The organism is Bradyrhizobium sp. WYCCWR15520, assembly GCF_056174665.1.
Genome location: NZ_JBWBWM010000016.1, coordinates 54,600 through 112,270 on the forward strand (window position 1 = coordinate 54,600; position 57,671 = coordinate 112,270).

General features: G+C 61.7%; 48 protein-coding genes and 1 pseudogene. 21 read left to right on the forward strand and 28 right to left on the reverse strand.

Translation table 11 applies throughout. The features are described from left to right. Positions 1 to 244: 244 nt before the first annotated feature. Positions 245 to 901 carry a glutathione S-transferase family protein gene (locus AC0QUY_RS19560; RefSeq protein WP_475388004.1) on the reverse strand — a complete coding sequence of 219 codons (657 nt, stop codon included), beginning with the start codon at positions 899 to 901 and terminating at the stop codon, positions 245 to 247. Between the two features lie 105 nt (positions 902 to 1,006). Between AC0QUY_RS19560 and AC0QUY_RS19565 the strand changes: the two genes are divergently transcribed. Continuing rightward, a complete protein-coding gene (locus AC0QUY_RS19565; protein WP_475388005.1) occupies positions 1,007 to 1,684 on the forward strand; it encodes a DUF599 domain-containing protein in 678 nt (225 codons plus the stop codon). Between the two features lie 415 nt (positions 1,685 to 2,099). Here the strand turns inward: AC0QUY_RS19565 and AC0QUY_RS19570 are convergent, their stop codons facing one another. The 4 genes from AC0QUY_RS19570 to mgtE form a co-directional block, all read right to left on the reverse strand. Further along, positions 2,100 to 2,897, reverse strand: coding sequence for a hypothetical protein (locus AC0QUY_RS19570; protein ID WP_475388006.1), 798 nt, complete (start codon positions 2,895 to 2,897; stop codon positions 2,100 to 2,102). A gap of 60 nt (positions 2,898 to 2,957) precedes the next feature. Further along, the gene (locus AC0QUY_RS19575) at positions 2,958 to 3,776 is read right to left on the reverse strand and encodes an aldo/keto reductase (protein WP_475388007.1); all 819 of its coding nucleotides are present in this window, start codon (positions 3,774 to 3,776) and stop codon (positions 2,958 to 2,960) included. A 116-nt stretch (positions 3,777 to 3,892) separates the two neighbouring features. Beyond that, positions 3,893 to 4,273, reverse strand: coding sequence for a helix-turn-helix domain-containing protein (locus AC0QUY_RS19580; protein WP_161856731.1), 381 nt, complete (start codon positions 4,271 to 4,273; stop codon positions 3,893 to 3,895). A gap of 118 nt (positions 4,274 to 4,391) precedes the next feature. Further along, a complete protein-coding gene (gene mgtE, locus AC0QUY_RS19585) occupies positions 4,392 to 5,828 on the reverse strand; it encodes a magnesium transporter (protein WP_161855117.1) in 1,437 nt (478 codons plus the stop codon). Positions 5,829 to 5,981: 153 nt separating this feature from the next. On the opposite strand from mgtE, the pseudogene AC0QUY_RS19590 reads away from it, so the two are divergent. Beyond that, positions 5,982 to 6,729, forward strand: a pseudogene (locus tag AC0QUY_RS19590) (polysaccharide deacetylase family protein). A gap of 193 nt (positions 6,730 to 6,922) precedes the next feature. Beyond that, a complete protein-coding gene (locus tag AC0QUY_RS19595; RefSeq protein WP_475388008.1) occupies positions 6,923 to 8,197 on the forward strand; it encodes a polysaccharide deacetylase family protein in 1,275 nt (424 codons plus the stop codon). Positions 8,198 to 8,298: 101 nt separating this feature from the next. On the opposite strand, the gene AC0QUY_RS19600 is transcribed toward AC0QUY_RS19595, so the two are convergent. Together AC0QUY_RS19600 and AC0QUY_RS19605 are read right to left on the reverse strand one after the other, a co-directional pair. After that, the gene (locus AC0QUY_RS19600; RefSeq protein WP_057839254.1) at positions 8,299 to 8,673 is read right to left on the reverse strand and encodes a hypothetical protein; all 375 of its coding nucleotides are present in this window, start codon (positions 8,671 to 8,673) and stop codon (positions 8,299 to 8,301) included. A 456-nt stretch (positions 8,674 to 9,129) separates the two neighbouring features. After that, on the reverse strand, positions 9,130 to 9,474 hold the full coding sequence (locus tag AC0QUY_RS19605; protein WP_475388009.1) for a hypothetical protein: 345 nt from the start codon (positions 9,472 to 9,474) through the stop codon (positions 9,130 to 9,132). A gap of 726 nt (positions 9,475 to 10,200) precedes the next feature. Here AC0QUY_RS19605 and AC0QUY_RS19610 point away from each other — a divergent pair. The 7 genes from AC0QUY_RS19610 to AC0QUY_RS19640 all read left to right on the forward strand — a co-directional run bounded on the left by AC0QUY_RS19610 (position 10,201) and on the right by AC0QUY_RS19640 (position 23,170). Further along, positions 10,201 to 10,665, forward strand: coding sequence for a hypothetical protein (locus tag AC0QUY_RS19610; RefSeq protein WP_475388010.1), 465 nt, complete (start codon positions 10,201 to 10,203; stop codon positions 10,663 to 10,665). 372 nt (positions 10,666 to 11,037) lie between these two features. Next, entirely contained in the window at positions 11,038 to 14,823 is a 3,786-nt protein-coding gene (locus AC0QUY_RS19615) for a DUF4132 domain-containing protein (protein ID WP_475388011.1), read from the forward strand. Then, the gene (locus tag AC0QUY_RS19620; protein WP_475388012.1) at positions 14,823 to 15,926 is read left to right on the forward strand and encodes an ATP-binding protein; all 1,104 of its coding nucleotides are present in this window, start codon (positions 14,823 to 14,825) and stop codon (positions 15,924 to 15,926) included. Before AC0QUY_RS19615 ends, AC0QUY_RS19620 begins: the two co-directional genes overlap by 1 nt. Positions 15,927 to 15,936: 10 nt before the next feature. Beyond that, positions 15,937 to 18,363 carry a DUF5682 family protein gene (locus AC0QUY_RS19625; protein ID WP_475388013.1) on the forward strand — a complete coding sequence of 809 codons (2,427 nt, stop codon included), beginning with the start codon at positions 15,937 to 15,939 and terminating at the stop codon, positions 18,361 to 18,363. Then, the gene (locus AC0QUY_RS19630) at positions 18,342 to 19,526 is read left to right on the forward strand and encodes a VWA domain-containing protein (RefSeq protein WP_161855123.1); all 1,185 of its coding nucleotides are present in this window, start codon (positions 18,342 to 18,344) and stop codon (positions 19,524 to 19,526) included. Before AC0QUY_RS19625 ends, AC0QUY_RS19630 begins: the two co-directional genes overlap by 22 nt. 8 nt (positions 19,527 to 19,534) lie before the next feature. Beyond that, positions 19,535 to 21,607: a hypothetical protein gene (locus AC0QUY_RS19635; protein WP_475388014.1), complete on the forward strand. Its 2,073-nt coding sequence runs from the start codon at positions 19,535 to 19,537 to the stop codon at positions 21,605 to 21,607. A 471-nt stretch (positions 21,608 to 22,078) separates the two neighbouring features. Beyond that, on the forward strand, positions 22,079 to 23,170 hold the full coding sequence (locus AC0QUY_RS19640) for an NAD(P)/FAD-dependent oxidoreductase (RefSeq protein ID WP_475388015.1): 1,092 nt from the start codon (positions 22,079 to 22,081) through the stop codon (positions 23,168 to 23,170). Between the two features lie 391 nt (positions 23,171 to 23,561). On the opposite strand, the gene AC0QUY_RS19645 is transcribed toward AC0QUY_RS19640, so the two are convergent. The 8 genes from AC0QUY_RS19645 to AC0QUY_RS19680 form a co-directional block, all read right to left on the reverse strand. Then, positions 23,562 to 24,452 carry a formate/nitrite transporter family protein gene (locus tag AC0QUY_RS19645; protein WP_475388016.1) on the reverse strand — a complete coding sequence of 297 codons (891 nt, stop codon included), beginning with the start codon at positions 24,450 to 24,452 and terminating at the stop codon, positions 23,562 to 23,564. A gap of 142 nt (positions 24,453 to 24,594) precedes the next feature. Continuing rightward, positions 24,595 to 26,196: an aspartate:alanine exchanger family transporter gene (locus AC0QUY_RS19650; protein WP_161855127.1), complete on the reverse strand. Its 1,602-nt coding sequence runs from the start codon at positions 26,194 to 26,196 to the stop codon at positions 24,595 to 24,597. 25 nt (positions 26,197 to 26,221) lie between these two features. After that, the gene (gene pflA, locus AC0QUY_RS19655; RefSeq protein ID WP_475388017.1) at positions 26,222 to 27,049 is read right to left on the reverse strand and encodes a pyruvate formate-lyase-activating protein; all 828 of its coding nucleotides are present in this window, start codon (positions 27,047 to 27,049) and stop codon (positions 26,222 to 26,224) included. A 13-nt stretch (positions 27,050 to 27,062) separates the two neighbouring features. Then, positions 27,063 to 29,333 (reverse strand): formate C-acetyltransferase, encoded by a 2,271-nt coding sequence (pflB, locus tag AC0QUY_RS19660; protein WP_475388018.1) that lies wholly within the window; start codon positions 29,331 to 29,333, stop codon positions 27,063 to 27,065. Positions 29,334 to 29,578: 245 nt separating this feature from the next. Further along, entirely contained in the window at positions 29,579 to 30,043 is a 465-nt protein-coding gene (locus AC0QUY_RS19665; protein ID WP_475388019.1) for a hypothetical protein, read from the reverse strand. Continuing rightward, positions 30,027 to 30,959 carry a DUF2950 domain-containing protein gene (locus AC0QUY_RS19670; RefSeq protein ID WP_475388020.1) on the reverse strand — a complete coding sequence of 311 codons (933 nt, stop codon included), beginning with the start codon at positions 30,957 to 30,959 and terminating at the stop codon, positions 30,027 to 30,029. Before AC0QUY_RS19670 ends, AC0QUY_RS19665 begins: the two co-directional genes overlap by 17 nt. Continuing rightward, complete coding sequence (locus AC0QUY_RS19675; RefSeq protein ID WP_475388021.1) at positions 30,956 to 32,593, reverse strand: DUF3300 domain-containing protein; 1,638 nt, start codon at positions 32,591 to 32,593, stop codon at positions 30,956 to 30,958. Before AC0QUY_RS19675 ends, AC0QUY_RS19670 begins: the two co-directional genes overlap by 4 nt. 122 nt (positions 32,594 to 32,715) lie before the next feature. Next, positions 32,716 to 34,623 carry a sensor histidine kinase gene (locus AC0QUY_RS19680; RefSeq protein ID WP_475388022.1) on the reverse strand — a complete coding sequence of 636 codons (1,908 nt, stop codon included), beginning with the start codon at positions 34,621 to 34,623 and terminating at the stop codon, positions 32,716 to 32,718. Between the two features lie 254 nt (positions 34,624 to 34,877). On the opposite strand from AC0QUY_RS19680, the gene AC0QUY_RS19685 reads away from it, so the two are divergent. Both AC0QUY_RS19685 and ppk2 read left to right on the forward strand, forming a co-directional pair. Continuing rightward, a complete protein-coding gene (locus AC0QUY_RS19685) occupies positions 34,878 to 35,333 on the forward strand; it encodes a hypothetical protein (protein ID WP_161855134.1) in 456 nt (151 codons plus the stop codon). A 35-nt stretch (positions 35,334 to 35,368) separates the two neighbouring features. Beyond that, the gene (gene ppk2 / locus AC0QUY_RS19690; RefSeq protein ID WP_161855135.1) at positions 35,369 to 36,169 is read left to right on the forward strand and encodes a polyphosphate kinase 2; all 801 of its coding nucleotides are present in this window, start codon (positions 35,369 to 35,371) and stop codon (positions 36,167 to 36,169) included. Positions 36,170 to 36,222: 53 nt separating this feature from the next. Here ppk2 and AC0QUY_RS19695 read toward each other — a convergent pair whose 3' ends face one another. The 3 genes from AC0QUY_RS19695 to AC0QUY_RS19705 all read right to left on the reverse strand — a co-directional run bounded on the left by AC0QUY_RS19695 (position 36,223) and on the right by AC0QUY_RS19705 (position 39,324). After that, positions 36,223 to 36,657, reverse strand: a complete 435-nt coding sequence (locus AC0QUY_RS19695) for a hypothetical protein (protein ID WP_475388023.1) — start codon at positions 36,655 to 36,657, stop codon at positions 36,223 to 36,225. 262 nt (positions 36,658 to 36,919) lie between these two features. Beyond that, positions 36,920 to 38,650, reverse strand: coding sequence for a SulP family inorganic anion transporter (locus AC0QUY_RS19700; RefSeq protein WP_475388024.1), 1,731 nt, complete (start codon positions 38,648 to 38,650; stop codon positions 36,920 to 36,922). Then, the gene (locus tag AC0QUY_RS19705) at positions 38,647 to 39,324 is read right to left on the reverse strand and encodes a YoaK family protein (protein WP_161855138.1); all 678 of its coding nucleotides are present in this window, start codon (positions 39,322 to 39,324) and stop codon (positions 38,647 to 38,649) included. Before AC0QUY_RS19705 ends, AC0QUY_RS19700 begins: the two co-directional genes overlap by 4 nt. 219 nt (positions 39,325 to 39,543) lie before the next feature. Here AC0QUY_RS19705 and AC0QUY_RS19710 point away from each other — a divergent pair, with 219 nt between their 5' ends. Beyond that, positions 39,544 to 40,374 (forward strand): alpha/beta hydrolase family protein, encoded by an 831-nt coding sequence (locus tag AC0QUY_RS19710; RefSeq protein ID WP_246738762.1) that lies wholly within the window; start codon positions 39,544 to 39,546, stop codon positions 40,372 to 40,374. 27 nt (positions 40,375 to 40,401) lie between these two features. Then, positions 40,402 to 40,998, forward strand: a complete 597-nt coding sequence (locus AC0QUY_RS19715; RefSeq protein ID WP_475388025.1) for an invasion associated locus B family protein — start codon at positions 40,402 to 40,404, stop codon at positions 40,996 to 40,998. 55 nt (positions 40,999 to 41,053) lie between these two features. Here AC0QUY_RS19715 and AC0QUY_RS19720 read toward each other — a convergent pair whose 3' ends face one another. Beyond that, entirely contained in the window at positions 41,054 to 41,686 is a 633-nt protein-coding gene (locus AC0QUY_RS19720) for a response regulator transcription factor (protein WP_475388026.1), read from the reverse strand. Positions 41,687 to 42,062: 376 nt separating this feature from the next. Between AC0QUY_RS19720 and AC0QUY_RS19725 the strand changes: the two genes are divergently transcribed. Then, positions 42,063 to 42,746 carry a helix-turn-helix domain-containing protein gene (locus AC0QUY_RS19725; protein ID WP_161855141.1) on the forward strand — a complete coding sequence of 228 codons (684 nt, stop codon included), beginning with the start codon at positions 42,063 to 42,065 and terminating at the stop codon, positions 42,744 to 42,746. Here AC0QUY_RS19725 and AC0QUY_RS19730 read toward each other — a convergent pair. From AC0QUY_RS19730 to AC0QUY_RS19740, 3 genes are read right to left on the reverse strand one after another with little or no spacing between them, the layout of a single operon-like run. After that, on the reverse strand, positions 42,721 to 43,182 hold the full coding sequence (locus tag AC0QUY_RS19730; protein ID WP_475388027.1) for a potassium channel family protein: 462 nt from the start codon (positions 43,180 to 43,182) through the stop codon (positions 42,721 to 42,723). The genes AC0QUY_RS19725 and AC0QUY_RS19730 overlap by 26 nt on opposite strands. Before the next feature lie 19 nt (positions 43,183 to 43,201). Beyond that, positions 43,202 to 44,065 (reverse strand): alpha/beta fold hydrolase, encoded by an 864-nt coding sequence (locus AC0QUY_RS19735; protein WP_475388028.1) that lies wholly within the window; start codon positions 44,063 to 44,065, stop codon positions 43,202 to 43,204. A gap of 7 nt (positions 44,066 to 44,072) precedes the next feature. Further along, a complete protein-coding gene (locus AC0QUY_RS19740) occupies positions 44,073 to 46,580 on the reverse strand; it encodes an alpha/beta hydrolase (protein ID WP_475388029.1) in 2,508 nt (835 codons plus the stop codon). A gap of 128 nt (positions 46,581 to 46,708) precedes the next feature. Between AC0QUY_RS19740 and AC0QUY_RS19745 the strand changes: the two genes are divergently transcribed. From AC0QUY_RS19745 to AC0QUY_RS19765, 5 genes are all read left to right on the forward strand, one after another. Then, entirely contained in the window at positions 46,709 to 47,635 is a 927-nt protein-coding gene (locus AC0QUY_RS19745; RefSeq protein WP_161855145.1) for an alpha/beta fold hydrolase, read from the forward strand. A gap of 35 nt (positions 47,636 to 47,670) precedes the next feature. After that, positions 47,671 to 48,234 (forward strand): hypothetical protein, encoded by a 564-nt coding sequence (locus AC0QUY_RS19750; protein ID WP_371419315.1) that lies wholly within the window; start codon positions 47,671 to 47,673, stop codon positions 48,232 to 48,234. Between the two features lie 99 nt (positions 48,235 to 48,333). Continuing rightward, positions 48,334 to 48,981 (forward strand): CoA transferase subunit A, encoded by a 648-nt coding sequence (locus AC0QUY_RS19755; protein ID WP_475388030.1) that lies wholly within the window; start codon positions 48,334 to 48,336, stop codon positions 48,979 to 48,981. Between the two features lie 3 nt (positions 48,982 to 48,984). Then, positions 48,985 to 49,635, forward strand: coding sequence for a 3-oxoacid CoA-transferase subunit B (locus AC0QUY_RS19760; protein WP_475388031.1), 651 nt, complete (start codon positions 48,985 to 48,987; stop codon positions 49,633 to 49,635). Between the two features lie 13 nt (positions 49,636 to 49,648). Further along, positions 49,649 to 50,107: a MaoC family dehydratase gene (locus tag AC0QUY_RS19765; RefSeq protein WP_161855149.1), complete on the forward strand. Its 459-nt coding sequence runs from the start codon at positions 49,649 to 49,651 to the stop codon at positions 50,105 to 50,107. A gap of 17 nt (positions 50,108 to 50,124) precedes the next feature. Here AC0QUY_RS19765 and fabI read toward each other — a convergent pair whose 3' ends face one another. The 5 genes from fabI to AC0QUY_RS19790 are packed head-to-tail and all read right to left on the reverse strand — an operon-like array spanning position 50,125 to position 56,517. After that, a complete protein-coding gene (gene fabI, locus AC0QUY_RS19770; RefSeq protein ID WP_161855150.1) occupies positions 50,125 to 50,913 on the reverse strand; it encodes an enoyl-ACP reductase FabI in 789 nt (262 codons plus the stop codon). Then, positions 50,910 to 52,124, reverse strand: coding sequence for an acetate/propionate family kinase (locus AC0QUY_RS19775; protein ID WP_161855151.1), 1,215 nt, complete (start codon positions 52,122 to 52,124; stop codon positions 50,910 to 50,912). The genes fabI and AC0QUY_RS19775 overlap by 4 nt, the downstream gene beginning before the upstream one ends. Positions 52,125 to 52,129: 5 nt before the next feature. Further along, entirely contained in the window at positions 52,130 to 53,092 is a 963-nt protein-coding gene (locus tag AC0QUY_RS19780; protein WP_161856734.1) for a phosphate acetyltransferase, read from the reverse strand. A gap of 38 nt (positions 53,093 to 53,130) precedes the next feature. Next, a complete protein-coding gene (locus tag AC0QUY_RS19785; protein ID WP_161855152.1) occupies positions 53,131 to 55,359 on the reverse strand; it encodes a DUF3141 domain-containing protein in 2,229 nt (742 codons plus the stop codon). Positions 55,360 to 55,368: 9 nt separating this feature from the next. After that, on the reverse strand, positions 55,369 to 56,517 hold the full coding sequence (locus tag AC0QUY_RS19790) for an AI-2E family transporter (protein ID WP_475388077.1): 1,149 nt from the start codon (positions 56,515 to 56,517) through the stop codon (positions 55,369 to 55,371). Positions 56,518 to 56,677: 160 nt separating this feature from the next. Between AC0QUY_RS19790 and AC0QUY_RS19795 the strand changes: the two genes are divergently transcribed. Further along, entirely contained in the window at positions 56,678 to 57,199 is a 522-nt protein-coding gene (locus tag AC0QUY_RS19795; protein WP_161855154.1) for a GNAT family N-acetyltransferase, read from the forward strand. A gap of 120 nt (positions 57,200 to 57,319) precedes the next feature. Here AC0QUY_RS19795 and AC0QUY_RS19800 read toward each other — a convergent pair whose 3' ends face one another. Further along, positions 57,320 to 57,595, reverse strand: a complete 276-nt coding sequence (locus AC0QUY_RS19800; RefSeq protein ID WP_246738261.1) for a hypothetical protein — start codon at positions 57,593 to 57,595, stop codon at positions 57,320 to 57,322. Between the last annotated feature and the right edge of the window lie 76 nt (positions 57,596 to 57,671).

Genomic DNA, 57,671 nt, shown 5'->3' on the forward strand with positions numbered 1-57,671 from the left:
TTTCGGCCGACTTGAGAACCCTGCGGCAACCTAGCACAGCCGCCTGCCCAAAAGCCAGCGGCATCGAGGCATGGCCAATACGCAATTCGGCATGTTTTTCAGGGCGATAACCTGCAATCCCGCGGGTTCCTCGAGGAAACCCGCCTCGCGGCGTCAAGGCCGGCTTTCCCATTATCGGACAGTTGGCGGCAGATTGATCGAATTTCGCGGAGCGCCGGGCGCCCTGCCCCCGGCCCGACCGAAATCAGACCGTCTCGAACCGTTCGATGACGAGCGTTTCGGCAAGGCCGGCGCGGGTCCATTCCTGAAACGCCGGCAGCGACATCATGGCATCGAAATAATGCCGCGCATCGCCTTTCACCTCGATCGCATAGGTACGAAAGCGATGCACCACAGGAGCGAACATCGCGTCCGCGCCGCTGAACGCGCCGAAGAGAAACGGTCCTTCCTTGCCGTAACGGCTGTTGCAATCGGCCCAGATCTCCTGGACGCGCGCAACATTGGCGCGCGCATCGTCCGACAGATCGACGGCGCCGACCGGACGATGCAGGTTCATGCCGCATTCATTGCGCAACGGCATGAAGCCGGAATGCATCTCCGCCGAAATCGAACGCGCATGCGCCCGGCGGGCGCGATCCTCGGGCCACAGCTTCGCCTGCGGATATTTCTCGGCGAGATATTCGATGATCGAAAGCGAATCCCATACCGTGAGGTCGCCGTCGATCAGCGCCGGCACCTTGCCCGCCTTCGAAAAGCTCAGGATCCGGTCCTTGTCCGCCTTGTCGTCGGTATAGAGCGGGATGAACACTTCCTCGAACGGGATGTCGTTGGCGCGCAGCGCCAGCCATGGCCGCATCGACCATGACGAATAGTTCTTGTTGCCGATGACCAGTTTCAACATTTGCGGGAAAAATCCTGTTGGGAGCTTGATCTTGCCATAGTGCACCGCACGCGTTCAACCTGTACATCACGATTGCCATAGCCACCATCGGGGATGCCGCCACACATGGGCGCCTATTGGATCGATATCGCGGCCGTCGCTTTCTTCGTCGTGGAGTGGCTGGTCTACGGCTTCACCCTTGAGCACACCGCCTATGGCCGCGACAGCCTGTCGGCGCGCATGAACCGCTACCGCGAGGTGTGGGTGCGCAACATGCTCGACCGCGAAGCGCGCATGGTCGACATGCAGATCATGGCCTCGCTGCAGAACGGCACCGCCTTCTTCGCCTCCACCAGCCTGATCGCGATCGGTGGCGGGCTTGCGCTGTTGCGCGCGACCAACGATGCCCTGGCCGTGCTTCGTGAGCTGCCGGTCGATCTCACCCCCTCGCCTGCGCTGTGGGAGATCAAATGCGTGGGGCTGATCCTGATCTTCATCTATGCCTTCTTCAAATTCGCCTGGTCGTATCGCCTGTTCAATTATGTCGCGATCCTGTTCGGCGCGATGCCGCCCTCGTCGCAGCGCGACACCGCGGAAGCGGAAGCCCATGTGATGCGCACGACGCGCCTGTTCGAGGCGGCGGGCCGGCATTTCAACCGCGGCCAGCGCGCCTTTTTCTTCGCGCTCGGCTATCTCGGCTGGTTCGTCAGCCCCTGGGTTTTGCTGCTAACGACCGCGCTCGTCGTGATCGTGACCTGGCGGCGGCAGTTCGCCTCCAACGCCTGGCGGGCGATGGGGAGCTAGGCGCGGTGTCAAAATTCAGATAGTGGCCCCGGCAAGCAGGAAAGCGGACCCGAGTGCGAGCAGCGCAAGACCGGGCCAGTTCGATTTGAGCTCAAAGCCGCCACCCGGTCTTTCAGGTTCCAGGGTGTCGCCCGGTCGCCCGGCGCGAAGTCGCTTTCTACCGCTTAGCCGGCCATGCCAGATTGGCTGAAACGCCAGCTGCAGTATCCCGCCGAAAACAAGAAGCACACCAAGCCATATGAGTGTCATGCTCGTCTCCCGCCAGTGAATGGGCCGCGAGCTGCCGCCGGCCGAAGGCTCGGCGTCTCTTGGTCGATTATCAACGTCCGGCCGGTGCTTCCGGTTCGCCGATCGTGGTTCCATTTGGCCCTCAAAGAGCGGCCTCCACCTCTCCCGGGGCCGGGATGATCACGCGCTACGAGCCGCTAAAATCCTGCGGCGTGAAGCTGAGATCGAGCACTTTCCATTCGCCGTAGCGGTCCACCGGCAGCATGGCGTAGGGCTGACAGGCCTGTAGCGCGCCGCTGGCTTCCTGCATCAGCAACAGAGCTTTCATCGAGGCCTTGCCTTCGATTGGGACCGGAGCGGCGGCGAGCCTGCCGTCCGGCGCCATCAGCACGCGGAGTTTGACCTCGATGTTGTCGGCCTCCGACAGCGAGGGCGGCAGCTTCGAGCAGGTCTTGAGATGCCGCCGGAATTCCGCGATCAGCGTGCTGGAGATCTTGGCGCCCTCGATCGCCGGCCCGTCAAAATCGTCGTCGCCCTTGCTGCGCCCGGCTGCGGTGGCCGACGGCAGCGGCGAAAGATCGGGCGGCAGGCCGAGCAGCACTTGGTATTTGATCGAGATGTCGGGCTCGGGCGGCTTGTAGGCCGGTGCCGCCGGTTGTGAGTCCGGCCGCACGAGCGCGGCCTGCCGCTGCGGTTGCGGCTCTAGCTGTCCGGACGGCGGCGGCGTTCTGGCAGCAGCGGTCCTGTCCGGCACCGGGAGATCGGGGGTTGGCGCAGGTTCGGGCTTGGTCTCGGCGACGGCCTGCTCGACCGGCTTCGGCTGCTCCGGAATATCCTGTGGCGTCACGATCTCGACCGGAATTTGCTCGGCGGTCACCGTGCCGAACGGATGCGCTTCCGAAAACAGCAGCAGCAGCGTCAGCAGCGATACATGCGCGATCGCCGACGCCGTGATTTCAGAAGGTATGATCCGCCGCAGCTCCATCGCATCGCAACGATGTTCGATATTCCCCTGCCGTCAGCATAGGTTCGGTGGCGCGGCTCCTCAATCCCATTTCGGCGCGAAGCCGAAATCGGTGAGCCGACCGCCGGCGCCGCCCATGTCGGATATCTGCTGCATGTCCTCTTCGGACAGCTCGAAATCGAAGATCTCGATGTTCTCCGAGAGCCGCTCGAGTTTCGAGGTGCGCGGTATAGCCGCCACCCCCTGCTGCACCAGCCAGCGCAGGCAGATCTGCGCCGCCGTCTTGCGATAACGCTCGCCGATCCGCTGCAGCGCGCGGTCGCTCTTGATGCGGCCCTTGGCGACGGGACTGTAGGCCACCAGTGCCATGCCGTGACGCGCACAGGCTTCGCGCACCTTGGCCTGGTCGAGATAGGGGTGATACTCGACCTGGTCACACGCCAGCGGCTCCGGGCAGGAGGCCACCGCCTCCTCGATCAGGGCCACGGTGAAATTGGATACGCCGATATGGCGGGCGAGCCCCTGCTGCCTGACCCGTGCCAGCGCGCCCAGCGTTTCCACCAGCGGCACCTGCGGATTTGGCCAGTGCAGCAGCAACAGATCAACCTCGGTCAGGCGCAGCCGCACCAGGCTTTCCTTGGCGGAGCGCTCCAGATCATGGGGCGCGAAATGCGATGGCCAGATCTTGGTGGTGAGGAAAACCTGATCGCGCTTCACGCCCGCCGCGCGCAGCCCCTCGCCGACCTCGCGTTCGTTGTCGTACATCTGCGCGGTGTCGATGTGGCGGTAGCCGAGCCGCAGCGCCTGCTCGACGATCCGCGCGCAGGCGCGCCCGCGCAATTCCCAGGTGCCCAGCCCGATCGCCGGAATTTTTGCGCCATTGGCTTCGATAAACAGCATTGGTGTATCCGCGGACCGGCCCCATTATGGGCTGCGGGAACAGCCGTGCCAACAGATAGCGTTTCGCGACTTTAGCGAATTCGGCTTCGCGTGAAGAAAACGCGACAAACGCAGAACTAGGCGGGCGACGGCTCGGTGGCCAGCGCTGCGAAAACGGTGTCCGGCGAATGCGCGATCACAGCGAGCAACGCCCGCGCCGGTCCCCGCGGCGCACGCTTGCCCTGCTCCCAATTTCGGATGGTTTCGACGGGCACGCCAAGCCTTGCCGCGAATTCGAGCTGGGTCAGTTGGGCGCGGCGGCGCAGATCGCGCACCGCCGGCAGCGGCGCCGTTTCGTTCGACGCGGGGACCGTAGACCCGGTCTCGGGCTCGGGCATCGCAAGTGCGAGGCCGGGCATCGACGGCGCGAGCCCGGGCATCGAGGGCGCGAGCGGGAACTCCTGCCCGTCCCGCAGTTCGACAATCCGTCCATCCGCTTTCAGCCGCAAGCGCTGCATATTGACCTCGTGGGCCGCCATCATCGGCCAAGCGCCTTAAGGTCCACTTAACGATAAATGAGGCGCTTGCCTGACGCGTTTTCTTCACGCGCGCCGGCAGCAGCTTGAAAACGCTATGTTACTTCAGCCCGAACCACAGCGTGGCGATGCCGAGAAACGAGAAAAAGCCGACCACGTCGGTGATGGTCGTGACGAAGGTCCCCGACGCCACCGCCGGATCGGCGCGCACCCGGTCCAGCACCATCGGGATCAGGATGCCGCCGAGCGCGCCGGCCACCAGGTTGCAGATGATGGCGAGGCCGATCACGACGCCAAGGCCCGGGATCTTGAACCACGCCACCGCGGCGACGCCGGTGATGACGGCAAAGGCGAGCCCGTTGACGAGGCCGACCATCGCCTCGCGCATGACGACGCGGAACGCATTGTTGGAACCGAGCTCGCGGGTCGCCAGCGCCCGCACTGCCACTGTCATGGTCTGGGTCGCGGCGTTACCGCCCTGGCTCGCCACGATCGGCGCCAGCACGGCGAGCGCCACCATCTTCTCGAGCTGGCCCTCGAACAGGCCAAGCACGGAGGACGCCAGGAACGCGGTCGCGAGGTTGACGAGCAGCCAGTTGAAGCGGCCGCGTGCGATGGTCCAGACATTGTCGGACAATTCTTCGTCGCTGGTGACGCCGCCCAGCGCCTTCAGATCCTCGTCGGCCTCTTCCTCGATGACGTCGACGACGTCGTCGATGGTGATGACGCCGACCAGCCGGTTGGTGGTGTCGACGACCGGAGCGGCGACCAGATTATACTTGCCGAACATCCGCGCGACCTCTTCCTGGTCGTCGAGTACGGAGACGCGGCGGCGGTCTTCCTCGATCAGGTCGGCAAGCGGCACAGGGCGGCGCGCCCGCAGCAGCGTGTCGAGCGAGACCGCGCCTTGCCAGTGCTTTTCGGCATCGACCGCGTAGACCTCGTAGAAGCGGTCGGGCAGATCGGGGGTATCTCGCATGTAGTCGATCGTCTGGCCGACGGTCCAGTCCGGCGGCACTGCGATAAACTCCGAGCTCATCCGCCGGCCTGCGGAATTTTCCGGGTAAAGCAGGCTGCGCTCCAGCGGCTCGCGCTCGGCCGGCGGCAGCTTTTCGAGGATCTCTTCCTTGTCCTCCTGGTCGAGGCCTTCGAGCAACTGGACGGCGTCGTCGGACTCCAGTTCGCGGACGCCCTCGGCGACCGTCTCCGGCTCGAGCTCCTCGAGGATCTCCTCGCGGACGGCGTCGTCGACCTCGTTGAGCGCCGAGAAGTCGAAATCGGTGCCGGTGATCTCGACGAGGGTGACGCGGTCCTCGGGTTCGAGGGCGGCGATCAAATCGCCGAGATCGGCCTCATGGAGTTCCGCCACCACCTCGCACAGCAGCGGCCGGTCGGCGGCATGAATGGCGCGCGCGATCTCCTCGACGAATTCGTGACGGAGCTGGCCCTCCTCATCCCGCATCGGGAGATGGTCAAGCACCGAGCCTTCCGTGAGCCGCGCTGCGGCGGCTTGGGCAATGTCGATATTCTCGGCCATGCCGCGCCCTCGCCGGTTTGACAGAATGAGAGAAATGTCTGAGCTATCGCCCCGCATTACCCAATCGCCTGCGCCATGCGCAATGCCAAATATCGCCAACCGCAAATGATGCGAAATTTTAGCGCGGCGCTGTGCGCGGCAGTCGCGACATTGATGAGCTCCGTCGCGGCGGCGGCCGCCGCCGAATGTCCCCGCAAGGACGCGCTCGGCACCTCGCGCGTCCTTGCGGTGGATACCGCTACCTACCCGCGCGTGGGGCTCAAGAGCTTTCCACAAACGTTGCCACTGGCAAGACCGCGAGGTGGTGCTGACCTTCGATGACGGGCCGTGGCCTGCGACGGACAAGAAGATCCTGGCGGCGCTGGCGCAGGAATGCGTGCGCGCCACCTTCTTCCTGATCGGAAGGTCGGCCTCAGCCCATCCCGAGCTGGTGCGAAGAATGGCAGCCGAGGGCCATACCATCGCCCACCACACCTGGAGCCACCGCAATCTGAAATACATGAAGCCGGAGGCGGCCATCGGCGAGATCGACAAGGGTATCGCGGCGGCCGAAGCGGCGCTGCACGGGACGGCCACCACGACCCCGAGCACATCGTTCTTTCGCTTCCCCTATTTTGATATGTCGCCCGCCACGCTGGAGGCCTTGCAGAAGCGCGGCATCGCCGTGCTGGGCGCTGACCTCTGGGCCAGCGACTGGAATCCGATGACGCCGGCCCAGCAGTTGAAACTGCTCACCGATCGGCTGCAGGTCGCCCGCAAAGGCATCATCCTGCTGCACGACCCGAAGGGGCAGACTGCCGCCATGCTGCCGGCCTTCTTGCGCTACCTCCGCGACAACCATTACCGCGTGGTTCACCTGGTTCCAGCGGATGCCAAAACCGTGGCCGGCAAAGCACATTAGATTACGATCTGTTTGGCCAGCGCGGTTCTTGCCCCCGGATCGGGCGCCAGGGCCAAATTAAGTCTGGAATTCAGGTGATTAAGACGGCATTCATGATGCAATTGTAAGCCGTTGCGTGCGCTTGGAATGAAGCCGGGGTTCAATGATCGCTAGCGTATTTGGGGAGCTGCGGTGGTCGTGGACCGCCTTGTGCGTGGGCGTCGTAACCTCTGTCGCCGCACAGGCTGCGTCGGCCGCCAATTGCCCAGGTCATCCCGACGCCATCGGCACGTCACGCACCATCGTGGTCGATCCGCGCGCCTACCCCATCATCGGCACCATGCAATATGGCAAGACGCTGCCGCTGCAGGACCGTGAGGTGGTGCTGACCTTCGATGACGGCCCGCTGCCGAAATACAGCAACCTGATCCTCGACATTCTGGCCGCGCATTGCGCAAAGGCGACCTTCTTCATGGTCGGGAGCCAGGCCAACGCCAATCCGGAAGGCGTGCGCAAGGTTCGCGATGCCGGCCATACGGTGGCCACCCACAGCCAGAACCATCCCGCCGGCATGGATCGACTGCCGTTCGACCGCTCCAAACAAGAGATCGAACAGGGCATTGCCTCGGTGACCGCGGCGCTCGGCGACGGCACCGCGCCGGCGCCGTTCCTGCGCATTCCCGGGCTGCGCCGGACCGACGAGATCGAGGCATTCGCCGCTTCCAAGGGGCTTCAGCTCTGGAGCGCCGATTTCCCCGCCGACGACTGGCGCGACGTCTCCGCCAATCGCGTCTATGAGCTTGCGATGCAGCGGCTGGAGCGAAAGGGCAAAGGCATCCTGCTGCTGCACGACATCCAGCCGCGCACGGTCACGGCGCTGCCGAGAATCCTGCACGAAATGAAGGCGCGCGGCTATCGCATCGTCCATGTCGTGCCGGCGACGCCAGGGCGGCCGGCGACGCCGACCGAGCCGCAGCAATGGCTGTTGCATCCGCCGTCAGAGACGGTGGCGATTTCGCGCTGGCCGAAGGTTCCGAAATTCGCTGCGGCCGGCCCGGCCGCGCTTCCTATCCCAGCCTTGTCCGATCTTGACTGGCGCAATCCGGATGCCGTTACGCGCGCACATCGGCGCGGAGGCGCTGTGCCCTTGCCGCTGATAGCGCTGTGGCCGCGGCAGATCACCTTGCCGCCGAACGGCGTGCTGGCCACACTCCCGGTGCCGGCTGCGAGCATTTTCAGGATTCCGGATCCGTTGATGCTGACCTCGCCCGTACGCCGGATCGACACGGCAGCTAATGCCCGTGCCACCGAAGTCTCCGCCAAGCTGGCCGGCAAGTCGCGCCGCAACGGGCACCCGGCGGCGGCGCGGCCGCCGGCATCGGCCGCCCAGCCTGCGCCAGCGCCACCGGGCGCCGCAACTACGCCCAAGCCGGCAGATTCCAGAAAGAACGGGCGCTCGGTCCGGGTGGCCGGCTTGAAGAAGCGCTGATCGGGCGGTTCTGATCGAACGGATCAGGACCGCGCTCCAATCATTTGTATTTATGCAGTTTCCTGATGCCTGCCCTTCGTACAGGCCGCAATCGGGCAGACTCAGTTCGTTACGATCTTGGCGAGACAGAGCAAGATGACGATGGCGAGAAACAGCAGGTCGATATAGGCCTTTATCTCGCCGGCATGGCGGAGCCCGCTGACCTCGGAGATGACCTGCTTACGCGTCGACGTCGAATTCGGCCCCTCGCCCAGCGCCGCCACCAGACGGCGCGCCTCCAGTTCCAGCCGCTCGATGCGCTGGAAGAAGTGAAACGAGCGCAGCGCGGACGCCGCATGCATGCCGGCATAGACCAGCACGAGAACCGCCACGACCACGCGGTGCTGATATTTTTCGAGGAAGTTCAGAGCGAAATAGACCAGCGCCAGGAACACGAAATTGGAGAGGAATCGATAGGCATAGCTCAGAAACAGCATGAAGATGCTCCGGGTGGTCTCAAGTAGCGCGAACTCTTGGAAGCGCCGAACTGCGGCAGGCGCGCGGACCGGAATCACCGGCCGGCGGGCTGGCGCACTCTACGCGAACGATGCGACGGCAGGGCACTATTAACCCGCACTCGCTTCCAAAGGAATCGCGCCCGTGTCATTGCGGACACGCCAGCTCTCGCTCCCGATGGTATGAAGACAATACCGCAACTTGTGATAAGGATACGATCCTGCCGATCAGGGCTGCGGCCGCAGCGGCATTCTCAGCGACTACCTGACATCACAAAAGAGAACCCGTCATTTGCGACGGGTGCAGGTCTAGGGAGGACTACAAACTAAGCTGATTCGCGGCGCGGAGGTGTACCGCAATTCACACACGCTATTGGAAACTCATGGTCTCCCGTCGGGACGGCAAATCTGATCGATGTTCCTGATATCTCACGGCGGCTACAATTTGCCGTCGATCATCTTGAGCTTGACGGTCTCGCAGGTCTTGCGCACTTGCTCGGTAAAGATCGAGCATTCCTCGATGCGCTTGAAAATCTTCTTGGCTTCCTCGCGGTACGACGTTGCGGTATCGCGCATGAAGGCAATGGCATTATGCACTTCGGCGGTCATTGCCTCGCATCTCTTCGCCGCGTTGATCAGCTCTGCGCCCATTGCTTCGATTTCCTTTGCGGCGGCTTCATAGTCACGGACCACGGCTTCGGCCGAGAGCGCGCCAACGCGCGTAACGCCCTCTTCATGCTCGACGTAATCCGGCATCGGGCCCGATGGAGCCGACCTGATCACAGGATGGCTTCCCACGACGTCCTCTTCAAGCTTGGCTAAGTCCAGCGGCGCAGTTCTGTGTAGTCGTTCGACACTCGCCATAGGTCATTCTCCATAACTCAATGAACAACCCCCAGAACGTGAGCATGGCGACCGATTCGTGGCGGAAACCTGAATCAAAGAGAGCAACTAAAAGGCGAACGTGTGAATGCACGAGCCGCGACGTCGTGCCGGGCGCCCCTGTTCACGCGAAGCCACGCCCCTTCACGCATAACCAGGCCCGGCGCATCGGGATGCGCGCGGCCTACGCTTAAGGGGCGATTAACAGTTTTGCATCAATGATTGAGGTTCCAGCGCAACATCCTTTCAACCCGCAAGAATTGCGGAGCCGCACTCAAACCTCTTCAGGAGGATCGATTGAGGACGCTTCTTGTTTGCGCGATGGCTACGACCCTGGTCGGTTGCAGCAGCCAACAACCAACCCAGCCATCATGCGTTGGACTGAACCCGCTGGCCTGCCTGACTGCGGTTCATGTGCCGATTGAACCTGAAGCGCATGACAGCGATGCTGCCGCAATCAGACCGGTGCCTGCCGTCGCCGAGCGCGGCGACACCCCGCCGCGATCCCATGCGCACCGTGAAGTCCGTCGGACACCGAGGCCAATCAAGGTCGCGGCGAAAGCCGCTTCTCCCATTCCGATACCGCTTCCTTCACCGCAAACAAGCCAGCAGACGACGGGCAATGCCGTGGCTTCCCAGGCGACACCAGCACGCGCTACCGATCCGCATTCAACGACCGACGTTCCGCAGACCCGAACGATCGAGGAGCAGGTGGCGGCGGCCTCTGCGGTTGCGGAGCGAATGTCGGTCCCTACGCTGGATGCGTCGCTGGACGCTCTCGTGGCCATCCTGGTGGCTGATACGGGCGTCAAGTCGGTTTCCGACCTGACCGGCAAGACCATTGCGATCGATGATCGATATTCCGAACAGTCGATCAGCCGCGTCCGGTCCGCGATAGCGGCGGCAGGCGCGCTCGAAGTCCAGGTGAGCAAAGGCCAAACCACGGCGATCAATCGGCTGGTCAGCAAGGAAGTCCCGGCTGCGGTCGTCGGGCTGGTCTCTGCCAGCGCAGCGGATAGTTTTCCTGAACTTGCGCGGTACAGGACCTTTCAAGTCCCGCTCGCGATTCGATCGGGCCCAGCCAAGCCGTAACAGATTTGTCCCCCCGGAGATCCAGCAACCCGCGACGGGATGCGGGCCGAGCCAAAAACCAAGGAAGAACAAAGCTGATCTCCGGGGGAAGAAGACGTTTAGCAATTTCAACGGCTTGCCGCGATACGCAAAAGCAAAGCGGAGCCTTGCGATATTCCTAAAGCCTCGTACCGAAATTGAGCCATGTTCTTCAAATGATATTGCAGGATGCAATTGATATTGCCTGCCTTGCTCAATGGACGGACGCCCGTGCCGCTTAAATTGATTATTCGTGCAGCCGTGATCTGCGGACGTTACCATGATCCGAATCGATCCTTCCGGATCATCAAGCCGCGCTGACGCCAGCGTCGGTCTCAATCAAGAAATTCATCCATGTTTGATTTTCTCAAATCGGTAATCGGCATCGGCAAACCGGCGGGAATCGCCACCGAGGCCGACAACGCCACAGCCAGGGAAATCGGAACAGATCTCAAGCGGCTAGAAACGGTCAGCCCGGATCTCGCACAGCGCGCCATCGTCTACGTCCTGACGGGTGAAGGTAGTTCCGTGCTGCTTCAGATCGAGCAACAGGCCAACGCCGCTCAAAATGCCCTCGGCCACTATCACTATATGACTCCGACGACTGCCGCTCAGAAAGAGGCGGAGAGCGCTATCAAGGCGCGCAGCAATGTTTTGGGGCGGCAGCATGGACCCGAAGCAACCTGGATACGTCGCTATTTCGAGGTGCTCACGCTACCTCACAAGGGTGCGCGCTGGGGTATGTTCTCGCATCAGGGGCCGAGCCCATTGTGGCTTCGGGGCCTTTTTGCCCAGGGGGAGCTCGGCCTGCAAACGAAGCTGGCAACCGATTTCAACACGGTCCTGAGCTGGCGCGATGCTGAAGATAGCGCGACGGTTTTCGCGTTGGACCTGCTCGTTCTGGAGAAGGTCAATCAATACTACTTTCGCGATTGCAACATCGAATCGAGGTTTGATTTCAAGCGCGGCCTGCTCGCGGAGAAGCAGGCGGTCATGGACGCGTTTGCAAAATATGACCGCCCGGGCCAGGCCATCTACATTCATATCCTGAAGCAATTCGACCTGGTCAAGGACGAGTATTTTCACTTCATCTACCAGCAGTACCTGCTGACAACCAGCAAGACGGTTCGCGAGGCGGCCCAGAACGCGTTGCTCGCCTCGCCGCCCGAAACGTTGGCCGCAAGCGCCACCCAGACCTTGGCCGACGGCAATCCGACCGCGCGCGCGCAAGCCGCGCAAATCCTCCCGCTCGTCATGGGCGAACGGGCCCGGCCGCTGCTCGAAAACCATCTCGCCAAGGAAACGTCGAAGACCGTCCGCAAGGTCATCGAACTCGGGCTGGGATCGGCGTTTGTCAGCGATGACGCAGCCCAGGCCGCGCGCACATTGAAAGGCGATGGCGCCGACGGCTACCTGGCCGCCGACGGTACGGAAGTGCTTTCGCCGCCACTCGCCGCGTTGCCGATAGCGACGCCGCTCTCCGACAGCGTCAAGGCCGGCTATTACGGACTGCTCGACAAGGCTCACGCCCAGTGGATGAAGAGCTACGAAAATCAAAAAGCCTACTACGAGAAAGCCACGGCGGAGCAACGGAAAGCCTGGAAATCGGACGCACCAATACCGCCCAAACCTATCGACCGCTCCGTTGCCGACAGATACTGCGCGTTTTTGGCCTCGGACAGTCCGATTGACGAGGCGGCGATCGCCAAGATCGGCAACGTCACTCCTTTTGCTCCTTACAACACCGAGGCCGCAGTCGACGCGCCATTCAACAATCCGGAGCTGACCCTGTGGCACCTCTGCCGCGCGCGTTCGATTGAAGCTCGCGGGTCAAGGAACTCGCATTGGCTCCTGGGCAATGTGTTGAATGGGTACGGTTCTATTCCCGCCGCCATTCATGCGCGACTGACCAATGGCGTCGATCTGCGTACCGTGACGACATTAATGCAGCAGAGCCTGGAGCCCAAGGAGCTGGCGATACACGCGCTGCACAGCGGCATCTCCGAAGACGCGTCTGCGGAGGTGATCTGGCCCTTCCTCGCAACCCATTTTGACGTTTTTGACCAGGCGCTGGGGCAAGTGGCGTCAACGGCGTTTCGCGACCCGCCGATCCTGAACGCGTTGAACCTGCTTCGGCTGTTTCCGAAATTGCCGGCGCGCTATTTCAACACGGTCCTGATCCACGCGCTGTCGTCCAAGAAATCCGTCAACAAACCGGCCCGCGCGTTGCTGCTCGGGATCGACGGTATAGAGCAACGTCTACTGCCGTTCCTTTCGGACAGCAAGCAGGATGTCCGCTCGGGCGTCGCCCAGATGCTCGGCGCCATCGGTGCCGAGAGCGCCATCGAACCGCTCAAGAAGGCGCTTGGCAAGGAGAAGTCCGAACTGGTGCGGGCAGCCGTGCTCGGCGCGCTGCGCAGGCTCAATGTCGATATTTCCAGCTACGTCTCGCCGGAAATCCTGATCAAGGAAGCCACCACCGGCCTGAAAGGCAAGAAGGCCAAGGATATCGGCTGGTTTCCGCTCGATAGCCTGCCCGCCCTCAGTTGGGCGAGTGGCGGCACTGTGCCTTCAGACGTTCCACGCTGGTGGATCGCACTTGCGGGAAAGCTGGCGCAGGCGGGCGGCAACACGCTGTTCTCGCTCTGGCTCGATCAGCTCACGCCCGAGAGTGCCGAGGCGCTCGGCCGTCACATCCTCGGCAGCTTCCTGCGTTACGATGCAACGCACTGCTCTGAAGACGAAGCAAATGCCCATGCCAAGGCCCATGCCCAACAGCGCTACGAACAATACCAGGAATATGCGAAGCGCTGGGACAACGAGTTTTACCGCTCCTATACGTATGAAAAGGCGTTTGCCGATCTGCGTGCCGAGAAGCTTGGGATCTATCTCAACAATGCCCAGGCCGATCGCGGTATCCTTGGATTGGCGACACGCGCGGAGGGTACCTTCGCGGTTCAGATGGTCCGCACCTATATGCGCGATCACTATAAGCGGACCGCGCAGGTCAAGGCGCTCACTGAATATCTGAGCGGCAACACGTCTTCGGCCGCGCTGCAGTTGCTGCTGTCGATCGCCCGCCGCCATCGCACCAACGCGGTCCAGGTGCTGGCGCAAGAGCTGGTCGAACGCCTTGCCGACGAACGGAACTGGACCACCGACGAGCTGGCCGACCGCACCATCCCGACGGCAGGTCTCGATGAGCGCGGCACGCTCGACCTGGAGATCGGCAGCCGCGTCTATCAGGCCAGGCTCGACGCCGAAGACGTGCTCACGCTCTACAATCCCGACGGCAAGGTGGTGAAGAGCCTGCCCCAGGTCAGCGACGGGCCTGACAAGGAGAGCGCAGCGGAAGCCAAGAAGGCGCTCTCGAACGCCAAGAAGGAATTGAAGCAGGTTCACGAATTTCAGGCCAAGCGGCTGTACGAAGCGCTCTGTGTCGGCCGGCGCTGGCAGCTTGCCGATTGGCAGCGCTTCCTGCTCGAGCATCCGATCGTCGGACGGCTGGTGCAGCGCCTGGTCTGGCTCGGCCTGGACGCGCAAGGCGAAATCGTCGCTTCGTTCCGGCCGCTCGAGGATCTGTCATTGACCGATAGCGGCGACAATGCCGTCGATCCCGCCTCTTTCGCCGCCGTCCAACTCGCACACCGCTCTCTGTTCACGGCCGAACAAAGCGAAGCCTGGAAGCAACATCTCGCCGACTACAAGGTCGACCCGCTGTTCAATCAGCTCGACCGCCCGGTGCTCACGAGCGCCGTTGGTACCTCCATCGAGGACCGCACCGGCCACATCATCGAGGCCTTCAAGCTGCGCAGCGCGGCACAGAAGCTCGGCTATGAGCGCGCGCAGGCCGAGGATGGCGGCTGGTTTACGCAATACATCAAGCCCTTTGGCGGCATTGCGATCAACGCCGTGATCGAGTTCACGGGATCTCCGCTGCCTGAAGAAAATCGGGCGGTGGCCCTGGTTGCGGCCAAGTTCGTGCGGGCGCGCAAGGGCGCGCGGTCAGCTTACGGCGTGCAGATTGCGCTCAACGAGGTGCCTTCGGTGCTGCTGAGCGAAGTCTGGAATGACCTTCATCAGATTGCAGGCGCTGGCAGCGGATTTGCCGAGGACTGGCGTAACAAGGTGGGCTGGTAATGGAACAACGAAATGCGCTGCAGCTGCGTCCCAGCGCCGAAATCCGGTTCGCCGACGAACTCGCGGCGCTGAAGGCGGCCGATCAGGGAAGACGGCCGCCGGGATGGGCGCTCTCCGCACGCGCGGTCCGCAGCTTCATCCTCGGCGACAGCAAGCTCGCCATTCGGCGCAAATTCTATGGTGACGATGCGCTGGTCGAACGAGCATTGGTCGCCTTGATGAGCGAGCAAGGCCTGATGCTGGTGGGCGAGCCGGGCACGGCCAAATCGATGCTGTCGGAATTGCTGGCTGCAGCGATCAGCGGTTCGTCGATGCTGGTGGTACAGGGATCGACCGGCGTCACCGAGGACCATGTCCGGTACGGCTGGAACTATGCGCTGCTGATCGCCGAGGGACCGACCCCGCGCGCGCTCGTTCCCTCCCCAATGATGGAAGCGATGCGTCTTGGCCGTGTCGTACGCGTCGAGGAGCTGACGCGATGCCCGCCGGAGATTCAGGATGTCCTGATCTCCGTGTTGTCGGAAAAGGTGATGGCGGTACCCGAGCTCGGCGAAAGCGCCAGCGTCTACGCAGCGCCCGGCTTCTCGGTGATCGGCACCGCCAATCTCCGCGACCGCGGCGTGCATGAAATGTCGAGCGCGCTCAAGCGCCGTTTCAACTTTGAAACCGTGACCCCGCTGACCGACCCGGCCCTGGAAACCGAGTTGATCCGTCAGGAAGTCGACAAGCGGCTCGGTCAGGCTGATATCTCAGTGAACTTCCCCGACGAGGTCACCGATCTTCTCGTCACCACCTTCCAGGATTTGCGCCGCGGTCAGACCAAAGACCAGGTGCCGCTGTCAAAACCGGCAGCCGTGATGTCGACGGCGGAGGCCGTGAACATCGCCCACGCGGCGGCACTCGAAGCAGCGTTCCTCGGCAATGGCGATGTCGGCGGCGCCCATATCGGACGCCAGTTGCATGGCGTCATCGTCAAGGACAATGCGGAGGACGTGAAGAAGGTTCGCGCCTATGTCGATCACATCGTCAAGGAGCGCGCCCGCCGCAGCAAAGTGTGGTCGGATTTCCTCGGCGCAGTGAAGGCCGTGAAAGACGAGAGCTGAGGCTCACGGCATGAGCGCACTCGATCCGGCCGCGACCGCCATCCGCCTGTTTGATTCAGAACGCAACCTTCACTTCTTCCCGATCCGTCATCATTCGCCGGCCTGCGCATTGCACCTGCGCGAAGCGCTGCGCGCCATCCGTCCCGCCGCCGTCCTGATCGAGGGGCCGGTCGATTTCGAACCTCTCATCGGCGAGTTGCTCGCGCCGGGCGTCGTGCCGCCGGTCGCCATGGTGGCGTTGCCCGACAACGAGGCGCGTGCCGAGAAAGGCCGCGGCGGCACCACCTATTATCCAATCTGCCGCCATTCACCCGAATATGTCGCGATCCAGCAAGCGACCGACCTCGGCGCCACCGTCCGCTTCATCGACCTGCCGTCCCGCCACCCCGCGATGCTGTCGGACGGTCGAGACAGGCAGGACCAGCCGCTGCTGCCGATGCGGGAGACCATGTTCGATCGCGGCGCCTATGTGGAAGCGATGTGCGCGCGAGCCGGTTTTCGCGATGGCCTGGCGTTGTGGGACGGTCTGTTCGAAGCGCGCGCCCGCAGCACCGACTGGCGCGGCTTCTTTGCCAGCGTCGGCGCCTATTGCGCGGCATTGCGAGCCGCATCGGACAAGGATGAATTGCAGGCTGACGGAACGCTGGCGCGCGAAGCCATGATGCGCGCCTGCATCCACGACGCGATTGCAAAGGCCTCCGGACCGATCGCTGTTATAACAGGCGGCTTTCACACGCCCGCGCTGATCGACGCGCAACCGGACGCGCCACGACCGGCCGGCGCCACCACCCGCTCGAATGCCTGGCTCATTCGCTACGACTTCCGCGCCCTCGACCGCCTCAACGGCTACGGCGCCGGTCTACCACTGCCGGGCTTCTACGAGCGGATGTGGGAACGCCTGATCGGAACGAACGATGATGCCAATAGCTCGCTGACTGAGGAGATCCTGGTCGGCTTTCGCGCGCATCTGATCGCGAACGAACCGGCGCTGGCGTTCGCGTTCCCGACCCTTCGCTCCATGGTCGAGGCGGCAAGGCGGCTTGCCGAGTTGCGCGGACTGTCCGAGCCCGGGCGAACCGAGCTGTTCGACGCGCTGCGATCGTCAGCGATCAAGGAGGAAATCGAGGTCGGCGCTCATCCGCTGTTGGCCGCCTTCACGACATTTCTCCAGGGCGACCGGCTAGGTGACCTGCCACCCGGCAGCCGGCTGCCGCCGCTGGTCGAGCGAGCCCGGGGCGAAGCCAGAGCTCTCGGCCTGTCGCTCGAAGACGCGGTGCCCAAGACACGCGAGCTCGATATCTACCGAAAACCCCGCCACGGTCAGACAAGCCGATTTCTGCACGCCATGCGGCTGGTCGCGCCCGCCTTCGCTCAACGCAACAAAGGCCCCGACAGGGTGCATGGCTTTCGCGCCGACATGCTGATGGAGACCTGGACCTATGCCTGGTCGCCCGCCGTCGAGGCCTCACTGATCGAGCGGGCGGCCGATGGCGAAACCGTCAGGGATGCCGCCGCCACGATCCTGATCCGGCGCCTTGCCGATCTCGAGAAGGAAGGCCAGCGCAACAACGCCGAGGCGGCTTTCAACCTCCTGAGTGTCGCCTTCGATGCCGGGATCGGCAGCGCCGCTGACACGCTGGCTGCGGCCGTCGGCGTCGCGGTAGATGAAGACACCAATCTGGCGCGCTTGACCAACGCCCTGGTGATCGGTCAGGCCCTCAACAGCCGGGCCAAGGGGATGCAGTCCGACAACGGCGTCCGGGCTTTCGCCTCGCTGCTTCCTCCCCTGCTCGATCGGTTGGCGCGGCGCATCGCCGAGTTGCTGTACGGCCTTGCCGCCGTCAGCGCCGACAATGTCGGCGAAGCGACGGGTTGTCTGGCGGCGCTGGCGGAGGCAATGGCCGATCCCGATCCGCCATTTCCGACCCAACCGCTCCGCGATGCCCTGCAGCATCTGATGACCGTCCAGCTCGATCCGCAACTTGCCGGCGCCGTCATTGCGCTTGCCGCGCTGATCGGCCTGATCGATGAGCCGGAAGCAGGACGACGCCTGTCGGCCGCGCTGGCGGGGGCATTCGAGCGCCCTGGTGAAGCCGTGCGCACGCTTTCGGGCGTGATGGCGCTGGCGCCGCAGCTGTTCGTCAACGACAGCAGCGTCATCGCGGCGATCGATGGTTTGTTCGGCGCCGTGGACGACCAGGGATTTCTCGCGCTGCTGCCGCAACTGCGCATGGCATTCGCCGAACTGAGCCCGCACGAGACCGATCGGGTTGCCGCAGTTGTCGCGGCAGCCCATGGTGCCGGCGAAGACGACATCGCGATCCTGCAGCAGGTCCCGGATGCGCGGGTGCTGTCGGAGCACCTGGCTCTCGGCGAACGGCTGCGCAGCCAATGGCTCCAGGACGGCCTGGCTGCATGGCTGGAGCCCTCGCCATGACGCCGCCGAACGACAGAGCCGGTCAGCGATTGTCCGCAGAGCAGACGCAGCGCCTCTTGCGCTGGCGCATGGCGTTGGGGCGCTACGCGGACAATCAGCTCGGCAGTTCGGGCCTCACGGCTGAAGAGCTGCGTCGCGACCAATTGCTCGAACGCATCTATGCGGAGCGCGGCCGCCAGCGCGGCCTGCGCCTGGGCAGCGGCCGCAAGGGCTCGCTCGATCCGAGCCAGATCACCATTCCCGACTGGCTCAACGACAGCCGCCGGCTGTTTCCGGCCTCGGTGTTCGAGACCATTCAGGGCCATGCGCTGAATGACCTCGGCCTGGCCGGACTGTTCGCCGATCCAGCCTCGCTGCAGAAGCTGCAACCCAATCTCGACCTGATGAAGGTGCTGCTTGCCTTCAAGGGAAAGGCGGACAGGAACCTGGTCGAGGCGATCCGCGGGGTCGTCGATACCGTGGTCGAAGAGCTCAAGCGGAAACTGAAGGCGGAGATGGAACGTGCATTGTCGGGCCGGCGCGATCGCTTCCGCCGCGGCAAGCTGCGATCGGCGGCCAATCTCGACCTCCGCCGCACCATCCGAGACAATTTGCGGCACTACAGCCCCGAGCGTAAGGCCGTCATCGCCGAGCGGCTGCATTTTGTCGCCCGGAACAAGCGACGCATGCCATGGACGATCATCCTGTGCGTCGACCAGAGCGGGTCGATGCTCAACTCGCTCATCCACGCCACCGTGATGGCCTCGATCCTGGCGGGGCTGCCGGCCGTGGACGTGCGCTTCGTCGCTTTCGATACCTCGATCGTCGATATGTCCGACAAGCTTGCCGATCCGGTCGACCTCCTGCTCTCGGTCCAGCTTGGCGGCGGCACCGATATCGCGCGCGCCATGACTTATTGCGAGGGCCTTGTCGTCAATCCCAGCCGTACCGTCATTGCGCTGATCAGCGACTTTGAGGAAGGCGGCTCGCTTGCCGACCTGCTGCGCTGTGTCCGGCGCCTTGCGGAAGCCCGCACCCGGCTGATCGGCCTCGCCGCGCTCGACACCAACGGCGCGGCCGTGTTCGACCGCTCTGCCGCCGCGAAGCTGGCAGGCCTCGGCATGCACATCGCCGCCATGACGCCCGACCGCTTCGCGGAATGGCTGGTCGGCATCATGGACTAAGCACGATCATGTCCAAGCTCATCCCGCTTTACGCCCAGATCGACGACGCAACCCTGGAGGCCATGGCCTCCAAGGGCATTGTTCGCCGCGGGCGCGCCGATGCGGTCAATGTGCGGTTCGAAGCGATCGGTGCTGACGAGATCGTCGGTACAATCGAGGGCGCCACGGTGCGGCTCGACGACAAGGGCCTCGCCAAGGCGCGCTGCACCTGCCCGGCTGCCACCACGTGCCGGCACAAGATCGCAATTGTTTTCGCGCTGCGAACCCAGGCTGGCGAGCAACCAGCCGCGCCGGCGGTCGAGACCGATTGGCCGGCCCGCCTCGCGACCTTCGACCGCAAAACCCTGCTGAACGCCGTCGGCAAGACTGGCTTGCGCGAGGCCATCCGGCTGTTTGCCCTGGCCGAAGCTGCGACGATCCACCCCGGCGGCCTCTCGCTCAAAGTGGTGTTGCGATTGAGCGCGGAGGAAATTGAGGTCGCGGTGCCGGCCGAGGGCGATTTCAGTTCCGTGGTTTCCGGCCTGCCCGAGCGCCGACGACCAGCCGGCCATGCCGCTGCGATCCTCGCGGCGCGCCGCCATTTCGGCCACGAGACGATCGAGATCGACGAGACGGATACTGTTGTCGATCAAAAGGCATTCGTTCCCGACGGACCGCTGCTCGCCGCCATGCGGGACGCGGTGTGCCGCGCCTATTCGCAAGGATTTGCCGTACCATCGCGCGCGCTTGAAGAGCGGCTGATGCTGCTTTCGGTTTCCAGCCGCGCCGAGGCGATGCCGCGTCTTTCCGCCAGCCTGCGGCGCATCGCCGAGGGGCTGGAACAGCGCCGCTCGCGCAGCGTCAACCATGACCCGGTGGAGCTGCTGCGCGAGATCGCGTTCGCCCACGCCTTGCTCCATGCGGTTTCGCACACCAGCGATGACGCGCGTTTGCGCAGACTTGCAGGCACGGTGCGCGCCGAATACGAACCCATCGGCGATGTTGGCCTGATCGGCCTCGGAGCGACGCTGTTCGAGACGATCGCCGGCGCGGTCGGCGTGACCGGCCATTTCGCCGAACCGGCAACGGGGCGGCGGTTCACGGCCACGCTGGCCAGGGGTACCACCCACGACACGCGCTTTGACCCGCGCGCTGCCTATCGCACCCAGTCGATCTGGGGCCACACACTGGCCCGGCTTTCGTCGGCCACATTTCATCTTTCCGGCGCGCATGCTTCGTCCACCGGCCGGCTTTCCTTGTCGCAAACGAGCCGCGCCGAAGCGATCCAGCCGTTCAAGCCAGGCCCGGAGGAAATCGCCGGCTGGGCCCGGGATCGCAGTGGTCCGCTCGCCGATCTGGCCCATATGTCCTGGCCGATCCTTGCCGACCATCTCGCGCGCTGCTTCGCGCCGTCGCTCGACGCGCCGCCGCTTTCGGCACAGCCGGTCATCCTGTTGCCAAGCCGCATTGCGCCCGTGACCTTTGACGATCTGACGCAGCGTCTGCGCTGGCCACTGATGGATCTGAGCGGCGCGTGGATTTCGCTCACGCTCGATCATGACGACGAAGGACGTGGACTTGGCGCCAGTCGCATCGCGGCGCTCGAGGCCGCGCTCGGCGACGGCGGCAACAAGCGGCCGTTTGCCATCGTCGCGATCGCAAGGCCCGAGGGTGGAAAGATAGTGCTGGAGCCGATCGCTCTTTGGGGAGAGACCCAGACGTCGCTCGACTTCCCCGATCGAATCCCCACACAGGGCGCCGATGTTGTCTCCCGCATCATGGCGGGCCTGCGCAGGAGGGTGACCCAGTTCGCCCCGCCGCCGCCGGCCGACGTTACGGTGCGCCAGGCGTCTCAACTGCTGCAGGCCGGCGTCGATGCGTTGATCGGCTTTGCGGAAGCCGGGCTGCACAGCCCCGCCCAAGAGAGGCTGCTGGCGCCGATGGCAAAGACCTATCAGCTTGCGTCGCTGACGCCGCTTGCCGAGCTATTTTCGCGGACGATCGCAAGCCGCGGAAGCGACGCCTCCTCTGCAGCCTTGGCCAGCGCCCAGGGATTGTTCACGCTGCAGAGCTTCAATAGCCGCCTTCAGATCTGGACGTGATCGGTGCGACCATTTCTGCGCAGCGCCGAAGTGGCGGGAACGGTGTGGCACCGCTGCGCGGGTTATGCTCGAGAAAAGCCTAGCGATTTCAATGCCAAAAGTGGGGTGGTGCGCTCGGAGGGCGGAGAAGATGTTAGCAACTTCAATAACTTGCTGAGATGAGCCAAAGGCGAGGTGCATTTCCCGCCTATAGGTGCTGTTCAAGCCCAGTGCCAAGCTGAACTAACTAAATCGGGCGCGACGCCGATTCAGTACGCGCGCCTCGCAATCGACCCTGCAATCGGAGCAATCCTCCGGGGACGACATTTGTGGACTGTGCCGCTATTTTGAGAAGCACCAAAGCGAAGGGCACCCGTTTACGCTACGTGCCACCAAGATTTCGGCCAGTAACAACCGGGGCCGGGGCAAGCAGCAGCCAATGAACCGGGCCTGGGCTGGCTCGGTGCTTCTATATGAATCCATGGAGACATCATGCGGGTGGTGATTTGCGGAGCCGGCGTGATCGGAGCCTGCACCGCCTACTTCCTCGCTCGCCGCGGCATCGACGTCATCGTGGTGGAGAGGACCGAAGTGGCTGCGGCGGCGTCCGGCAAGGCCGGCGGATTTCTGGCGCTCGACTGGTCCGCTGGCACTCCGCTCGATGCGCTGGCGCGCCGCAGCTTTCATCTCCACGCCGCCCTACCCGACGAGATTGCGGGTGATTGGGCCTACCAGCGCATGACCGCCTATAGCGGGCTCGTCGTCCCCGATCATGCTCGTAGTCACTCACCGGCCAAACTCGATTGGCTTTCCGACGGCGTAGTCGTTGTTGATCGACTCGGCACACCGGAAACAACGGCAATTGTTCACCCGCGCAAATTCACTTCCGCGATGATGAGCGCCGCACAAAGCTACGGCGCTGAACTGCGCGCGGGACGGGTCACCGGGATGGTGCGGAGTGCGGATGGATCTGCAGTTAAGGGCGTGGAGGTCGATGGCGCCGTTTTGGAGGCGGATGCCGTCGTGATCGCGATGGGGCCTTGGTCGTTGATGGCCGCCGCGTGGATGCATCTGCCCGCCGTCTTCGGGCAGAGAAGCCCGAGCTTGGTTTACGACACCGGCACCGATGTCACAGCGGATGCCCTCTTCCTCGAATATCATGAAGGGAGCGCCGTGGCTGCAACGGTCGAAGTCTTCCCGCGGGCCGACGGCAGCACACTCATCACCGCCTCCTCAGATCAAGCGCCGCTGCCACTCGACCCCGCGGTCGTTACGGCGGACCAAAACGAGGTTGATCGTCTTCAGGCGATCTCCGAACGGCTGTCACCGTTCTTTCGCCCGGAGAGGATCATCGCGCGGCAAGCTTGCTTCCGGCCGGTCACGCAAGACGGTCTGCCGTTGATCGGCAAAGTGCCGCAGATTGAGGGCGTCTACGTGGCCACCGGCCATAGTGTCTGGGGCATCCTCAACGCACCGGCAACAGGTCAGGCCTTGGCGGAGCTGATCGCCGAGGGCGTTTCGCTCACTACGGATCTGGAGCCTTTCGATCCGGCCCGGTTCCCAATATATCGACCTGTCCGCTGAGTAGGTTCAAATCCCGGACCTGCAAGCGCGTTTGTTATAACTTCTGTTTTAGGGGATCTCTCGCGGCCAGCGGCAAGGTTGAGAATGGCCATCAGCTCGCCGCGTAGGGTGGCATGGCTCTCGCCCCGTTTCTCACCTGGGGTTATCACTACCTCGCCAATTAGCGAGCGGATGTCCTCCCGGGCTTCCCCATTTGACTCCGGCTCGGCCAGGGTTTCCGCTAATAGTGAGATCTGCGGCTGTTGCGGTGGCGCGCTTCATGCCATTGGCGAGAGACATTGGGCACCCAATTGACTTTCGTCAGCGGCATGGAGATTACCTGTCCTGTGGCGAACTGCCGAACGTGCTCTGTCGCCTGCTGCGGACCCGATGATCCACTTTGGCAGCTACTTCATGAACCTTCCTTGCCCTGACTAGCATTGGTCTTGCCGCTCTCACCGAAGGCTGCCCGATAGATAATCCAATACATCGCGCCGACGAGGCCGGCGCCGCCTACGATATTGCCGAGCGTGACCGGCACAAGATTGTGAATGATGCCCGCCATCGTGATGACCGACGCGTCGAAATCAGGAGGGACATTTCCTGCTCGCGTCATCAACCAGGCCAAGGGCAGGAAATACATGTTGGCGACGCAGTGCTCAAAGCCGGCGGCGATGAAGGCGGAGATCGGAAATACGAGCGCAACAATCTTGTCGGTAACCGACCGGCCGGCATATGCCAGCCACACCGCCAAGCAAACGAGCAGGTTACACAAAATTCCCTTGAAGAATAACGTCACTGCATCGGGCTGGATCTTGGCGACAGCCGTATTCAGTATCGACAGGCCGACGCGGCCTCCATTCATGTCGAGATGATGCGAAAGGAAGACCAGGACCACAAGTCCGAGCGCGCCGATCAGGTTGCCGAAATAGACGACGCCCCAGTTGCGCAGCATTTCCTTCGTCGTCACATGTCCGCTCGCCCAGGCCATCACGATCAGATTGTTTCCCGTGAAGAGTTCAGCTCCGCCAACCAGAACGATTGCCAGCCCGAGCGAAAAAACCAGTCCGCCGAGCACACGCGCCGTGGCGAAGCTCAGACTCGCGTCGCTGACGACGACAGTGTAGTACAGTGCGCCAAGTCCGATGCTGCCCCCTGCGATCACGGCCAGCATGAATGAAGCCAGAAAGGGAAGGTTCGTCTTCTTGACTCCGACTTTCTCGACAGCCTCCTTGATCTCGGCCGGGCTGTAGGCATTCAAATTGAAGATGGGTGGTTGCGGCGGGGATGCCCGATCAGCCATGCCGTGTCTCCCGTGCCTGGTCCATCGACGAGCGTAACCTTCCGGCGATGCCTTGCTCCGACGAGCGATCTTGACCTGGACCGCCGATCTGGAGATCCCGATCATGAATGAACGATGGCAAGGCCCTGTTCTGATAGGTCGCCTAGCCAGCGCTGCTGCCAACCATGAGGAGACCCACGATCTGCGCGGCGATCACCTTCACCAGTGTCATGGAAGGAAAGATCATGGCGTAGCCGATGTCGGGCCGTTCAGTGGGCGCCATCTTGGTCGAATAGACGAGGATCGCCGGATTTCCGGTCGCACCGGATGCCACGCCCACGAGATCGTCGTACGGGATTCTCAGAATGTAGTGGCCCACCAGTAAGACGATGGCTACCGTCGTCAGCAGAACCGCAACGCCGATAAAGAGCATCGTAAGCCCGGATTCGGCGACGGTTCGAACAAAGGGCTGCCCTGCGTTGACGCCGACCGTTGCAAGAAACATCGCAAGTCCGAAGTTTCGCAAGACGATGTTCGCTGGTAACGGCATGGTCCAGAGCATGGGACCTGTGCGCCGCAATTTGCCAAGAATGAGAGCGACGATCAGCGGTCCCCCTCCGATACCGAGCGTCACGACGCCCACTCCGGGAATCGGAATCGGAATGAGCCCAAGCAAGACACCCAGGACCATTCCAACGCCGAGCGAAACGTAGCTGAATTCGGCCGCCGCCTTCACCGTGTCGCCGAAGTGACGCCGAATTTCGTCCTTGCGGTCAGGAGGCGTCAGCACCCCTACCCGATCGCCGAATTCGAGCATCAGGTCGGGCGCCGGCACGAGGTCCGCATCATAGCGACGGACATGCAATAAGTGGGTTGGATAGCCGGCCGGCATGGGAAGACTGGCAAGAGGTACTCCCACTACGCTGGCCTTCCCGACGAAGACCCTGATGTAGTCGAGATCGGCGCGGTCGCTCGCCAGGCGGCCGGGCTCCAGTTTTCCAAGCGTGGCGGCCGCCCTGGCAATTGCTTCATTCTGCTCAGCGACCACAAGAATGGCGTCTCCGGCGGACAAGACGGTATCGCCCACAGGAACGAAATTGTGCCCGCCCTTTCGAACCATCGTGACCTGGACACCGCTGAGCGCCCCGGTCGTCAGTTCGTCCAATCTCTTTCCGGCATGGCCTTCGCCGATCGAAATTTCGCCCATGTGGAAGCGCTGCGCCTTGGCCGGAAATTTCGGCCTTACGATCCGGGTCATGAAGTAAATGCACAGGATCGGACCGATGACCCCGAAGGGGTAGGCAATGGAATAGCCGATCGATGGATCCTTGTTCTTCACGACGTCGAGGGCCGCCTGGAGCGTGGCGGTGCTCGTCATTGATCCGGCATAGATACCGAGCGTATGTCCGATCTTGATACCGAAGATGTGCCCGAGCCCAAGCGCAACGATCAAGCTGGCTAGGCATGCGACAAGCGCCAGCAGATTGTACTTCTGCCCGACGCCGAACATGCCTTCGAAGAACTGCCGACCGTAAAGAATCCCGATCCCATACAGGAACATGATCAATCCTGTCAGCCCGATCGGCCCCGTGATCTGGGCTTTGGGTGCAAACGCACCGATGGCAAGGCCCACGAAAAGAACGGCGCCAACACCGAGGGAAAATCCGCCGATGCTGATCTGACCGACCAGGTAGCCCAACCCGATCGCGAGAAACGCCGTCAGTATCGGCTGGCTTCCGATGATCTCGCGAGCAAGGTCCAACATGATATCCGGTCTCCCCAGCCTGTCGTCAGCGCACGCAGCAGCCTGCCGCGCGGAATTGCCCGATCACCCTATCCACCAGCTCCCGGCTGGCCGTCGGAGTATCGAGAAGCTTGTAGTCGAGCCCCATCGCCTTCCACTTGAAAGCGCCCATCTGGTGGAACGGCTGCACCTCGACCCATTCGACGTTCTTCATCGGCGCGACGAATCGGGCCACGCCTTCGACGTTGGCGGGATCGTCGGTCTCGCCGGGGACGAGCGTGAAGCGGATCCACGTCGGCTTCGACAGCGAAGCCAGCCGCTCGGCGAAGCGCAGCGTCGGCGCGAGCTCGCGAGCTGTCACGCGCCGGTACGTGTCGGGATCCGAACTTTTGATATCGAGCAGGACGAGATCGATGTTCGACAGGTAGTCTTCGTCGACACGATCGCCCAGAAATCCCGAGGTCTGAATGGCCGTGTGCAGGCCCATGGTCTTCGCTCCGGCGAATATCCGCCGGGTGAATGCAAGCTGAACCATCGGCTCGCCGCCGGAAATGGTGAGTCCCCCGCCAAGCGAAAGAAGTGCCGGCGCGAAATCGCCCAGGCGACGGAGCACGTGATCGGCCGAAACGTAGGTCCCGTCCTTCAGATGCCAGGTATCCGGATTGTGGCAGTAAGTGCATCGCAGCAGGCAACCGGAGACGAACAGCACCACGCGCAGCCCCGGCCCGTCGTATCGGGACGAGGTTTCGTAGGAATGGCAATATCCGAATGCGCCCTTCTCGTCCTTGAACTGGCTTTCGTCGGGCGCGTCGGGTGAAATCCCCACCCGGAGGTCATGACGACTTCCGGGTTCAAGTGTCTGCACCGTCGACATGGTGCACCTCGATTCAGATCTGGCCGTGGAAAGTGCGGCTGATCACATCTCTCTGCTGCTCCGGCGTCAGACGGACGAAGTTGACGGCGTAGCCGGAGACTCGAATGGTGAGCTGCGGGTACTTGTCCGGATTCTTCATGGCATCCTCGAGCGTGTCCTTGTCGATGACGTTCAGGTTCATGTGGAACCCGCCACGATCGAAGTAGAGGTCGAAGGCCTTGACGGCTTCATCGATCATCTGGGTTTCCGACAAGTGCGCCTTCTGCGGAGCGACAGAGACCGTGTAGCTGATGCCGTCCTGCGCGTCCTTGTAGGGAAGCTTGGCAACGGACAGGCAGGAGGCGAGCCAGCCATGGCTGTCCCGGCCGTGCATCGGATTTGCGCCGGGCCCGAACGGCTCACCCTTGCGACGGCCATCGGGGGTGTTTCCCGTAGCCTTGCCGTACACGACGTTCGAAGTAATGGTGAGGACGCTCTGTGTGTGCGTGGCGTTGCGGTAGGTGGGGTGCTTTCGTATCTTTCCCATGAAGCTGGTGACGATTTCCGACGCGATCTGATCGACGCGGTCGTCGTTGTTGCCGAACTGCGGCGTCGCCTTGTTCCCCTCATTTTGATAGTCGACCACCAATCCGTTCGCATCGCGGGCGACGCGGATCTTTCCGTACTTGATCGCGCTGAGGCTGTCGGCCACCACCGAAAGGCCCGCGATTCCGAATGCCATGGTTCTCAGAATGTCGCGATCGTGGAGAGCCATCTCCAGGCGTTCATAGAAATACTTGTCGTGCATGTAGTGGATGCAGTTCATCGCGTGGACATATGTGCGCGCCAGCCACTCCATGGTGGTATCGAACTTGGCCATCACGTCGTCGTAGTCGAGGAAGTCACCCGCGACCGGCAGCGTTTCGGGGGCGACCTGCTCGCCCGTGACCTCGTCGCGGCCGCCATTAATCGCGTACAGCAGCGCCTTCGCCAGATTTACGCGGGCGCCGAAAAACTGCATCTGCTTGCCCAGGCGCATCGCCGAAACACAGCAGGCAATGCCGTAATCGTCACCCCAGAACGGACGCATCAGATCGTCGTTCTCGTACTGAAGGGAGGACGTATCGCGGCTGACCTTGGCGCAGTAGCGCTTGAATGTTGCGGGCATATGGCTGGACCAGAGAACCGTAATGTTCGGTTCGGGTGCCGGGCCAAGATTTGAAAGCGTGTGCAGCATGCGATAGCTGCTCTTGGTCACCAGCGTACGCCCGTCCAGATCCATACCGCCGACGCACTCGGTCGCCCAATAGGGATCTCCGCTAAACAGCGCGTCGTAGTCGGGCGTGCGCAGGAAGCGGACGATTCGAAGCTTCTGAACCAGCTGATCCCAGAGCTCCTGCGCTCTGCCTTCGTCGAGAACACCCGCCTTCAGGTCCCGTTCGATGTAGATGTCCAGGAAGCTCGATATGCGTCCGATGGACATTGCCGCCCCGTTGGCCTCCTTGATTGCTCCCAGATAGGCAAAGTAGGTCCATTGGAATGCTTCCTGGGCATTGCTGGCGGGCTTCGATATGTCGTGGCCATATAGCTTCGCCATCGCGGCAAGGTCCGCGAGCGCGCGCATCTGATCAGCCAGTTCTTCGCGCATCCGAATGATGTCATCGCTCGGCCACATGTCATCGGTCTGTTCCCGCTCGGCGCGCTTGACCTCGAGAAGCCGGTCGATCCCGTAAAGAGCGACCCGCCGGTAGTCCCCGATGATGCGGCCACGGCCATAAGCATCCGGCAGGCCCGTGATGATCCCGGACCGTCGGCAATTCATGATTTCGGGCGTATAGGCGTCGAAGACGCCGTCGTTATGCGATTTTCGGTAGTTCGTGAAAGCCTTGTGGACAGCCGGGTCGGGCTCGAAGCCTGCGGCCTTGAGGCCCGCCTCGACCATCCGCAACCCACCAAAGGGAAAGATCGCTCGCTTGAAAGGTTGGTCGGTCTGAAGACCCACGATGACTTCGTTGTCGCGATCGATATAGCCGGCTTTGTGGGCAAGCAATGTCGAGGGAGTTTGAGCATCTACTGCAAGCACTCCCTTTTTTCTTTCCTCGGCGAAGTACGGCTGCAACTTCGCCCAGACGGCTTTGGTGCGCTGCGAAGGCCCGGCGAGAAACGCTTCGTCGCCTGTGTAGGGCGTCACGTTACGGACGATGAAATCGCGAACGTTGATGGAGCTGAGCCAATCTCCAGGCCGAAAACCGTCCCAGCTATGTCCGGCATCAGCTTCCTTCCTCAGGGCTGCGCTTGCCTTCATGGTGCGTCTCCTACCGGATTGGACTGGTTGCTTAGATACCCTGATGTTGAGGGTTGCCATTCCGCGTGCCTGACCATCGGAGCGCTGGCACCTCCACCTTTGATTTAGGTCAAGCAAATGAAAGATTGGTCGGCCGCGATTCCCGGATGCGCCACATTGCCGCTGTTCATCGGGTATTTCTGTTGCGCGCGATCCAGAGTGTCTTCCCGAAACAAGTACGGGGACCCGGTGACGCCAGCCCAGGCTCACTTGAGTGAAATTCTAACCTCGGTACGGTTCGCGGCGAACTCCATCCCTATCCTCGGCCCTTGCAGCGCGATCTTTACGCCCTTCTCGTTCCCTAACTGAATGCCTCCGAAGCCACCCACGAAGGCGCCCCCGCCACCGACCGAGCTGTAGGTGCCAGCAAAGTCGCTGACCTGCCTTATGCCTGAAGCCCATCCTTCCAGCCGGTTGATCGATGCGCCAGCGGTAACACCCAGGCTGAGACCGGATACTTTGAACGGATAGTCGCGGCCACGATACGTCAGGACGCCGCTGCCGCCACCGGCACCGACCATCAGGCCCGCCTTCACCAGCTTGACCCGGACATAGCCGGGCGCCTGCGCGGACGATGATGTCGCCGGAAAAGCAACGGTGAAGAGCGCGACCACGGCGAGCCGACCTATCCGTGAGATCGCTAGAGCGCCGCGTTCAAGGGGCCGCTGCATCGACCTTCTTCCAGGTCTGATCCGGATCGAACAGGTAAATGCGCTTGGCGATGCTCTCGGTCCGCTTTCCGAGATCCTTCTGGTAGACGGTACCGGCATGATTGACCATGAAGGTCATGACGCCGGAATTTCCGTACTCGGCGGGGTATGCGATCAGCCCGAAGCCGCCGATCATTTTGTCCTTGACGACGTAGTTCAGAGCTCCGCCCGGCGCGTTGGACCCCTGGCCCTTCAAAATTCGATAATAATAGCCATGATAAGGCGTCGCCTGCTCTCCGACCTTGTACCCTTCGGCGGATGCCTGCGCCGCCAATTCGCCCAGCGGGCTCGGCTCGCGATCGTCGCGCCAGAACAGCCCATCCTTCTTGCCCGGGTTACTGACGATGCGCTGTGCGTAGACCCCTACCCCCTGGCCGGTGCGATCCTTTTCGGCATATTCGTTCTGCGCATCTACGTAAGCCAGCGAGGTTTGAATCGCGTCCAGTTCATTGCGTCCGATGCGACGATACAGAACTTCGATACGACCCGCAGCCGGGTCGAACTCCCAGCCCGTCCTGTTGTTCACCAAGGGAATCGGGAAAGGAAAATCGTCGGCGCCGAGGATAAGCGTAGCCTTCTTGTTTCCTTCGGCCTTGATGGAATGCTTCGCGTCATAGGCAGAGAGGAAACGTTGCCGCATCTCGGCATCGGCAACATCATCGCCGGACTCGATAATGTCTTGCCCGTCTTTGCCGAGGACCTTGAGCATCGCACTCCTCGTGCCGGTCTTGACCGCGGCAGCCAGCGCCGCCGCAGCGTCCTCCGGCGAGGGATAGGCCTGCTGCGCCTGGGACGCAGAGGCAGTCAACAGCGCCACTGCCACGATTGCAGCGAGACCCACCGAACCAGCGCGATGGAGCGATTTCAGCCTGATCATGGCGAGACCTCCGCTGGCATGGGTATCTTTGCGCCGCCGGCAAGCCAGTCGGTGTAGGAGCGGAGCTTCAATCCCAGCTGTTCGTAGTGGACGCGGAGATGCCCGTCCCGGCCGCGGGTCACAGCTTCCGGCACCAGGTTCTGCACTTCCTGCGCGATGACGCCGACATAGGGCTTGCTGCTGCCGAGATAGCTGAAGCGGTAGTAGCCGAGACCATTCGCGAGGTAACCGAGTTGAACGATGTCGTGCTTCAGTGCGATGTCGGACCGCCGCCCACCGCCGCCGCGAAAACCTCCGCCGCCACCACCTCGGAAGCCGCCACCACCTCTCATCATGGCGGCTCCGCCGCCAAAGCCGCCGCCGCGCCCGGCGAAACTCGGACCGCCGCCGCGCGGGCCCATGCTCGCCATGCTTGCCCGGCCGCGGGCGGATTGCGCAGCGGCAGCCCTACCCGACGAGACATTCATTGCCCCGCCGCGACCGCCTCCGCGATCTCCGCGCGCGGCGCCGCTGGCGCGATTGGCAGCCTTGGCACGATCGCCGCCGCCGGCTTTGGCGCGATCGCCACCACCTTTGGCACGATCCGCCGTGCCCGGCCGATTGCCGCCACGATCCCCGACACGATCGCCACCGCGGTCCCCTGCCCGATCGCCGACGCGATCGCCAGCGCCCGGTCGGTCCTGTCCCGGACGAAGCACCTGCTGCCCGTCACGGCCACGAAAATCCATCCGGTTGGAGGCGCCGGCCTTCAAGTTGTTGTTACCGAAGCGCTGCTGAACGTTCGCGTTGTTGTATCGCACGCCCTGGCGGTGCGCCGCGTTGTGCTGCCAGTTGTTTGTCCTGTTGTGGTGGTTGACGTAGAGGTTGCGGTTGCCCCAGTTGAATCCACCGCCCCAGTAATTGCCCCAGCGTCCGATCGCCCAGGCTGTACCGAAGGCGAGACCCGCTGCGATCACGCCGGCGCCGATATAGGACGGGTATCCGAAGTAATAGGGTGGATATTCCGCATAGGGCCAGGCTCCATAAACCGCGGCCGGATCGTAGTACGGCACGTACATTGTATTGGGATCGGCCGACTCGATGACGATCGCCTGCTTGTTTTCCTGTGTCTGAACGCTGACCTTCTGCTGCTTGGTGGTAACCAGCTTCTTGTTATCATAAGCCTTGGAGCGCAGGCGCTGGACCGCGTCCATCACATCCGGCTGCTGTGCGAGCACGGCATCGCCCAGGTTCTTGGTCCAGTCGACCTTGTCGCTCATCATCGCAATGACGTCTGCGGTGCTGGTGAGCGCCTTGACGCTATCGTCCCAAGACTGCTTGTCGACCTCCTTCTTCAGCGCATCGCCCGTCAAGGTCTTGTGCGCTTTCAGCCAGCGATCGGCCTGCACCACTTCCAGCGGATAGGTCGATGCCGCCAGCACGTTTGCCAGCAACTCGTCGGGATAGAGCGCAATCGGCGCAACCAGCGCCTCGAGCTGTTCGGGTTTCAATAGCTCCGCACTCGGCGGCTGCTGGCTGGCCGGTTGCGCCGAACTACTCGGAACAGGCGGATTGTCGGTCGTTTGGGCGGAGACGGCGACTGGATTCGCCATCAGCAGCGCCAGCGCGATAAGGGTCTTGCCGCAGCGGAACATCACATCCCTCCTTGGGCTCATCGCGGCAAGCATCGGTCCGAGGCGAGGTCGTTCTTTGATAAAGATCAAGGAACCAGCGGTGCGGCCCTGGTGCGGTGCAGGAGCACCGTGGCGGGCGTGTGTCAGGCCGAAGTTGACCGACCGCGGGCGATCGGAAGCGTGATCGTGAAAAGCGCGCCGCCGGACGACTGATTTGTCGCAGAAATCTGTCCGTGGTGCGCTTCGACGATGGTGCGGACGATCGCAAGTCCCATGCCCATGCCTTGCGGTTTTGTCGTGAAAAACGGATCGAAGACGCTCTTGAGATCGCCGGTCGCTATACCGGGGCCGGTGTCGCTAATCCTGATTTCCGCGCTGGCGCCTGAAAGGTTCGTGGTTACGCCGACTTCGCGCTCCTTTGCCTCCGCATCGGATATCGCGTCCATCGCGTTGATAATCAGATTCAGAACAACTTGTTGCAGCTGAACAGCATCGCCCTTGACTTTCAGATCGGCCGCGGTCGTGCCGTACTTCAGTGCGATACCGCGCCCGTGGGCCACGGCTGCGACGAATCCGATCGCTTGCCGTACCGTCTCGTTCAAGTCGATATATTTCATTTCAAAGGGTGTTTTCTTTAGCACGCTTCGTAGCCGGCGTATCACTTCGCTGGCGCGCTGGTCGTCGCGCCTGATGTCAACGAGAATTTCCCTCACTTCATCGAGATTCGGTGAAGCGCCCTTTAGCATGAGCTCGGCTGTCTCTGTGTTGGTAAGAATTGAGCCAAGCGGCTGATTTATCTCATGGGCGATAGAAGTCGTCATTTCGCCGGCAGCCGAATAGCGGTTGAGGTGTGCAAGCTCCGCCAGTCGTTGGCGCGATTCGACTTCGGCGAGACGGCGGCGACGCCGTTCGTGAAGCAATCCGGCGATCAACCCTCCCTGGATCAGAATTACGCTCGCAATCAGCGACATCTGCCAGCTGTACCTTTCCCATATGCCGGGCTCACGAAACAAGATTTCGCTTCCTGGAGGCAGGTTACTCTCGCGGATGCCCCAGCGCTGCATCTCCCGCCAATCGTACTTCGGTGACGCAAATCCGATCGGCTGCACCTTGATATCGGCTGGCTTCTCGCCACCGAGAATGCGGATGGCGGCATTGACAGTTTTGTTGCTCGAACCGCCGATTGAATGCATCGGGCCGCCGACGGTATCTCGGCCGAAAAAGGCTTCCTGGAAGGAAAAGATCGGGGCATTGGCGACCGCATGAAGGTTGCGCAAGGCAAGATCGCCCTCATGGGTGACACCTGCGCTATCGACCGACATCAAGCCCCAGAACAGAACGGTATGGGGCGGGAGCGTCGACGCCCGCTTCAGTATCTCCGCAAAGGAGAGATCGGCATACCAGACGAATGCGACCCGATTTTCGAAGGATTTGACTTCCCTCTTTGCCTCCTCAAGCCAGAATTTCTCCAGGGGCGAGGCGCCTATGACCACGGCAATCGTCTGCGTGTCCGGCAGGACCTGAAGAATGCTCTCGAAAAAGCCCGAGAAATCGTTGTAAACCGCTATGACGGTGTCTTTATCCGTCAGATCCGTCCGGTTCACCAGCCGCTGCTCGACCGCCGTCAGCACCATGGGCGTTTCAGGGAAAAGCTGCGCCCGATATTTCTGAACAAACCGGGCCGCAGGCGCGCCAATGCTCACCACGATGTCCGGCGGACGGCCAGAGTAAAGCGACCGCAGATAGTCGACAAACGGTGCTTCCGGTCCCGGGTTGTTAAACCGTGCCGACAGTAAATTGTGCTCCTGAACCTCCAGAGGCCACGGCGACTGCTGCTCGAGCTCGGTCCGGATGGTGCGGGCAAATGCGCTCCATGGCAGGAAGTCGCGCCCGAACGAGTGCAGCATCAGCACGCGTTTGGGTTCGCCGCGCGGCTCGCCGCTTGCCGGTCCGGACAGTATGGCCGCCAGGACCAACAGGCAGACGCAGAGACGGGCGGCCAGGCTTGGCCAGCCCGGGTTGATCGCTGCGGTCGGGACGCGTCCGCTCATCCACCTACCCCGGCATTCCGAACGGCTGCATTCCAGCACATTTCCAGTGCTAGCGACACTGCAGCCAGCCGCCTCAGCCGGGTCGGGCACCGACGTCAACAGCGCGTCGTGACCCGACCGTAGGCGTCCACGACCTGCATGCTTACCCCCGATGCGGATTGTTTGATTTGGATCAAGGGAACGACGTCGACCCCACCTAGCCTTATGGCAACGCTGACGCAGAACGCAGAACAACCACTCAGGAGCCACCAGTCATGCCTGGCAGCATCGATAATCTCATTCCCACTGCGAAGCAGATCCAGAAGGAAGCGGCCCTCAAGGAGGCCGAAAAGGCAGAACAATACGCGCGCCTGGCCGCGGCCGCTGAAGCTGAGAAACGTGCGCTGATCGAGCGGCTCAACCGTCCGTCAGGCAAATCCGAGGAGGAAAAGATCCAGCTCGCTTCGACCGTCATCCAGCGGGCGGTACGAAACGGGATGACGGAAGTGCAGGTCTATCGGTTCCCGAACTCGCTGTGCTCCGACAAGGGCCGTTCCATCATCCAGCAGGAGAAAGGCTGGGAGAATACCCTGACCGGAATTCCGAAGGAAATATTCCAGCTTTGGACCGACTACCTGAAACCGCGCGGCTATCGCATCAGCTACCAGGTCATCGACTACCCGGGAGGTGTTCCAGGCGACATCGCCATCACCATTGCCTGGGGAGACTGAGGACGGATTTGGCTTGAAACAATGGACCGGTGAGCATGCCAGCCGACACGCCCGCGGACGGGATGAAGCGCAAGGTCTATGAGAAAGAGCTGGGAAAGCTCCAGGTCGAGCTTTGCCATCTCCAGGAATGGGTGAAGGCGAACAAGCTTCGGGTCATCGTCCTGTTCGAAGGCCGGGATGCCGCCGGCAAGGGCGGCACGATCAAGGCGATCACGGAAAAGGTCAGTCCGCGCGTCTTTCGCGTGATCGCCCTGCCCGCGCCGTCTGATCGCGAGAAGACGCAATTGTTTCTTCAGCGCTACATGCAGCATTTTCCTGCTGCAGGCGAGATCGTGATCTTCGACCGCAGTTGGTACAACCGGGCCGGCGTAGAGTATGTGATGGGATTCTGTACGCCCGCCGAGCACGAGCGATTCCTTTCGCTTTGTCCCGAGATGGAGAAATACATCATCGAGGGCGGCATCATCCTGATCAAGCTCTGGCTTGAGGTCGGAATGGACGAGCAGGAGCGCCGCTTCAAGGCGAGAATTGACGATCCGCTGCGGCAATGGAAGCTGAGCCCGATGGACACGGAATCGTATCGACGGTGGTACGACTATTCGCGGGCCCGCGACCTGATGTTCAAGGCGACCAATTCGAAACACGCGCCGTGGCATGTCATCCGCTCCGACGACAAGCGCCGGGCGCGGCTCAACTGTATCGCGCATCTGCTGAATTCGATCCCCTACAAGCGCATGAAGAAGGACAAGATCAAACTGCCCAAGCGTTCCGACAAGGGACGCTACAATGATCAGGCAGGCTTGCGCGCGATGACGTTCGTTGAAGAACGATACTGATACTGATACTGAGCGATCAGGTCGCGCCGTGACGCGGCCTGATCGCCTCGCACCTATTTCAAACGCACTGTTACCCCACCGACTGCTGCCGACACTTCTGCGCCGACCCGCGGACCACTCAACTGCAAGACCACGCCGTTGGCGTTCCGCAATTGAACGCCTCCCGCCCCAGCCGCAAGGGCACCCCCGGCTCCGACAGCGGCGTACGAGCCTTCGATCGAAGCCGGTCCCCTCAAATTAAGGGCCCGTCCAACAAGCTTGGTTGTCGAGGCTCCGATCGTAAAGCCGACGCTCATGCCCGATACGGTGAACGGATAATTCCTGCCTCGCAACGTCAGGACGCCCTCGCCGCCTCCGACTCCGACGATGAACCCGCCCTTAGTGAAGACGACAGCGACCCGGCCGGTCTCAGCTCGGGCTGGTGTATTGATGCCAGCCACGCCCGCGAGCAAAACAACCAGGGCGACGCTACTGACAGATTTTTTCATGATGTTTTTCCTCGGGAGAGACGCGATGCGACGACCACCTATTTGGCTAGGAGCATAGCGAGGTTCTAAACACGGTGAGCAGCATGCCGGACACGGCATAGGTGATGGCTCGTCGGATCGTGACCCGCTGCCCGCCCACTCCTTTGATCCAAGTCAAGGGTCGCACTCTCTCGATACGAACTCGCCAAGCTGCGGCGAATGCTGCGCTTCGCAATGCAATAGGCGTGAGGGATATCTGGTGGTCGCCGATATCAGCAGGGCTTCATGGTCCAGGCGGCCGTTGCTGGTGGAATTCGGATCGTTTCCCGGCGTTACCCTCACCCAACACACTGTCGAGCGTGCGGAGCCATTCGCTACTATCCGTCTTCTCCGCCAGCCCTTCCGCCCGCAGCAAGTCACGCAACTGCGCATGGGCGCCGACGATGCAGAGCGCTACATGACGCGACGCCAGCTCATCATGGAGATCGAGCAGCATCCGCGCCCCGGCGAGATCGATGTAGGGGGACGCCGAGAGATCGCAGGCAACCAGCCTGACGTCGGGCGACTGTCGCAGCGCCTTTAAAACCGCCTCCAGAATCGTCTCGGCGTTGATGTAGAGCAGCGAGGCTTCGGGGCGGAACGCGATGATACCAACCAGCGGCTCCACACCTTCGTGTCTGGCGCTGTCGGAATAGCGACCCGTCCCAGGAAGCCGCCCGAGGAACGCAATGTTGGGATTCGATGCCCGGCCCAGCAGCAGGAAGATGGACGCGAGGGCGGCAAGCAGCACACCTTGGAGGATCCCAAGCAGCAGCACGGACACGAGCGCGATAACCGCGGCATAGAAGTCGATACGGCTTACCCTCCACATGCGAAGCAGCGTGCGAATGTCGACCAGCTTGTAAACGGCAACGAAGACAATGCCAGCCAACACTGCCTTGGGAAGGTTGGTCAGCAACCCCGTAAAGAAAAGCAGGCAGAGCGCGAGGGCAAACGAGCAAACCACCAATGCCAGGGACGTGCGCGCTCCCGCCGTGTCATTGACGGCGGACTGCGACAATCCGCCGGCCACGGGATAGCCATGGCCAAACGCAACTGCGAGATTGGCGGCCCCAAGCCCCAGAAATTCCTGACGGACATCGAGGCTATACCCATGCTTCGCTGCAAAACTCCGGGCCGCCGAAACACCTTCTATATAGGCCAGGAGAAGACACCCGGCCGCTATTGGAAATAACTCCTGGAATTCCAGCATCCCGAAAGTGGGCACCTCGAAAGCCGGCAATCCCTCCGGGATGTTCCCGGTGACAGGTACGCCCAGTGCCGGAAGCCCGAAGAAGGTTGCCATGAGGATCGACAACGCCACCACGGCGAGTCCGACCGGCCTGCCCGTCAGAAATCGCTCGCCGAGGAGCAAGAGTAGGATCGCCGTGACTCCAATTCCGAATACGAGCAGATTGATGTCGCCAGCCTGACCGGCAAACCGGATCGCCCGGTCGAAGAAGTTGTGCCCACCACCGGCTACGCCGAACAGGCTTGGCAGCTGACTCATTATGATCGTGAGCCCGGCCCCCGCCTTGAAGCCGACGAGAATGCTGTCGCTGACCAGACGGACGAGAATGCTGAGCTTGAAAAGCCAGGCGATCAGGCAAAGCACCGCCACCGCGAATGCCGTAAGGCTCGCGATCTGTGCGAAGCGTATCGCGTCCCCTCCGGCGAGTGCCCCGACGCTGCCGGCGATCATGAGCGAAATTGCGGAGGTCGGGCCGACGGCAAGCTGGCGCGACGACCCGAGGAGAGCATAGCCCAAGCCGCCAAGCATATAGCCGTAAATGCCAACCTGCGGCGGCAATCCGGCAAGGCCCGCATAGGCCAGTGACACCGGAATCGCATAAGCGGCGAGCGTCACTCCGGCGATCGCATCACGGCGCAACCAAGACGGCCTATATTCGGCAAGCCAGGTCAACGGAGGAAAAATCCGTGTCAACCCCGTTCGCTGAAACGTGCGTGACTTCATGGCGCTTCCTCGTTGGGGCGCATCTCGCAGCGAAGCAGGACGATCAGCAGCGCCACCACGGGCAGTCCAAGCGCCAGGTCCGGGATAACCTTCGTTGCGTAGGCGCCGACAGCCGCCCCAGTGCCAAAAGCAACGCACAAGGCTGCAAAGATGCCGGGGCGGCGAAGCGAGCCGAGTTGCCCGGAGACCACGGCGAATACTCCCTCAATCGCCTGGCGCATATTGCCGGTGATCATTACCGAGCTATAGGCCACGCCTTCGACCTTGGTGAAGGTCGCCGTTTGCATGGCCGCAACGAATGAAATGCCGAGCGTGCCCGCCAGATCCGGCAGCCGATTGTGCAGGATGCCGACGGCCACCAGCAGCACAATTTCGATGAGCGTGCTGATCGCGCTGGCCCTGTCTCCTGTGGAGCGACGGAGCCAAGCGGCAATGACAATGCCCACCATGAACGCGGCCATCGGAGGAACGAACTGAACGGCTCGGTCCCACTCGCCGACGCTGCCGTGCACCCAGAGCAAGACCAGGTTGGCCGTCTGGGCATTGGCCATCACGTCGTGGATAATCCATGTATAGGCGTCGAGGTAGCCGCCCGCGAAAGCAAGCAGCAGCGATATTTGCACCGTTTCATCGCGGCGTATCGGCGGACTGGCGGCAATACCCAGAGAACTCATGTCAAGACGCTAGCTGTCGCGGGTACTGGACGGCCATAGGCGACGTATCGAGCCCGACGTTGATTGATCTGGATCAAGCTTTACGTGAGTTCCCGGGATTCCAATCAACGGATAATCGACCGCGCGCCGGGGAAACGCGACCATGCCGAGAGGAGTCTCAACATGTGCCCGCAACGCTTACGGAGCTTGGTTGTCGCGATGCTTCTGCCCTTCGCCAGCATGATCACGCCGTCGCACGCAGACGATCACGCATCACGTCCGATCCAGGAAGAAATCTGGGCGCTACCACTGCCGCTTCCCATGTTCGCCTATCTGGTACGACCGGTCGGCGACGGGCCGTTCCCACTCGCAATCATGAACCATGGCGTTTCAATGAGTGCGACCGGCCGCAGCTTCTTCCCGCTTGTGGAATTCCGCGATGCAGCCAAGTGGTTTGCCAAACGCGGCTATCTGGTGGTGGCCCCCGTCGGCACCGGATATGGCGCAGCGGCGATCGACATACCCGAACATGGTCTCTACGGCCCGTTCTTCTCGAAGGTCGGAAAGTGCAGCAATCCCAATTTCCGCGCTCCCGGCATGGCGGTTGCGCAAGTCGATCTCTGGATCATCGACTACATGACCGCCGAAAAGCGCATCGTGCCGAAGGACGTCATCGTCGTCGGGCAATCCGCCGGCGGATGGGCCTCGATCGCGCTTTCAAGCCTGAACCCGCCCCAGGTCAAAGCGATCATCATCTTCGCCGCCGGCCGTGGCGGCCGCGTCGACGGCAAGCCGAACAACAATTGCGCGCCAGACAAGCTGGTGGAAGCGACCGGTGAGTTCGGCCGCACGTCACGCGTGCCGATGCTCTGGATCTATATCGAGAACGACACCTTCTTCGGCCCTGCTCTGTCGAAACGCATGCACGAGGCCTTTAGCGCGGCCGGCGGCAAGGCCGAATATCATCTGGTGCCGCCGTTCGGCAGTGATGGGCATTTCCTTATCGGCTCTCCCGATGCCATTCCCATCTGGTCACCTCTGGTGACGAAATTTCTCGACAAACAGGGATGACAAGCAACCAAGCCCGGAGATGCAACCATGACAGGCTCAAATCGTATCGAAATGCAGCCACAACGCGAGTGCGCAACATTCTCCTTTGCAGCTGCATTCCTGGCGGCCGCAAGCGTTGCATCCAGCCAGCCTGCCATTTCGCAACAGACCGACATTCCAACCCGCGGGCAGCGAGAGGTAAAGGACGTCACTTATGAAGACTGGCGAAAACTCTGCTTCAAGCCGGGTGGTGCTCAGTTGCATTGCCGCACCTCGATCACCGGCAAGTTCTCAACCGGTCAAATAGCGATCCGTCTCGATATCATCGAGCGGGAGGGCGACGGCAGTGCACGGCTGCAGATATTCTCCCCCGTCGGCATGTACCTGCAAAAACCCGTCAGACTCACAGTTGACCAAGGGCAGCCCCATCTCGTGCCTTATACTTGGTGCCTCACCAACACCTGCATCGCGGGAGCCGTGGCCGACCCCAAGATCATCCAGGAAATGGGTTCGGGACAGACGCTGCAGTTGGAATTCGTCGATTCAAACTTGTTGGCGCTCACGACGTCGCTTCCGCTGGCGCAGTTCGCCTCCGTCAACAGGGGCGCGCCAGCACAGACGTTCGAGCAGGACATTGACGAATGAGAAGGCAGCTTGTCTTTCCCGCGACGGGAACCTCAATGGTAGAACAAAATGCCGACTAGCCGTCCAAATTGGCGCTACGATCGAGAAGGCCGAGCCGTTCCGCACTCGAAACCAATTCCGCGAGCGAGTGCACCTGCATCTTCTCCATCACCTCATGGCGATGTGCTTTCACTGTGCGCTCGGTCGTTCCCAACTCCGTGGCAATTTGTTTGTTGATCTTGCCGCGCACGATCAGATCGAACACCTGGCGTTCACGCGGCGTCAGTCTCGCCAAATGAGCGACAATCGAATCGAGCCTGCCGCGTTGACTGCGTTGGATCTCGTAGCGCGCCAGGGCGCGCTCGATGGCGGCAATTAGTTGTTCCGATGATGCCGGCTTGGTCAAAAAATCCTCGGCGCCCGCCTTGATGGCTCGCACCGTCGCCGGGATATCGGTATGGCCTGTAACAAAGACAATCGGCAGGATCGATCCGAGTTCGATAAGACGGCTTTGCAATTCCAGCCCGCTCAGTCCAGGCATTCGCACGTCCAGCAGGATGCATCCCGGTCTTTCAGCGGCCGGCACACGATCCAGCAATAGTTGGGCCGACGAATAGGTTTCGACTTCATAACCGGCAATTCTCAGCCGACGTTCGATCGCCGTCCGAAACGAAGCATCGTCGTCAACCACGTACACAAGGCCAGGCATTTCCCCTCCTAGCCGTCGATCAAAACCGCTGACGTCTCCTTGGATCAAAGTGAGGGGCAACATCGCATCACCTCCACACAGACCGTGCATCCTTGAGGCGACAACTAATCGAGTTCATCGAAACATTATTTACCCAAGACTCATCAAAACATCCAAATCCAAGGGTTAGGACAGGTATCCGTACTTTTTTTGGCAGGGTATTACACACTTTGGCAAGGTATTATAGACCTGTCCCTTGGTACAATGACCCTTCAGACAATAGTCAAAAATAATGCCTTCGTTAGAAGATCAATTATTGCGAGAGGGCCATTGCTTCCGACGAAACATTTCCTAGAGGCAGACCACCGGCACAACCAGTAGCGTTCAGGAGTTGGCCATGTTTGTCCGCATCACAACTGATCCGGCCCCCCGCCCCACTTCCCTCGGTGAACTCGGAATAGCGAGTGAGTCAAATCCGAAGGTAGGTTTAAACGAATTTACCTACAAGAAAGGTACTGAAATCTACGGCGAAAAAGAACCGGCGGACTATGTCTATCAGGTGAAGAAGGGCGCGGTGCGAAGCTACAAGCTGCTTTCGGACGGCCGTCGCCAGATCGGCGCGTTTCATCTTGCCGGCGACATCTTCGGTCTGGAAAACGGAAGCGAGCATCGGTTTACCGCGGAGGCGATCGTGACCACCACGGTTCGCCTGATCAAGCGCCGCAGCCTCGAGATGGCGGCTGAGAGCGATGCCTTGGTTTCGCGAAACCTGCTCAGCATGACCACGGACAACCTGCAGCACGCTGAAAACCACATGCTCCTGCTTGGCCGCAAGACTTCGCTGGAAAGGGTCGCCGCCTTCCTGATCGAGATGGACCGACGGCTTACCGCGGCCGGCGTCATGCCGTTGCCGATGTCACGGCGCGATATTGCCGACTATCTCGGGCTGACACTGGAAACCGTGTCCCGCGCACTGTCGCGGCTGCATGAACTCGATATCATCGGATTCATCGGCAGCAACCAGCGTCAGATCATCCTTCTGGACCGGCGGCAGCTCACTGACCTCGATCTGCAGAACTGAACCAGGAAGGGCCGATCGACACGAGATGCTCAAGGATCTTGCGCAGCACCTCGAACAGAACCGCCGTCGACCAACCGAACATCAGGATACCGTTCATCGCGGTCATCGGCCCAGTCAGCCGCCAGGCCTGCACGGGCGTGATATCTCCGTAACCGAGCGTAGTGTAATTGACGAAGGCGAAATAGAGCAGATCGCTGCCGGCAGGCGCCGCGCCGACGATCGCATAGGCCAGCACCCAGACGAAAACCTCCAGCGTGTGCGCCACCATCAGCGCCGCCGCGGTGCCGACCATCACGGCCATCAGGTGCAATCGCGGCCGCTTGGTGTGCCGCAGGCCCGCGGAGCGGGCAATGCCGACCGCGCCGACGGTCACCAGCGCATGGATCATGATGTTGATCGCGCTGACGAGGCCGCCAACCAGGAATTGAAGCACCATCGCAGTCTCTTGATGGATGTTACCTTGAAAGCCCCCCGAACCAGGCACCAAAATACCCGGCGTAGAGTGCCGGCAGTTCGAGATTCATCGAATGCCCGATACTGGGCATAACGACGAGTCGGCAATCCGGCATTGCCGCAGCCATCGTCCGGAGGTCTGTTGGTGCAATCCAGCCGTCGCACTCGCCCCACAGCACCAGATGCGGATGACGGATCTCCGTCATGCGGCGCTCGAGTTCGCCGCTTTCCCGCTCGCGGGTGAGATTGACCGGCGTACCGATCCAGATGCCCTCGGAAACTCCAAAGGCCTGCTCCACAATTCGCTCGAAGGGCGCCTCGATCTCTCCGACTCCCTCGCGGAATCGTGGAATCGCATTCGGTGCAAGACTCTCCGGAACGAACAGCGAGGACGCCGCCGTAGCCATCACCGCCCGTGTCAGCTCCCTGCTCGCCATCATCGAACGGAAGAGGCCGATCTGATCGGCATTGAACAGCATGCCAAGCGGCGTGACCGGATCGAGTGCGAGTACCCGCCCGAACCGCTGCGGCTGCATCAGGAGCATTCGCGCGGCGATGATGCCACCTGTCGAATGGGTGGCAAGATGACAGAACCCGACATCCAGGGCGTCGAGTGCCGCCAGCATGTCCTCGGCATGCTGCTGCATAGAGTAGTTGGAATAGTCGGCATTCGCTCTTGGCCGGTCGCTTTCGCCGCATCCGCGCCAGTCGATCCCGATCACCCGCAGGCCGATGGGAAACAGCGGTGCGGCAAGTCCGATCCAGTCCTTGCTGGCGAGGTTGCCGTGGATGAAGACGACGGTGACGTCGCCTCCACCCCATTCTCGCCAACCCAACTGGACCTCGCCCGCCTGCAACCGTGCCATGACGGCTCTATTTGTTCAGGCCCGCCGTGGGCGACGCGCCGGGTGGCGTCGGCGCCACCGGGAGTGCCGATACGACTGCCCCGCGGATCATGCGATCGATCGCAAGCGGTGAGCTGGTGTCGATCGTTCCCCTGGTCACGAAGTCCACGACGTCGACGGGATACTCCACCGGGTTGTCGGTATGGATGAAATGCCCGGTATCCGGATAGATCTTCAGGATCGGCCGGTTGCCCGCATTCGTCATCCGGGTCATGAACGGCGTAATGATGTCGCGCCCGAGATCGGTGAGGCCATTGAAGGCGGTACCCGGAATGAACGGCTCCTTGTCACCAAAGGCAAGGAAGATCGGGACCTTGATCTGGGTAAGCCGTTCGTAAAGGTTCTTCGGATCGTCCTGCTGCAGCTCCGCCACCATGGTGTAGATGTCGAAGATGAAGACATTGGACCATTGCTCGAGGTCCTTCGGATTCGCCTTGGTCAGCCCGACGCGCTGCTCGGTATGCAACTTGGCGTACTCGCTGTCGTTCATGAAATAGCCGCTCTTGGACGCAGCCACGACACCGGTAGCCGGATCCCGCTTCTTGAAGTAGTAGAAGTCGCGGATGTTCTGCTCGGAACGTGCGACCTCCGCGGCGAGAATGCCGGTCTGATCCCATGTTTGCTTCCACTTGTCGAAGTCGCGGGCGAATGACTCGTCGAACAGCCGCACCTTCTTGTCCTTGGCAAGCGCGATCTCGCGCGGATATTCCTCCAGACCGGCGGGCGCCTCGAGCGCGAGGCTCTGCACTGCATCCGGCCAGGTCAAGGCGTAACCGATGACCAGCTGGCCGCCGAGCGAGTGGCCCAGATAGGTTGCCTTCTTAACCCCGAGCTGGTTGACCACGAGGTCATACGCGACTTCGCGCATGTCCTGCATGGTGCGAGCCGGACTCATCTCAAGATTGCCGGGTCCGGACATACCGTAATGCGGCAGATCAGGCACGATCACGCGCAGGCCGTTGCGCAAGGCATACTGCATGATGTTGCCGTAATGCCCGCCGAACGCCCCCTTGCCATGGATGATAACCAGGACCTTCGGATTCCTGTCGGTGCCGGCATATTCATCCATGTAGCCGATCTGCCAGGACGTGCCGCGGCTGTCCTTTGCGGTCGCGTATTTGACCGGATAGGGATAAGTAACGAAATCCTTCCAGAACGACTTCTTCGGATCGATGTTCGCGGCCACGCCGGGCACGCGATAGTTCTTGTCCATGAACTGCTGGGCCCGGTCGAGGCTCGCAACGTCGTCCATGAACGCGACGAATTTCGGATCGTTCTTTCGGTGGTTGACGATCGAGAACACGCCGTAGTGAGCGACCGGGCTTTCCTCGGCAATCAACTGCGCTCCCGGCACCCGGTCAACGGCACGCTCGGCCAGCTTGAAGTTCAGCCACAGGTCATTGGTGATGTGCATCACCATGGTGCGGGCCTGGATGCGGCCGAGATAGGGATTGACGTTGTGGGTCTCGCCGACCCGGTTTCGCCACACGAGATCGACCGCGTCGTAAATCTTGGCGCGGTTGGTCACGCTGAGTCCGGCCTTCTCGTTTGGCGGATCCCAGTAGAAGACTTCCGGCTGCACCGAGGCGAAGCTCTGGGTCGTGCGATACGCAAAATCGTAGCCGGTCAAGCCGAGCACCGACCAACCGAAGGCAACGCCCGGTACGGGATGCTTTTCCTTGGGCAGTTTGTAGTAATCGCCCTTGGTGGTCTGCCACACCGGATCGGACTCGATTGCGGCGGTCATCATCTGGAAGGTCCAGTTGCCGACGGGGTCTTCGGCGTCCGATTGCGTCGTACCGCCGATGGGCATCAGCGCGCCCATGAATTCCGGATGCATCACGCCCCAGACATACGTCTGTGTGCCGCCCATCGAGACACCGGTGATCAATGCCACGCGCGCGACCTTCAGATGATCGCGCAGCATGCGATAGTTCGCCTGCACCATGTCGTAATAACTGTACTGCGGAAACTTGATCCCCAGCCCGTCGGATGGCTTGCTGGCGCCCCAAGTCCCCAGCGGATCGACCATGATGACGTAGTAGCGGTCGGTATCTATCGGCCTGCCAGGGCCGATCACGGGATCGCCGCCCGACAGCGCGGTGCCCTTGACCCACTGCTCGTACATATCGGTGGAATCGCCGGAATAATACGAGTTGATGACGACCGCGTTGGTGATCTCGTCCGCCGAGTTACGCCGGGGCGTACCGATCGCGATGTAGGCCGTTCGCAATTTGCCGGCTCCGAGCGATTCCAGCGTTGTGCCGCCCTCGCCGCCGTTTTGCCACTTGGAAGGATCGGATAGATCGTACTTGCCGCCGAGACGGAAGTTGGCGATCTCGTAAGTTTTCTTCAACCCATCATGCTGCACTTGCGACGAGCGCCGCGTGAATGGCTGTGCGAAGGCGAGTGAGGTACCGATCAAAAGCAACAGCAAACTGATGAAGCATTGCTGGATGGCTTGTCTTCCGATCATGGCGAATTCCTCCTAACCAGTCCTTGCGCGGACGCTAGGCACGGCGGCCATCCGACCTTTGATCTAACTCAAGGGAATCCCCGCGGGTGCGGGCAACGATGTGAAGGCCATTATCGCTGGACGCCGGGATGCCTTTCCTCAGCCACGGATCCTATCGAATCCGCTACGAGCTAGACGGCCCCGCCAACGGCCCCACCTATGTCCTGGTGAACGGGCTCACCCAATATTCCGAGCTGTGGGCGGCGTATCGCGACGCACTGGTCGCCAGGCAATTTCGCGTCGCAACATTCGATTTGCTTGGCCAAGGCGTATCAGACAAGCCGGCTCTATTCATCAACCAGGACGACCAGGTTGCCGCGCTTGATCTGCTGATCGGCGAGCTTGGCGATGGTCCGGTTTTTCTCAGCGGTATCAGCTTCGGCGGCCTGATCGCGCTTCGCTACGCTATCCTACATGGCAAGCGACTATCCGGACTGGTGCCGATGAGCTGCTTCGCGGAGCTCTCGCCGCAGCTCTTGCTGCTAGGCACCGCCATGCGTACCGGGCTCATCCTGGGGGGCACCGGCTATCTCCAGGATCTTCTGCTGCCGATGAATCTCTCCGATCAATGGCTGAAGCCATTGCTGGACAAGCTCGACAGCGTGAAACGGCAGGGTTGGCTGGTCAATGACCTCTACGCCCTGCAGAACCTGATGGACTCCTTCCTCGATTTCGAGCCGTTGACGCCGCAGCTCGGCTCGATCGGCGCGCCGACGATGATCCTGAACGGCGAGTTCGACTTTCTGACGCCGCGCGCCCTGCACGAAACCCTGCGCGCCAACATTCCCAACAGCTCGCTCGTAATCATTCCACGCGCCTATCACGCCTTCACCCTGGAGAAGCCGGCTCTCACGGCCGATCTGCTGGCGCGTTTTGCGCAAGACGTTCTGGCCGGCCGTTGGCAGGGCAACAAAGCCGTCTGGATCGCGCCGGAAGAAGCGGGCGGCGCGCTTGCGCCGTTTCCAGCCGGCCACGACCACCTGCGCGCCATTCCCACGCAGCGGACGAATCCATGAGCCGGCTGTTCGGACCGCTAGATTCCGGAGGATGCGTGCCACCGCGTCAGCAGACGCGGGTCGCCGCGTTCCTGATCTCCGCCCACGGCGCATTGGCAAGGCAGTTTGCGTTCACCCTGCCGATCAAGCTCAAATCCGCCTGGCAAACCGAATTGAACGCGCAGGTCTATCGCGAGACCGAGATCATTTCCCTGCTGCTGCGCGCGACCTCGTGGGAGCCAGATCTCACCCTGGGCTATATGACTGCATCCTGGGAGACGGCTTGGTTTCCAGCACCGATCGAGGAGATCCCGGATCGAACTCTGGCAGCAGCGGCCGGTCTCGCGGCGTTCGCCCATGCCGTACATGCCGGCATCCGGCCGGCCGCCCTGCTCCCGCTGGAAGCCAACGCCAATGATCCCTTCGCGATGGCGCTGCGCCGCATCGAATTCGAAAGCGGCCGCCTGTTGCAGGCGCAAATCCTCTTCCTGAAGGGCCCGGAGCTCGTGCCATTTCGCAACGCTGTGAGCGCAGCCCTTGAAAGGCGTCACACCGAGATTGACAAACTATGGGCTCAAGCGCTCGAAGGCGTCGGCATCACCATTCCCCGCACGGAATAGCGGAAAGCCTTGACACAGATCAAAGGTGTGCCGGGGGCCCTCGCCAAACATCGCGGTCACTTCCGCCCTTTCATTGATTTGTCGACCGGAGTTTCAATCATGAGGGCCGTTTCCGTCGAAGAAGCCGTTGCGATGATCCCAGCCGGGGCGAGCATCATGGTTGGCGGATTCATGGGTGTCGGAACGCCGGAACGCCTGCTTGACGAAGTCGTCAGGCAGCAAAAGACCGGCCTTTCGGTCATCAGCAACGACGCTGCGGTGCCTGGGAAAGGCGTTGGCAAGCTGTTCGATGCGACACTCGTCTCGCGCCTCACCGCAAGCCACATCGGCCTCAATCCAAAGGCGCAGGAGCAGATGCTGGCCAACCGGCTTGCCGTCGAACTCGTTCCGCAGGGGACCTTCGCCGAACGCATTCGCGCGGGCGGATGCGGTCTCGGAGGGGTGCTCACGCCGACCGGCGTCGGCACCTTGGTGGCGGAAGGCAAGCGCCAGGTCGAGATAAACGGAGCGACGTTTCTGCTCGAAACCGCACTGCGGGCGCAATTCGCCCTGGTTCACGCATTTCTGGCAGATTACCTCGGCAACCTCTCCTACGCGCTGACGGCGCGCAACTTCAACCCCATCATGGCGATGGCGGCCGACACCGTGATCGTGACGGCGGAGCACATCGTGCCGGTAGGCGTCATCGCGCCCGACCATGTCGTAACGCCGGCGCCGCTCGTCGACTACCTCATTACGAACGGGTGAACCATGGATGCACAGACAGTCATCGCCCGGCGTGTCGCAAAAGAACTGCGTGCCGGCGACCTCGTGAATCTGGGGATCGGTATTCCGACGCTGGTGGCCAACTACGTTCCGCCTGACCTCAAGGTGTTCTTTCAGTCGGAGAACGGATTGATCGGCACCGGACCGATACCGGAGCAAGGCCTGGCTCACCCGCTTCTCACGGATGCCGGCGGACGCCCGATCAGCGCCCTGCCGGGTGCCTGCACCTTCGACAGCGCGATGTCCTTTGGATTGATCCGTGGCGGTCATGTCGATGTGACGGTCCTTGGCGGCCTGCAGGTCGACTCGCACGGCCATCTGGCCAACTGGATGATCCCCGGCAAGATGGTGCCGGGAATGGGCGGCGCGATGGATCTCGTCAGCGGCGCCAAGCGCGTTATCGTTGCGATGCAGCACGCTGCGAAGGGAAAATCAAAAATCGTCGCCAGATGCACCCTGCCGCTGACGTCAACAAGGCCGGTGAGCCTGGTTGTGACCGACATGGCCGTCATCGCTTTCTACGCCGGCCGGGCGACCCTGCTGGAAACCGCGCCGGGTGTCAGCATCGCCGAGGTCGTGGCCGTAACGGATGCCGAACTGGTCATTCCCGACACCGTCCCCGAAATGAAGATCTGACCAGGTAACGAACATGCGGATATTCAGCGACTTCAACGAGATCAAATCCGCCCTCGGCACCGAGATCGGCACAAGCGACTGGATCGAAGTCTCTCAGCAACGAATCAACCAGTTCGCGGAAGCGACCTGCGACGAGCAGTGGATTCATATCGACCAGGAACGCGCAAAGAAGGAGCTGCCCGGCGGCAGCACCATCGCCCACGGCCTGTTGTCCCTCGCGCTGGCGCCGCTCTTCATTCGGTCGGTGATTGGGCTGAAGGGTTTGCGCAACACACTGAACTACGGTGCGGACAGGATACGGTACTTGGCGCCGGTTCCGGCGGGTTCAAGGTTGCGCGGCCGCGTGACGGTTGCGGAAGCGGAGGACGTGCCGCCAGACGGCCTGCGCGTGAACTATCACCTCGTGATCGAGATCGAGGGCGGTAAGCGCCCTGCCTGCGTTGCCGAGTTGATCGCCCTGCATTATCGCTAGATGGCGCGTCGATCGCGTCAATCGATGATGTGATAGCCTCCATCGATATAGAGCACGCCACCGGTGATGAGCTTGGCGCCGTCGAGCGCCAGAAATGCGGTGGCGTTGCCGACGTCGTCAATGCTGACGAGGCTGCGCGACGGGGCCTTCGATTGCGCCTTGTCCATCAGCTCATCGAATTCGGGGATACCTGACGCTGCACGCGTGGCGAGCGGCCCGGGTGAGATCGCGTGAACGCGGATGCCCTTCGGGCCCAATTCCGCGGCCACGTAGCGAACGGCCGCTTCGAGCGCCGCTTTCGCCACGCCCATCACATTGTAGTTCTCCACCACCATCTGGCTGCCGTAATAGGTCATGGTGAACATGGTTCCACCATTCTTCATCAGCGGTTCGGCCAGATGGGCCATTCGCATGAACGACCAGCACGAGACGTCCATCGTCTTGAGGAATCCGTCGCGGCCGACGTCCACCACACGTCCATGGAGCGCCTCCTTCGGAGAGAAGGCGATCGAGTGCAGCAGGAAATCGAGCTGCCCCCATTCCTTCTCGATACGTTCGAACACCTGTTCCGTCTGGCCCTCGACCATGACATCCATTGGCATGAAGAGCGGCGCCTCCAATGCCTTTGCGAGCGGCTCGACGTGCTTTTTGGCGCGGTCGTTCAGATAGGTGACGGCGAGATCAGCCCCGAGCGCACGAAAGGCCTTGGCGCACCCCCATGCGATCGATTGGTCGTTGGCGATGCCGACGATCAGGCCTTTCTTGCCTTTCAAGGCGACCTTGGTATCCGGGAATACGGGAATCATGACACCCTCACATGTCTAACATTGGACGATGGCCTGTTCACCAGCAGCGACAGGGTGTGCTGGGCGATCATCAGTTCCTCGTCGGTCGGTATGACGTAGACCGGAATACGGCTGTCGGAACGCGATATCAGGCGCGCGTGGCGGGAATTCTCGGCTTCGTCGAGCGTCACGCCGAGCCACCGCAGTTGTTCGGCGATCCGCGCCCGGATACGCACCGAGTTTTCCCCAATACCGGCTGTAAAGACGAAAGCGTCCAGCCCCTGCAATGCGGCTGCAAGCATGCCGGCGTTGAGGCCGATCCGATAGACGAAATACTCGACCGCCAGTTTCGCCTTTGGATCCTCGCTCGTCTCCAGTTCACGCATATCGTTGCTAATGCCTGAGAGTCCCTTCAATCCGCAATCGCGGTAGAGGAAGTTCTGTGCCTTGGAGGCCGACATTCCCTTTTCGGAGATCAGATAGAGCACGACACCAGGGTCGATTTGCCCCGGGCGCGTGCCCATGGGCAGCCCGTCGAGCGCGGTGAACCCCATGGTGCTCTCGGTGCTGCGTCCTCCCTTCAGCGCGCACATGGAGGCGCCACTACCGAGATGCGCCACAATCACCCGCCCCTTTGCGATCTCGGGTGCGACCTGCGGCAAGGTCTTCGCGACATATTCATATGAGAGACCGTGGAATCCGTAACGCCGCACGCCCTCGGCATGAAGCTGATGCGGTATTGCATAGTAGTCAGCGACGGCGTCATGCGTGCGGTGAAACGCGGTGTCGAAGCAGGCCACCTGCGGAAGCGCTGGAAAATTGGCCAGAAGCGACCGGATCGGGGCCAGGTTATGCGGTTGATGAAGCGGGGCCAGCGCGACGAATCGCTCCAGCCGGGCTACGACGCCGTGGTCGATCAGCACCGGCCGGTCAAAGTCCGGACCGCCATGAACGACACGATGACCGACGGCCACCGGGCTGATGCGAAGCTCGTCCCGCAGCCATCCGCCTGCGATACCCATCGCGGCCGGAAGGTCCGGAACGGCTTCGATCGGATAGACGCGGTCGGCCAGTGCATCGTTGTCCGCGCCGCTCGCCCGCAGGCGAGGACGACTGCCAATGCCATCCATCTGGCCCTTGATCAGGCGCCGCAGCTTCCCCTCTCCCTCGACCGAAAAGATCTGGAACTTGACGCTCGAGGAGCCAGCATTGACGACGAGGATCGTATCCATGGCGATCACGCGGCAACATTTGGGGCATGCTGGCGCCTGGCATTTGCATAGAGAGCCGCAACTGCGCAGGAAGCCATCCGCGCGCGCGCTGTGTCCGCACGCGACGTCAGGACGACGGGCACCCGGGCGCCGAGCACGATGCCAGCACTATCCGCCTTGGCGAAGTAGGCGAGATTCTTCGCCAGCATGTTGCCGGCTTCGAGGTCGGGAACGAGCAGGATCTGCGCCCGGCCGGCAACCTCGGATTTGATTCCCTTGATCCGTGCCGCTTCCACATCGATCGCATTGTCGAAGGCAAGTGGCCCGTCGAGCACGCCGCCGGTGATCTGCCCGCGATCTGCCATCTTGCAGAGCGCCGCCGCCTCGATCGTGGATGGAATCTTGGAGGTAATGGTTTCGACCGCCGACAGGATCGCCACGCGCGGTGATTTACCAAAACCGGCTTGCGTATAGAGATCAATCGCGTTCTGGATGATGTCCCGCTTGGCATCTAGATCTGGAAAGATGTTGATGGCCGCGTCCGTTACAAGGAGGGTCTCGGCATAGGCCGGCACATCCATCACGAACACATGGCTTATCCGCCGGTCAGTCCGCAGGCCGCCCACTTTCGCCGTAACGCTGCGCATCAGCTCGTCGGTGTGCAGGCTGCCCTTCATCAGCATCTCGCCCTTGGCGGCATGGATGAGCTCAACACCCTTTGCAGCTGCGGCCTCGCTGTGCGGAGCATCGACGATCTCGAAGCCGGAGATATCAAGGCCGTATTTGCTGGCCGTATCTCTGATTTTCCTTTCGGGCCCGACCAACACTGGCCGGATAATACCCGCCGCCGCGCTGTCGACGACGCCGCGCAGCGAGGTTTCATCGCAGGGATGCACGACAATGGTCGGCGCCGGCGGCACCGCCTTGGCCGCTGCGATCAGACGGTCATACTTGCTGGGAGAGCGCGCTTTTCCTGAATCAGCTGGCATGGCTTTCATGGTGTCGCTCCGGATCGTTCCAATTAACGCTACGATGCCTTCGCCTTGGGATCGAAAGGGGCGACGTTCGAAGCCCTATCCGAAAATTCACCCGCATCGACGCCGAACAGCTCGGCAACACGCTTCAGCCGCTTGGCGACCTCACCCGATATTGCGGCACTAGCGGACAGCACTTCGCGAATCGCCCCGAAAGCCGCCTGGCGTGCTTTTGCATTGTCGGGCAACAGCTTCGGTATCGCGGCCAGTGCTCCCTCCTGATCCAGCAGAAGCATGAAGAATTGCTCGCGAACCAGCACCTTGAACTCTGTCAGCGTTAGCCGCGCACCGGCGTCGCTACGGCGAACGTTGCGCAATGCTTCGAGGCTCCGCTCGTCCACCATCCCCCTCGCCGACCCGACATACAGAAGGCCGCGAATGGCCGCTTCGCGAAGGCCCCCTTCGCTGATTCTGGATTTCAGCTCCGCGATTCGCCTCTCAAGCTTTTCACGGTGTGAAGCAGACATTTCCTGCCGGCGGGATGGGGCCGATTGGGGATCGATTCCGACAGCTGCTTGCAACGCCGGCGAGCCGTAGATCGCAAGGAAGGCCGCCTCGCTGAGCGCCTCCTGCGAATCCCGCCAACTGTCCAGCGCATTAACGATTTGCTTGGAGACCTGCTCCTGAAAGGCAACGAAGGGATTGTCTGTCGAGACCTGCTTGCGATCCTCGCTCACCCGCTCCGCCAGCGACTTCACCATAGCCATGAGCGGATTCCGGCTGCTGAAAGCTTCATACTGAAGCCGCAACGGGTGCAGATTGCGCATCATCTCCGCCATCTGAGGCTTCACCATGCCCTTGATCCAGGGCTGGAGGAACTTCTGGTAGGCCGCGAGATTGATTTCCGATACGCGCTTGGCGGCGGCAAACCGCCGCTCATCCTCGGGGGAATTGCCTCCCATGGCCCGGATGTCGTCGAGCGTCCGCGCCTCGCAGCGCATTACCCACTGGCCGACGGCGAGATCGGCATTCGTCGTGTCGACGTCCTTGGCCTCGAAAGTTGCTTCGTAGAGACCGGGCGGCAAGACATCGATCAGATCGATATTGCTGGAAAATTCCGCATGTTCCTTCTTGGCAATGCCACCGGAAACGAAAATACCGAGATGGCCAACGCTCTCGTGAACCGTGTAGACGATCGTCTGACCGTAGGCCCTGATTTCGTTGACGTCGGCGTAGAGATCGAGGATCCAGTGCAATGCCTGTTGCGGCGGGGTTATATTGTCCCCCTTGGAGCAGAACACCACGATCGGCGATCTGATATTGCGCAAATCGACCGGCTGACCGTCAGACATCACGATGCGACCGGCAGCGAGATTATTGCCGACGAACAGTTCATCGACGATGAACTGAATTTCCTCGGCATTCAGATTGACGTGCCCGCCCCACCAGCGTTCGAATTCGAGGTATCGGTCGGCCTCGGTATCGACCTTTGAATAGACGTTGTACTGTTTGGTCCACAGCGTATTCGACGGATTCTGCCCCTCGAAATTTTGCACGAGCCAGGCGCCGTCGAATTTGCCGGCTCCGAGATCGCTCGTCAGCGCCGTTAGCCAACTTCCTCCCAGCAGGCCACCCGAGTACCGCATCGGGTATTTGCCATGCACGCCCGCCCAATAGGCAAGCGGCGCCCCTGCGATGATGACGGGTCCGAACAGTTCCGGCCGGAGCGATGCGAGGATCATGACGGCCCAGCCCGCCTGGCAATTTCCGATCACGCAAGGCTTGCCGTTGGCTTCCGGATGGCGGCTGATGACTGTTTCGATGAATACCGCTTCGGCGCGCGCGATGCGTTCGATCGTTTGTCCTGGCATCGGCTCGGGCAGGAAGCCGATGAAATAGCAGGGATGGCCCGCCTTCATTGCGACGCCGATTTCACTGTCCGCCTTGAATCCGCCGATCCCCGGACCGTGACCGGCGCGCGGATCGACCACGATGAACGGGCGCCGCTTGAGATCGATTTCGACGCCTTTGGGCGGAATGATGCGCACCAGCGCATAATTCACCGGTTCATCCAGCTTGCGGCCGTCAATGATCAACTCGGCTGCATATTGCAGGACATGCGGTGCCGTTTGCGCGATGTGTTCCCGGTACTGGTCACCGCGTCGACGCAAGACGTCCAGGAACAGGACGCTGCGCTGGCTCGCATCCATCATGTACTCTACGGCCGAAGCGACAAGCCCTGACATCGGGCCGCCCGGCAGCTTTGCGTTTTCCATCTGCATGTTTCGACCTCACTTGTCGCGAAGTTCACTCAACGAGCCTCGCGGCATCGAACGTTGATCTAGGTCAACGTTCGAAAGTTGGTTCGGCGATGTCGCGTCGGCACGATCGGTGCGTATCCAGGCGACCGTCAATTCCCAGGCCACGGAGAGAATGATCGGTCCGATAAAGAGACCGACAATTCCGTGTGCGAGCGTTCCTCCGATCACCCCGACGAAGATGACGAGCGTCGGCGTCGTCAGGCCGCGCCCCATCACGAGCGGTTTCAGGATGTTGTCGAGTATGCCGACGATACACAGGAACACCGTCATCAGAAGCGCAGTGGTAAAATCCTTGTCTATCCAAATCCAGATGATCACGGGAACCAGGACGATTGCCGCGCCGATCTGCACGATTGTCAGGATCATGACCACAAAAGCCAACAGGCCGGCGCCGGGAATGCCAGCCAGCTTGAAGCCGATGCCCGCTAGCAGTGATTGGATGATTGCGACGCCGATAACGCCCTGGGATACCGCGCGTATGGTCGTACCCGCCAGCTCCAGAAAATGTTCGCTCTGCTCGGGCACGATGCGATAGAGAAAGCCCCTGCCCGCCGCCACTAACTGCGAGCCGTAGGGAAAGAGAAAACCAGCCAGCGCCACAGACAGAAGAAACTTGAGCGTTCCCACGCCGGCATCGCCAGCGAGGCTGAGCATGGTGCCAGCCAACGGCTTCAGATGGGGCGCCACCTCGCGCAAGGCCGCTCGAATGTTGTTGGACGCTTGGTTCCAGAGCTCGAAGAACTGCGGACCGATGACCGGCCAATCCTTGACGCCCTTCGGCGGAGATGGAACCACCAGGTTACCAGCAACCAGAGTTGCGGCGAGATCCTTCACCCCTTCCACGGCACTCAAGCCAAGCCAGGTCGCCGGCCCGATGACGATGCCGAGATTGATGACGGTGAGAATTACCGCTGCGAGTCTCTGGCGACCGCCGAGAAGCTTGGAAAGGAGATTAAAGACAGGATAGAGCGCAACGGCGAGTACGATGCTCCAGGCCAGGATCGGCACAAAGGGACGGATGAGAACGAACGTCCAATAGATCAGGAAGGCGAGCAATCCTAGCCGGATCGCAAGCTGGATGAGGTCCTCTCCGGACCGGATCTGGCGAGAGGTTTTCAAGGACGCGCCTTCACCTGCGAGTGCGGATGCGGTCGTCAAGCTACCGGCTGCTTTTCGCCCTGAAGTCTTGATCCAGATCAAACGATCGCAATCCGGCCCGGGCTTCATCGGCGAGCGCCGAACGAGACGGCTGCACTTGTTCGCCAGCACACGAGGCCCAATGTCTGAGGCGATCAACTACACCGCACGCGAGCTCCTGCGCGACGGCAGCCAAGTCGAAATCCGCGCTCTCCGGCGGGAGGATGAAGCCGACATGCTCGCTGCGGTCGAAAGGACCAGCGCGCAATCCCTGCAGCGCCGCTTCTTCGTCATGAAGCGCCACTTCTCGGAGAAGGAGCGCGCCTTCTTCATGGACGTCGATTTCAAGAATCATGTCGCGATTGTCGCGCTAGCAGAGGAAGCCGGCCGTAAGGTGATTGCCGGGGGCGGCAGGTACATTGTCTTCGAGCCCGGGCGGGCCGAAATGGCATTTGTCGTCGTCGATGCTTGGCAGGGACGAGGCGTCGGCTCGATCCTGATGCGTCATCTCGCCAGGTTTGCGAACGATGCGGGACTGCAGGAATTGACGGCTGAGGTTCTGCCCGAGAACGCCGCGATGAGAAAAGTATTCGAAAAGTTCGGCTTCAGGCCCGCCCCGCACCGAGACCCGCAGACACTACATCTGGTGCTGAAGCTCGGTTAACGCGCGCTTCCAGTGCGACATTAACTCCGTCCCGACCTGAACCTGCGCGGGGCGCTTGGAGCGCGCTGCCGTGTCGAGAGGTAGCGGAAGGCACGGCGCGTCCGGCGCACCAGTTCAGGCCTACCTCAAGCCCAAGGGCGAGCGCCGGTAGCCGCTATTCCGGGCCTCATTTCTACATACGAAACTACCGGTATATCCCGACGCGTAGCGCCTCTGACCTTTCAGATAGTAGCGCCCTCTTCCGAAGTCGAGCCAGACGATCGTGTCCCCGGGACAATGGCGTTGCGCCTGCGATTCATAGCGGAACGGCGTGAGAACTTGCGCCATCGCGCTAGGTGGCGCAGATGAAATGAAGGCGAGAAACGCAGCGGAATAACCGTAAAAATTTGCTCGCATGTAGCGCCTGTTTCATCGACCTCAAACCGGTACACCGCGGCACCCTTGATCCCCATAGTGCGCAAACGATGTCGTT

What these genes read in the sequence shown, in the direction of transcription:
- AC0QUY_RS19560 (WP_475388004.1), bottom strand. Translation starts at nt 901, where the DNA reads ATGTTGAAACTGGTCATCGGCAACAAGAACTATTCGTCATGGTCGATG.
- AC0QUY_RS19565 (WP_475388005.1), top strand. Translation starts at nt 1,007, where the DNA reads ATGGGCGCCTATTGGATCGATATCGCGGCCGTCGCTTTCTTCGTCGTG.
- AC0QUY_RS19570 (WP_475388006.1), bottom strand. Translation starts at nt 2,897, where the DNA reads ATGGAGCTGCGGCGGATCATACCTTCTGAAATCACGGCGTCGGCGATC.
- AC0QUY_RS19575 (WP_475388007.1), bottom strand. Translation starts at nt 3,776, where the DNA reads ATGCTGTTTATCGAAGCCAATGGCGCAAAAATTCCGGCGATCGGGCTG.
- AC0QUY_RS19580 (WP_161856731.1), bottom strand. Translation starts at nt 4,273, where the DNA reads ATGCAGCGCTTGCGGCTGAAAGCGGATGGACGGATTGTCGAACTGCGG.
- mgtE (WP_161855117.1), bottom strand. Translation starts at nt 5,828, where the DNA reads ATGGCCGAGAATATCGACATTGCCCAAGCCGCCGCAGCGCGGCTCACG.
- AC0QUY_RS19600 (WP_057839254.1), bottom strand. Translation starts at nt 8,673, where the DNA reads ATGCTGTTTCTGAGCTATGCCTATCGATTCCTCTCCAATTTCGTGTTC.
- AC0QUY_RS19615 (WP_475388011.1), top strand. Translation starts at nt 11,038, where the DNA reads ATGTTTGATTTTCTCAAATCGGTAATCGGCATCGGCAAACCGGCGGGA.
- AC0QUY_RS19620 (WP_475388012.1), top strand. Translation starts at nt 14,823, where the DNA reads ATGGAACAACGAAATGCGCTGCAGCTGCGTCCCAGCGCCGAAATCCGG.
- AC0QUY_RS19625 (WP_475388013.1), top strand. Translation starts at nt 15,937, where the DNA reads ATGAGCGCACTCGATCCGGCCGCGACCGCCATCCGCCTGTTTGATTCA.
- AC0QUY_RS19630 (WP_161855123.1), top strand. Translation starts at nt 18,342, where the DNA reads ATGGCTGGAGCCCTCGCCATGACGCCGCCGAACGACAGAGCCGGTCAG.
- AC0QUY_RS19635 (WP_475388014.1), top strand. Translation starts at nt 19,535, where the DNA reads ATGTCCAAGCTCATCCCGCTTTACGCCCAGATCGACGACGCAACCCTG.
- AC0QUY_RS19640 (WP_475388015.1), top strand. Translation starts at nt 22,079, where the DNA reads ATGCGGGTGGTGATTTGCGGAGCCGGCGTGATCGGAGCCTGCACCGCC.
- AC0QUY_RS19645 (WP_475388016.1), bottom strand. Translation starts at nt 24,452, where the DNA reads ATGGCTGATCGGGCATCCCCGCCGCAACCACCCATCTTCAATTTGAAT.
- AC0QUY_RS19650 (WP_161855127.1), bottom strand. Translation starts at nt 26,196, where the DNA reads ATGTTGGACCTTGCTCGCGAGATCATCGGAAGCCAGCCGATACTGACG.
- pflA (WP_475388017.1), bottom strand. Translation starts at nt 27,049, where the DNA reads ATGTCGACGGTGCAGACACTTGAACCCGGAAGTCGTCATGACCTCCGG.
- pflB (WP_475388018.1), bottom strand. Translation starts at nt 29,333, where the DNA reads ATGAAGGCAAGCGCAGCCCTGAGGAAGGAAGCTGATGCCGGACATAGC.
- AC0QUY_RS19665 (WP_475388019.1), bottom strand. Translation starts at nt 30,043, where the DNA reads ATGCAGCGGCCCCTTGAACGCGGCGCTCTAGCGATCTCACGGATAGGT.
- AC0QUY_RS19670 (WP_475388020.1), bottom strand. Translation starts at nt 30,959, where the DNA reads ATGATCAGGCTGAAATCGCTCCATCGCGCTGGTTCGGTGGGTCTCGCT.
- AC0QUY_RS19675 (WP_475388021.1), bottom strand. Translation starts at nt 32,593, where the DNA reads ATGTTCCGCTGCGGCAAGACCCTTATCGCGCTGGCGCTGCTGATGGCG.
- AC0QUY_RS19680 (WP_475388022.1), bottom strand. Translation starts at nt 34,623, where the DNA reads ATGAGCGGACGCGTCCCGACCGCAGCGATCAACCCGGGCTGGCCAAGC.
- AC0QUY_RS19685 (WP_161855134.1), top strand. Translation starts at nt 34,878, where the DNA reads ATGCCTGGCAGCATCGATAATCTCATTCCCACTGCGAAGCAGATCCAG.
- ppk2 (WP_161855135.1), top strand. Translation starts at nt 35,369, where the DNA reads ATGCCAGCCGACACGCCCGCGGACGGGATGAAGCGCAAGGTCTATGAG.
- AC0QUY_RS19695 (WP_475388023.1), bottom strand. Translation starts at nt 36,657, where the DNA reads ATGAAAAAATCTGTCAGTAGCGTCGCCCTGGTTGTTTTGCTCGCGGGC.
- AC0QUY_RS19700 (WP_475388024.1), bottom strand. Translation starts at nt 38,650, where the DNA reads ATGAAGTCACGCACGTTTCAGCGAACGGGGTTGACACGGATTTTTCCT.
- AC0QUY_RS19705 (WP_161855138.1), bottom strand. Translation starts at nt 39,324, where the DNA reads ATGAGTTCTCTGGGTATTGCCGCCAGTCCGCCGATACGCCGCGATGAA.
- AC0QUY_RS19710 (WP_246738762.1), top strand. Translation starts at nt 39,544, where the DNA reads ATGATCACGCCGTCGCACGCAGACGATCACGCATCACGTCCGATCCAG.
- AC0QUY_RS19715 (WP_475388025.1), top strand. Translation starts at nt 40,402, where the DNA reads ATGACAGGCTCAAATCGTATCGAAATGCAGCCACAACGCGAGTGCGCA.
- AC0QUY_RS19720 (WP_475388026.1), bottom strand. Translation starts at nt 41,686, where the DNA reads ATGCCTGGCCTTGTGTACGTGGTTGACGACGATGCTTCGTTTCGGACG.
- AC0QUY_RS19725 (WP_161855141.1), top strand. Translation starts at nt 42,063, where the DNA reads ATGTTTGTCCGCATCACAACTGATCCGGCCCCCCGCCCCACTTCCCTC.
- AC0QUY_RS19730 (WP_475388027.1), bottom strand. Translation starts at nt 43,182, where the DNA reads ATGGTGCTTCAATTCCTGGTTGGCGGCCTCGTCAGCGCGATCAACATC.
- AC0QUY_RS19735 (WP_475388028.1), bottom strand. Translation starts at nt 44,065, where the DNA reads ATGGCACGGTTGCAGGCGGGCGAGGTCCAGTTGGGTTGGCGAGAATGG.
- AC0QUY_RS19740 (WP_475388029.1), bottom strand. Translation starts at nt 46,580, where the DNA reads ATGATCGGAAGACAAGCCATCCAGCAATGCTTCATCAGTTTGCTGTTG.
- AC0QUY_RS19745 (WP_161855145.1), top strand. Translation starts at nt 46,709, where the DNA reads ATGCCTTTCCTCAGCCACGGATCCTATCGAATCCGCTACGAGCTAGAC.
- AC0QUY_RS19755 (WP_475388030.1), top strand. Translation starts at nt 48,334, where the DNA reads ATGAGGGCCGTTTCCGTCGAAGAAGCCGTTGCGATGATCCCAGCCGGG.
- AC0QUY_RS19760 (WP_475388031.1), top strand. Translation starts at nt 48,985, where the DNA reads ATGGATGCACAGACAGTCATCGCCCGGCGTGTCGCAAAAGAACTGCGT.
- AC0QUY_RS19765 (WP_161855149.1), top strand. Translation starts at nt 49,649, where the DNA reads ATGCGGATATTCAGCGACTTCAACGAGATCAAATCCGCCCTCGGCACC.
- fabI (WP_161855150.1), bottom strand. Translation starts at nt 50,913, where the DNA reads ATGATTCCCGTATTCCCGGATACCAAGGTCGCCTTGAAAGGCAAGAAA.
- AC0QUY_RS19775 (WP_161855151.1), bottom strand. Translation starts at nt 52,124, where the DNA reads ATGGATACGATCCTCGTCGTCAATGCTGGCTCCTCGAGCGTCAAGTTC.
- AC0QUY_RS19780 (WP_161856734.1), bottom strand. Translation starts at nt 53,092, where the DNA reads ATGCCAGCTGATTCAGGAAAAGCGCGCTCTCCCAGCAAGTATGACCGT.
- AC0QUY_RS19785 (WP_161855152.1), bottom strand. Translation starts at nt 55,359, where the DNA reads ATGCAGATGGAAAACGCAAAGCTGCCGGGCGGCCCGATGTCAGGGCTT.
- AC0QUY_RS19795 (WP_161855154.1), top strand. Translation starts at nt 56,678, where the DNA reads ATGTCTGAGGCGATCAACTACACCGCACGCGAGCTCCTGCGCGACGGC.
- AC0QUY_RS19800 (WP_246738261.1), bottom strand. Translation starts at nt 57,595, where the DNA reads ATGCGAGCAAATTTTTACGGTTATTCCGCTGCGTTTCTCGCCTTCATT.